Consider the following 55,030-nt stretch of genomic DNA (forward strand, 5'->3'; position numbering starts at 1 on the left):
GCTACTACGAGTCGAACTTCAGCAACGAGAAGATCGACGGCCTGGCCGCCGGCGGCGACCACGTGGGCCTGCGCACCGCCAAGGGCGCGATCGGCACGGTCGGCGTGGACATGAACATCAACTCCACCTGGTTCGCCCGTGCCGACGCGCGCTACATGCATGCGCGCCCGGAACTGAGCGTGGCCGGCAGCGGCACCGGCGAGAAGCTCAAGCTGGACCCGTGGACCGTGGGCTTCGGCATCGGCGCGCGCTTCTGATCCAGCCCGCAAACGGCGCCAACGGCAGGCACGGACCGTCCGCGGTCCGTGCCTGTCGCGTTCATGGCCCGCGGCGCTGCGCCAGCAAGGTCATGGCGTACCGTCGTCGCCCCACTGCAGGGTGCGGTAATCGAAGCCCGACTGCAGCCGCGGCTTGACGATCTCGAAGAACGGCGACACGTCGAAATCGCGCGGCGTGTACAGGCTGTAGTTGCGGATATGCAGGATCTCGCGCTGCTGCTGGCGGCCGCCGGCATGGCCAAGCACGGTCTCGATCCCGGGCAGGATCGGGTAGCGGATCGACTCGAACGCCTGCGCCAGCAGGGTCGAGCAGATCGCCTTGGTCGGCTCGCCGCTGCCCAGCGCGATCATGCGCCGCCGCATGTGCCCGGGCACCGGCGGCAGGATCAGGTAGCGCGCCAGGTCGAACACGTTCTTCAGGTCGTAGCTGTAGCCGATGCGCGCGCGCATGAAGCCGACCAGCTGGTCGATGACCGGCGGCGGCAGTCCATGCGCGCGGCAGATGCGGGTATGCACGTCACTGAACGCGTCCAGCGGCACCCGCCGCACACCCGCTTCCACGTCCACGTCGATCAGCATCGGCCGCCGCGGCCCGCCCGGCTCCAGCGCTTCCTCGCCGATATACAGCGCCGCGTGCGACCAGGTGGACTGGGTGAGGTACTTGATGACGGTGGAGAAGCGGCTGTTGCCCTCCACCAGCAGCACGTCGCCACGGCGCAGGGTGCGCGCCAGCAGCTGCGGGCCACTGGTGGGCGGATGCGCCTGCCGGCGCCGCGGCTGTGCCAGGAAATGCGCCATGCGACGCCCGGCAAAACGCAGCAATCCCATCCCTGCCCCTCCGCGAAAGCGTGGGAGGAAGCCTAGCCCCCGCCGCCGCCGCCGCACAACCGCTCGGCGCATGGCGGCGGCGCGTTGCGGCGGCGCCTTGCGCGGCGTGCGCCAGCGGCATGTTGCCCGGCGCTACGCCAGGAGCAGGCCCGCGTGCTTGCGGAATCCACCGGCGTCACACCGACGCCGGCGGCGCGCAGGGCGCCGCCGCACGCGCGGGCCGGCAGTGCGCGGTTCGCGCTCAGAACGCCGGCAGCACCGCACCCTTGTACTTGTGCTCGATGAAGGCCTTCACTTCCGGGCCGGTCAGCGCTTTGGCCAGCTTCTGCACGCGCGCGTCGTCGCGGTTGTCCGCGCGCGCGACCAGGAAATTCACGTAGGGCGAATCCTTGCTTTCGATCGCCAGCGCGTCACGGGTCGGGTCGAGCCCGGCGTCGAGCGCGTAGTTGGTGTTGATCAGCGCCAGGTCGACCTGGTCGAGCACGCGCGGCAGCATCGCCGAGTCCAGCTCGCGGAACTTGAGCTGCTTGGGGTTGTCGACGATGTCGCGCTGGGTGGACAGCGCGTTGGATGGATCCTTCAGCTTGATGACGCCGGCCTTGTCCAGCAGGATCAGCGCGCGGCTGTTGTTGCTCGGGTCATTGGGAATGACCACGTCGGCACCGGCCGGCAGCTCGGCCAGCGACTTGATCCGGCGCGAATAGGCGCCGAACGGCTCGATGTGCACGCCGACCACGGTCACCAGCCGGGTCTTGCGGTCGCGGTTGTAGGCATCCAGGTACGGCTCGGTCTGGAAATAGTTGGCATCCACCTGTTTCTGCACCAGCTGGTCGTTGGGCTGCACGTAGTCGTTGAACACGCGCACGTCCAGGGTGACGCCCTGCTTCTGCAGGATCGGCTTGACCACTTCCAGGATCTCGGCGTGCGGCACCGCGGTGGCGGCCACCACCAGCCGGGATTCGTCGGTGGCGGGCTTGCCGCAGGCCGCCAGCGCCAACACGGCGGCAGCGGCGAGCAACGGACGGAACAGGGAAGTCTTCATCGGTATTCCAGTGCGGCGGGAGGGGATGCGCGTAGGTGCGGGGCTTGCCCCGCACGGGGTTTTGCCGGGAAAGCCCCATGCCGGGCAAGCCCGGCATCTACGAAAATGTTGCTCAACGGCGAGTGTAGTGGCGTACCAGGCGGTCGCCCAGCATCTGCAGCAGCTGCACCAGCACCAGCAGCAGCACCACCGTGACCAGGGCCACATCGGTGTGCGAACGCTGGTAGCCGTCGCGGAACGCCAGGTCGCCGAGGCCGCCCGAACCGATCGCGCCGCCCATGGCGGTGAAGCCGATCAGGGCAATGGTGGTGACCGTGGCGCCGGCGATCAGCCCCGGCCGCGCTTCGGGCAGCAGCACCTTGAACACCAGCTGCGCGGTGGTGGCGCCCATGGCCTGGCTGGCCTCGATCACGCCGCGGTCGACCTCGCGCAGCGCCGTCTCGACCAGCCGCGCGTAGAACGGCGCGGCGCCGACCACCAGCGGCAGGATCGCGCCGCGCACGCCCAGCGAGGTGCCCATCAGCGCCAGCGTCATCGGGATCAGCACGATCATCAGGATGATGAAGGGCACCGAGCGCAGCACATTCACCACGAGCGCGGTGAGCCCGTACAGCAACGGGCGGCGGTGCAGCTGCGGCGAGCCGGTGAGGAACAGCAGCACGCCCAGCGGCAGGCCGATGGCCAGGGTCAGCGGCAGCGAGCCGGCCAGCATCAGCAGGGTGTCGACGGTGGCCTGGCCGATGTCGGCCCATTTGCCGGCATCCAGGTGGCGGAAGAAGCCGTCGGTGGTGGTGGCGATCATCGGCGCAGTTCCTCCACGTGCACGCCGGCCTCGACGAAACCGGCCTGGGCGGCGTTCTGGTCGCCGCCCACCAGGGCGACGGTCAGCTGCCCGTAGGGCGTGTCCTTGATCCGGTCGATGCGGCCGGACAGGATGTTGTAGTCCACCCCGGTCTGCCGCGCGATGCGGCCCAGCAGCGGTTCGTAGGTACCGTCGCCGAGGAAGGTCAGGCGCACGATGCGCCCGCCCACGGCGGCGAAATCGCGGTGCAGTTCACCCTCGTCCACGTGCTCGGATTCGGACACGAAGCGGCGCGTGGTCGGGTGCTGCGGATGCAGGAACACCTCGCTCACCGGCCCGCTCTCGACCAGGCGGCCGGCATCGAGCACCGCCACCCGGTCGCAGACCCGGCGGATCACGTCCATCTCGTGGGTGATCAGCACGATGGTCAGGCCCAGTTCGCGGTTGATCTTCGCCAGCAGCGCCAGCACCGAGGCGGTGGTCTGCGGGTCGAGCGCGCTGGTGGCCTCGTCGCACAGCAGGATCTTGGGCGCGGTGGCCAGCGCGCGGGCAATGCCCACCCGCTGCTTCTGCCCGCCGGACAGCTGTGCCGGGTACTTGGCCGCGTGCGCTTCCAGGCCGACGGTATGCAGCAGCTCGGCCACGCGTGCGTCGATCCGCGCCTTCGGCGTGCCGGCCAGCTCCAGCGGGAAGGCGACGTTGCCGGCCACGGTGCGCGCCGACAGCAGGTTGAAGTGCTGGAAGATCATGCCGATGCGCCGGCGCAGCGCGCGCAGGCCCTCGGCGTCGAGCGCGGTGGCATCCTGGCCGTCGATCAGCACGCGGCCGCCGCTGGGTTCCTCCAGGCGGTTGATCAGGCGGATCAGGGTCGACTTGCCGGCCCCCGAATGGCCGATGATGCCGAACACCTCGCCGGCGCCGATCGCCAGGTCGAGCGGATGCAGCGCGGTGATCGCGCGGCCTTCCACGGCATAGGATTTGTGCAGGTTCTGGAACTCGATCACGGCCAGGCAGCGGGCGGACGGAAGGGCGGCAAGCCTAGCAGCGCCGCGGCCGCGGCGCCCGCACGGGCAGCGGGAATCTTATTCCTTTTGGTTCTATGCACGCCCGGACGGCCGTCAGGGGTGGTCCACCTGCCCCGCCCGCCGCGCGTGCTGGACCCGCTCGCGGTGCAGCAGGTACAGGCCGCTGGCGACGATGATCGCCGCGCCGACCCAGGTCATGCGATCCGGCAGCACGCCCCACAGCAGCAGGTCCCAGCCGATCACCCAGACCAGCCCGGTGTATTCCAGCGGCGCGATCATCGACGCCTGCCCCAGCTGGAAGGCACGGGTCAGCGCGATCTGCCCCAGCGCACCGGCCAGGCCCATGCCGGCGATCAGCCCGGCGTGCCGCCACTGCAGGGGTTGCCACTGCGGCCACGCCAGCAGCCCGGCGCCGATCGCCATGATCAGCAGGAACCACACCACCATCGCCTGCGGGGTGTCGGTGCGGGTCAGCAGGCTCACCGTCACCGCGGCGATGGCATAGGCGGTGGCCGCCAGCAGCACCATCAGCCCCGGCAGCGAGATGAAGCCGTCCACGCCCGGGCGCAGGACCACCAGCACACCAACCAGGCCGATGGCGATCGCGACCCAGCGCCGCGGCCCCACCCGCTCGCCCAGCAAGGGCACCGACAGCGCGGCCACCAGCAGCGGCGCGACGAAATAGATCGAATAGGCGGTGGACAGCGGCAGGCTGCGCAACGCGTAGACGAAGCAGCCGATCATGGCCATGCCCAGCGCGCCGCGCAGCAGGTGCAGGCCCCAGCGCACCGGGATCAGCGAGCGCGGGCCGGCGGTGGCCAGCACCCACACCAGGACGAACGGCAGCGAAGCGGCGCCGCGCAGCATGGTGACCTGCAGGGTCGGGTAGCTGGCCGACAGCAGCTTCATGCCGGCGTCCATCAGCGAAAAGAAGGCGACGGCGGACAGCATCCACGCCACGGCGGCGGCGGGGGAGCGCGAGACAGGGGGGGAAGAAACGGACATGGCGCGATTATCGCAGGCCACGCCGGCAACCGCCGCCGCGCTGCCGTTATGCTCGCCGCATCTTCCGCCGGAGCCGGATGCATGCCTGTCGCTTCCACCCCGCTTCGCTGCCTGGGCCCACTGGCCCTGTCCCTGGCCTGCGCGACGGCCGCCGCGCAGGCGCCTGCCACCACCGACCTGGCGCGGCTCGACGGTTTCGCCCTCGGGCTGGAGGCGGCCGGACGCTTTTCCGGCGTGGTGCTGGTCGCACACGATGGCCAGGTGGTGTTCGAGAAGGCCTATGGCCTGCGCGACGAGACCGGCGAGGCACCGCTGCACGCCGATGACCGCCTGAACCTGGCGTCCGCCGGCAAGATGTTCACCAGCGTGGCGATCCTGCAGCAGGTCGCCGCCGGCCGCATCACCCTGGACAGCCACGTCGGCGAGGTGCTGGAGGACTACCCCAACCGCGCCTTCGCCGACACGGTGACGGTGCGGCAGCTGCTCACCCACACCGCCGGCGCCGGCGACGTGGACGAACTGTTCGGCGCCGCACATGCGGCCGAGCGCGCGCGGCTGCGCAGCGCCGCCGACATCATCGCCCTGCACGGCCGGCGCGCACCGCAGTTCGCCCCGGGCACGCAGCAGAAATACGGCAACTATGGCTACGTGGTGCTGGGGCGGATGGTCGAGGTACTGTCCGGGCAGGACTTCGAGTCCTACGTCCGCGCGCATGTGCTGGCGCCGGCCGGGATGACCCGCACCGGCTTCGTCGACTGCGACGACCCGGCGCCGGACCTGGCGGCGGGCCATGTCGAGGTCGAGGGCAGGCGCGTGCGCAACTGCGCCACGCTGCCGGCGCGCGGTTTCGCCGCCGGCGGGCAGGTGGCGCCGGCCAGCGACCTGCTGCGCTTCGTGCAGGCACTGGTTGACGGCCGGCTGCTGCCCCTGCCGCTGTTCAGGCAGGCGACCACGCCGCAGCACGAGTTCATGGGGCTGGGCTTCTTCGCCACGGGCTACGGCCCCGGCGTGCCCGAACGCGACTTCCGCTGGGGGCATGGCGGCAGCGCCGACGGCATCTGCACCGACGTGCGCACCTACCCGCATACCGGCGAAACCGTGATCGTGCTGTCCAACAAGGACGCGCCGGCCTGCTTCGCGGTATCCAACCTGCTGCATGCGCAGTGGAAGGACGCGCCCTGACGACGGCGCCACCGGGCGATCGCCTAGAATGGCCGCTGTTTTTCCGCCAGGAGCTCTCCCATGCCTTCCTTCGACGTCGTGTCCGAAGTCGACAAGCACGAACTGACCAACGCCATCGACCAGGCCAACCGCGAGCTGTCCACGCGCTTCGATTTCAAGGGCGTGGACGCGAAGTTCGAGCAGGAGGGTGACGCGCTGATCAAACTGGCCGCGCCCAGCGATTTCCAGCTCAAGCAGATGGCCGACATCCTCAAGCAGCGCCTGGCCGCGCGCGGCATCGACTTCCGCTGCATGGAGTTCGGCGACATCGAGACCAACCTCGGTGGCGCGCGCCAGCAGGTCAAGGTCAAGCAGGGCATCGAGCAGAAGCTGGCCAAGCAGATCGCGGCGAAGATCAAGGAGTCCAAGATCAAGGTCGACACCCAGATCAACGGCGACAAGCTGCGCGTGAACGGCAAGAAGCGCGACGACCTGCAGGAAACGATCGCGCTGCTGAAGAAGAGCGAGTTCGAGCAGCCGCTGCAGTTCGACAACTTCCGCGACTGAGCGCGCGCGGCAGGCCCGCGGGCGCGGCGTGATGTCCGCGGCGGCCCGCGCGCCGGCGCCGCGGCACGGCCCGCCATCGCCTAGAATGGCCGCCCCGTTGCCCGCCTGTCCGCCATGAACGACACCGCCCACGACCCGATCGCCGACACCCGCCGCTGGCTGGAGAAGGCCGTGATCGGGCTCAACCTGTGCCCGTTCGCCAAGGCGGTGTACGTCAAGGAGCAGGTGCGCTTCGTGCTCAGCGACGCCAGCACGCCCGAGGCGCTGCTGGAGCAGCTGGCCGAGGAACTGCTGCTGCTGCGCGACACGCCGGCCGAGCAGATCGATACCACGCTGATCGTGCACCCGCAGGTGCTCAGCGATTTCCTCGACTACAACGACTTCCTGGACAACGCCGACGCGGCGGTGGAGGCACTGGACCTGCAGGGCGTACTGCAGGTGGCCAGCTTCCACCCGCAGTACCAGTTCGCCGGCACCGCGCCGGACGACGCCAGCAACTACACCAACCGCGCCCCCTGGCCCACCCTGCACCTGCTGCGCGAGGACAGCGTGGAACGCGCGGTGGCCGCGTTCCCGGACCCGGACGTGATCGTCGAGCGCAACATCGCCACCCTGGACAGGCTCGGCGTGGACGGCTGGAAGCGGTTGCTGGACGGGGAGTGAGGCGGCCGCTCCCGGCCGCCGGCGCGCAGCGGCGAAGGAACCGATGAAGGCGGCGGCCCGGCGCGGTCGCCGTGGCCGGGTTCCGTTCGCGCCTTACCCGGCCCGCGTGCGCGCCGCGGGCGGACCGTCCAGCAGCGGCAGCAGCAGCCCGCGCACATCGTGCAGCGAGCCGGCGATGGCATGGCCCAGCGCGCGCACGTCCGCGTCCGGCTGCAGCAGGTCCGGCACCTGGATCACGGTCATGCCGGCGGCCAGCGCCGCGCGCACGCCGGTGGGCGAATCCTCCAGCGCCAGGCAGTGGCGTGGCTCGACCCCCAGCCGCGCCGCGGCCAGCAGGTAGATGTCCGGCGCCGGCTTGGGGTGGGCGACGTCGCTGCTGGTCGCCACGTGTTCGAAGTAGCGCAGCAGCCCGGCGCTTTCGAGCTTACGCAGCGCCAGCGGGCGCCGCGTGGAGGTGGCCACCGCGCGCGGCACGCCGTGCGCGACCAAGGTGTCGAGCAGGTCGGTGATGCCCGGGCGGTGCGGCACCCCGGCCGCCACCAGCCGTTCATAGCGCGCGTACGAATCCTGCAGCAGGGCATCCACCGCACCGGCGCCGACCTGCCCGGCGATGCGCTGGCGGGTGAGCGCGTCGCTGGAGCCGATCAGCGACAGCAGGAACGCCTCGGGCAGCGGGTGGCCGGCGTCCGCAGCGGCCTGCGCCAGACAGCCCAGCAGCGCGCGCTCGCTGTCCAGCATCAGCCCGTCCATGTCGAAGATCACCGCCTGTGGCCGCGCCGCCAGCGACGCCAGCAGGGTCATGGCGCGTCCCCGAACAGGACCTGCAGATCGGCGGCCGACAGCACCCGCCACTGGCCTTCGGCCAGCCCGTCCAGCGCCAGCCCGCCGATGCGGCTGCGGTGCAGCGCTTCGACGTGGTTGCCGACCGCGGCGAACATGCGCCGCACCTGGTGGTAGCGGCCCTCGTGCAGGGTCAGGCGCGCGTGCCGCGGGCCCAGCACCTCGAGTTCGGCCGGCAGCAGCGGCTTGTCCTCCGATTCCAGCAACAGCGTGCCGCTGGCGAAGGTCGCCGCCTCGTCGCCGCGCAGGTCCTGCGCCAGCCGCGCCTCGTAGACCTTGTCCAGCTTCGACTTCGGCGACACGATCCGGTGCAGCAGCGCGCCGTCGTCGGTCATCAGCAGCAGCCCGCTGGTGTCGCGGTCCAGCCGGCCGACCGTGGACAACAGCGGCGAGCGGTCACGGAAGCGGGTGGGCAGCAGGTCATAGACCAGCCGGCCCTGGTCCTTGGTCGAGCAGGTATAGCCGGTCGGCTTGTGCAGCATCAGGGCCAGGCCCGGCGGCGGATCCAGCGGCTCGCCATCGATGCGGATGGCGTCGTGCGCGACCTTGTCGTCGGCGTACAGCACGTCGCCATCGGCATCGGTGACGCGGCCCTCGCGGAACAGCCACTGCACCTGCTTGCGGCTGCCATAACCGAGGTTGGCGATGTGCTTGACCAGCTTCATGCGCGGCCCCCGCGGGTGCCGACGATGACCTTGAAGCCGTCGCGCTCGGCCGCCACGCGCACCTGCCCGAAACTGTCGTTGAGGATCTGTTCGTACGGCAGGTGCCGGTTGGCGACCATGAACAGGCGCCCGCCCGGGCGCAGCGCCTGCGCGGCCACGGCGATGAAGCGCTGGCCGATGTCCGGCCGGTCCTCGCGCGCGGGGGTATGGAACGGCGGATTGGAGACGACGAAGTCGTAGCGGCCGTCGATGCCGGCGGTGACGTCGTGCCAGCGGAAATCCAGCTGCGCGCGGCTGCCGGCCAGGTTGTGGCGGGCCAGCGCCAGCGCCCGCGACTCGGCTTCGTACAGGTCCAGCGCGGTCACCGCGGGGCAGCGCGCCAGCAGCTCGGCCGACAGATAGCCCCAGCCGGCGCCGAGGTCGGCGCCACGCCCGGCCAGGTCCGGCGGCAGCTGTTCGACCAGCAGCGCCGAGGCGCGGTCGATGCGGTCCCAGGCGAACACCCCGGGGCGGCTGAGGAAGCGCCCGTCCATGATCGGCCGCGGCGCATCCAGCGCCGCCCAGCGCGCGCGCAGCGCCTCGTCGTGGTGGCCGTCACGCGGCGCGCTCCAGTACACCCGGCAGTGGTTCTTGGTGAGCTTGCCGCCGAGGCCGGCCAGGCGCTCCAGGTCGCTTTCACCCGAACGCGCGCCCTCGCTGTTGGCCTGGCAGGCGACCAGCACGCCGCCCGGCGCCAGCTGCGCCAGCGCCCGCGCCAGCAGCGCGCGCGCTTCGTCGCGCTGGCGCGGCGGCAACACCAGCACCAGCGGGTAGGTGGCGGCGGTGTCTTCCACGGCGGCCTCGTCGCGCACCTCCCAGCCGCCGCGCTCCAGGGCCTGCGCGAACGGCCGGAAACTCTGCACGCACACCAGTTGCCCGGGCGCGGCATGCTCGCGCAGCGGCCAGCCCTCGCGGGCGCGCAGGAACAGCACCGGCCCCTGCGGCCACGGCAGGCTGCCACTGGCGAACGGGAGGAACAGGGTCTGCAGCGGGGCGTCTTGGGCGGCGGCCATCGCGGATATCCAGCGGAACGTAGCCGGTCATTCTAGCGGCCCGTCCGGGCCGGGGCCGGCCACGCGCGGCGTGGATTCAGCGGCCGGTACAGGCTTCGCGGACCGCGCCTACCAGCTGCGCCACGCTGTACGGCTTGGCGACGTGCACCTGGAAGCCGGCCGCCAGCGCGCGGCGGCGGTCATCGCCCCGCGCCAGCGCGGTCACCGCGACCGCCGGCAGCTCCGCCGCGGAAATGCCCATGGTCTCGCGCAGCGTGCGTGCCAGCCCGTAGCCGTCCATGCCGGGCATGCCGACGTCGCTGACCAGCACATCGAAGGCGGCGTGGCCACGCAGGTCCAGCAGCTCCAGCGCTTCTGCGGCCGACGCCGCCGCCACCACCTGCGCGCCCTGCTCTTCCAGCACCCGTCGCAGATAGGCCAGTACCTCCGGCTGGTCTTCCACCGCCAGAACCCGGGTCCCGGCCAGCGCGTGGCCGGCCACCACCTGTTCGCCGGCCGCGACCCGCTGCACGGTGCGCCGCGGCCGCCCGGCGTTCTCCACCCGGTATGCCGGCAGGCGCACGCTGAACGTGGCCCCCTGGCCAGCACCCGCGCTCTGCGCGCACACCGAACCGCCATGCAGTTCGGTCAACTGCCTGGCGATGGCCAGCCCCAGCCCCAGGCCGCCATGGCGGCGGGTGGTGGTGGTGTCGGCCTGGCTGAAGCGGCTGAACAGCTGCGCCAGGAACTCCGGCGCGATGCCGTCGCCGTTGTCGCGCACGTCCACCACGTATTGCCCGTCCTCCTGCCGCAGCACGACCTCGATCCGGCCCTCGACCGGGGTGAACTTGATGGCGTTGGCCAGCAGGTTCCACAGCACCTGCTGCAGCCGCGTGGCATCGCCCAGCACCGGGCACGGCGCCCGCGGCACATCGACCACCAGCGCCTGCGCCTTGTCCTGCGCCGCCAGCTCCTGCAGGCGCACGGCCTCGCGCACCTGCTCGGCAAGGTCGAGCACCTCGACCTCCAGCTGCACCTTGCCCAGCAGCATGCTGCTCAGGTCGAGCATGTCCGACATCAACCGCTTCTGCGCCAGCGCGCTGCTGGCGATGACCTCCACCCCGCGGCGCATGGGATGGTCGGCCTCCATGCGCTGCAGCAGCAGTTCGCTCCAGCCCAGGATGGTGGTCAGCGGGGTGCGCAGTTCGTGCGACAGGGTGGCGAGGAACTCGTCCTTGACCCGGGCCATGCTCTCGGCGGCGCTGCGTGCGGCACGCTCGGCGCCCAGCAACTCCTCGCGCGCCATCTCGATCTCGCGGCGCTCGGTGATGTCCGGGCTGTTGCCGGCCAGGCCGATGAAGCGGCCATCGGCCGAGAAGCGCGGCGCGGCGTTCATCTCCAGCCACCGCCACTGGCCGTCATGGCGGCGCAGGCGCGCGCTCAGGTGCAGTTCGCGCTCGTTGCCCAGCGCGTCTTCCAATGCGTACTCGAAGACCTTCAGGTCCTCCGGGTGCAGCAGCCCTTCCCACCAGCGCGGCCCGAAGCGGTGGTCGGCCTGCAGGCCGAAGAAGCTGCCGAAGGCATTGTTGACGAAACGTACGTGGCCCAGGTCATCCAGTACCCAGACCGGCATCGGCAGGCCGTCGGCCAGGGCGCTGAAGCGCGCCTCGCTTTCGGCCAGCTCGGTCTCGATCTGCTTGCGCCGCGAGATGTCGACGAACAGCACCGCGAGCCGCCGCGCCGACGCCGGCCCCAGCCGCACCGCCTCGACCGAGTACCAGCGCCCGAGCTGTGGCAGGTAACGCTCGAACTGCGCCGGCACGCCCTCGTCGACCACCCGCCCGAACACCCGGAACCAGTACTCGTCCAGCCCCGGCAGCACCTCGGTGGCGCGGCGCCCGGCGACACCGGCCAGCCCGGTGATGCGCTCGAAGGCCGCGTTCACCCTGCAGTGCAGGAAGTCCACCGCGCGGGCCTCGTCGAACAGCACCTCGATCACACAGAAGCCGGTACCGGCGGCCTCGAACACCTCCTGGTACAGCGACGCGCTGTCCAGCCCCGCCACGACCTGCGGCGGCGGAACGAACGGCTCCAGTTCGGATGGATGCGTGCTCAAGGGGGTTGATCGGGTCCTCGCGGCGATGCCGCAACAGGGAAAAGTCTCGGCGTCCGGCTATCCACGGCATGTGATGATGAACCGTCCGCAACCCGGCTCCAACCGCCGGGCGGCGGGCGATTGCCCGGCGCGGCGATCGCCCCCACACTGCAGGGACACCCGATTCCGGAGGTTCGTCATGAAAACCCCGACCGTAACCGCCCTGGCGCTGGCGTGCCTGCTCGCGGCGGGTAGCGCCGATGCCCGGCCCGCCACTGTCACCGACCCGCAGGCGCCGCGCGCCCTGGCCCAGGAAGGCCCGGTGCAGGTGCAGTGGAACGATCCGTCCGGGTTCACCGAACTGCGCCAGAGCCACAATCGCTGGGACGCCGAGCGCGGCAACTGGGTGGTGGACCTGGCCGAGTACCTGCGCAAGCAGGCATCCAGCAAGCTGCCGGAGGGGCAGCAGATGAGCGTGACCATCACCGACATCAAGCGCGCCGGCGACTACGAGCCGTGGCAGGGCCCGCGCCTGGACGACGTGCGCATCATGCGCAACATCTACCCGCCGCGGATCAACCTGCAGTTCACCGTCACCGACGCCCAGGGCCGGTTGATCGACCAGGGCGAGCGCAAGCTGGTGGACAACGCCTACCTGTATGGCACCACGCGCCTGTCCGACACCGATCCGCTGCGCTACGAGAAGCGCCTGCTCGACGACTGGCTGCGCCGCGAACTGCGCGAGGACCGCGCCACCGCCGGGCTCTGATGTCGGCAGTGGTGCGCGCGAGCGCAGGGGAACGAAAGGAAAAGGGCCGCGTTCGCGGCCCTTTTCTGTTGCCTATTGCGACAGATAGACGCGCGGGGTGCGCTTGAGGCTGCACGGCAGCCGGTAGGCGCTGGTGTTGCAGCGCGGCGCCAGCTCGGAAATCGTCGGCGAGGTTCCCCACAGCTGTACGACGCTGCCCAGCCCGGCCTGCGGGTGATCGGTCAGGTCGACGGTGAGCATGTCCATCGACACCCGCCCGATCAGCTGGCCGGGCACGCCGTCGATCTGCACCGGGGTGCCGTTGGGCGCGAACTGCGGATAGCCGTCGGCGTAGCCCATGGCCACCACGCCCACGCGCGTGGGGCGCTGCGCGACGAAGCGCGCGCCGTAGCCCAGCGGCTCGCCGACGCCGATCTCGCGCACCGCGATCACCCGCGACTGCAGGGTCATCACCGGCCGCAGCCGTGCCGCGTGCGGACCCGGCTGCGGGTACAGCGGGTCGGCGCCGTACAGCATCAGGCCGGGGCGCACCCAGTCGCTGCGCACCTGCGGCCAGCCCAGCAGCGCCGGCGAGTTGCACAGGCTGGTCTCGCCCGGCAGGCCGTCGATGGCGCGGTTGAAGGTTTCCAGCTGTTCCAGCGTGCGCGGGCTGTCCAGCTCGTCGGCGCGCGCCAGGTGGCTCATCAGCACCATCGGCGCGATGTGCGGCAGCGCCGACAGCCGCGCGTGCGCGGCGCGGAACTCGTCCACTCCCAGTCCCAGCCGGTGCATGCCGCTGTCCAGCTTCAGCCAGACCTGCACGGTGGCGTCGGTGCTGAACGCGGCCAGCGCCTCGACCTGCCACGGCGAGGCCGCCACGGTCCACAGCTCGTGCTCGACGATCAGCGGCAGTTCGGCGGCGTCGAAGAAGCCCTCCAGCAGCAGCACCGGCTTACGGATGCCGGCCTGGCGCAGCTCCAGCGCCTCCTCGATGCAGGCCACGCCGAAGCCGTCGGCCTCGGCTTCCAGCGCGCGCGCGCAGGCGACCGCGCCGTGGCCGTAGGCGTCGGCCTTGATCACCGCCAGCGCCTTGCCGCCGCCCAGCTCGCGCGCCAGCCGGTAATTGCCGCGCAGCGCGTCCAGGTCGATCAGGGCCTGTGCCGGGCGCATCAGCCGCGCTCCTGGCCGCCGTAGCGGAAGATATCCAGGCCTTCGCTGCTGATCTGCGGCGTCCGGCCGTCCATCAGGTCGGCCAGGTAGCGCCCGGAACCGGCGGCCATGGTCCAGCCGAGCGTGCCGTGGCCGGTGTTGAGGAACAGGTTGCGGTACGGGGTGGCGCCCACCACCGGGGTGCCGTCGGGGGTGGCCGGGCGCAGGCCGGTCCAGAACTCGGCGCGCGACAGGTCGCCGCCGTGCGGGTAGAGATCGCCCACGACCTTTTCCAGGGTGGCGCGCCGGCGCGGGTCCAGCGACAGGTCGAAACCGGCCACCTCGGCCATGCCGCCGACGCGGATGCGGTCCTGGAAGCGGGTGACCGCCACCTTGTAGCTCTCATCCAGGATGGTCGAGGTCGGCGCCATCGCCGGGTCGGTGATCGGCAGGGTCAGCGAATAGCCCTTGAGCGGGTATACCGGCAGGCGCATGCCCAGCGGCGCCAGCAACTGCGGCGAATAGCTGCCCAGCGCGACCACGTACCGGTCGGCGGTCTCCAGCCGGCCGCCGATGCGCACCCCGGTGATGCGGTCGCCGTCGCGCTGCAGTCCCGCCACGTCCTGGTCGAAGCGGAACTCGACCCCGGCGGCGGCGGCCAGCGCGGCCAGTTTGTGGGTGAACAGCTGGCAGTCGCCGGTCTGGTCCTCGGGCAGGCGCAGCGCGCCGACCAGGGTGTCGGCGGTGCCGGCCAGCGCCGGCTCCACGCGGACGATGCCCTGGCGGTCCAGCACTTCATACGGCACGCCGTACTGGCGCAGCACCTCGATGTCCTGGGCGGCGGCATCCAGCTGCTGCTGGGTGCGGAACAGCTGGGTGGTGCCCAGCTGGCGGCCCTCGTAGTCGATGCCGGTGGCCGCGCGCAGCTCGTTGATGCAGTCGCGGCTGTAATCGGACATGCGCACCATGCGCGCCTTGTTGATCGCATAGCGGCCGGCGGTGCAGTTGCGCAGCATCTGCCACAGCCAGCGGTACTGGGCGATGTCGGCGGTCGGGCGGATGGCCAGCGGCGCGTGCTCCTGGAACAGCCACTTGATCGCCTTCAGCGGCACCCCGGGCGCGGCCCACGGCGAGGTGTAGCCGAAGGAGAGCTGGCCGGCGTTGGCGAAGCTGGTCTCCAGCGCCGGGCCGGGCTGCCGGTCCACCACCGTGACCTCGTGGCCCGCCTGTCGCAGGTACCAGGCACTGGTCGTGCCGATCACACCACTGCCGAGTATCAGAACCCGCATCGTCGTCTCCTGGGAACCTGCGCGCGCCCGGCGCAGGCGCGGCGGGGGATGGCGGCAGGCCCTGACCCTGTCAATTCCCTGCGCCGGATCGCGCAGGGGCCATGAACGGCGCAGTATATTCAGCCCATTCCAGTGTTTTTCCCCGTATTGGCGGATAAAACAGGGTAATTTCCCGTTTCCTTCACGCAAAACAGAGCACCCATGGCCGCCCGCAGCCGCGAACTGGACAAGATCGACCGCCGGATCCTGCGCATCCTGCAGGCCGAAGGCCGCATTTCCTTCACCGAACTGGGCGAACGGGTGGGCCTGTCCACCACCCCGTGCACCGAGCGCGTGCGCCGGCTGGAGCGCGAGGGGGTGATCACCGGCTACTACGCGCGGCTGGACCCGCAGTACCTCAAGGCGGGGCTGCTGGTATTCGTGGAGATCTCGCTGGCCTACAAGTCGGGCGATATCTTCGAGGAGTTCCGCCGCGCCGCGCTGAAGCTGCCCAACGTGCTGGAGTGCCACCTGGTCTCGGGCGACTTCGACTACCTGATCAAGGCGCGCATCAACGAGATGGCCTCCTACCGCAAGCTGCTCGGCAGCACCCTGCTGACCCTGCCGCACGTGCGCGAATCCAAGAGCTACATCGTGATGGAGGAAGTAAAGGAAACGCTCAGCCTGCCCATCGCCGACTGAGCCGGCGACGGCAAAGCGGCGGGACAGGCCCGCCGCTGGCTCACCCCGCAACGCCCGTCGCGTTGCCAGCGGCGGTCCCGCTCCGGCGCCTTGTGCGCCTGCTTGTCCGCCTTGCCCGCGGCTTGGCTGGCGCTGGCCATCTTCGACGGCCGCGACGGTTCCTGCGGCGCCGGCTGGCCGGCGCTGCGGGGCATGCCCCGGGTTCGGAGGGGGGTGGTATAGGTTGGACACCCGGTACGCCGGTACGGCAGTGGCGCGCATTGACCCCGCCTGCGCACAGTGCGCCCGGGAAGGGTCAAGCAGGCGCCAGGGCACGGTGGTTCCGGCCACCGCAGGGATGCCTGCGCGGCGCGCGTTGCCGGCGGTCAGGCCCGCGGCCGCTCAGCGCACGATGCGCACGCCGTCGCCGCTGGGCACGGTGTCGTGGTAGCGCCCGGTACGGGTGTCCATCACCCGCCCCGGGCCGGCCGGGCGCATGCCGTTGAGCCGTCGCCCTTCCTGGTCGTACACCGGCACCTGGGCCGTTTGCGGCTTGGCCGCCGGCCGGGGCCGGACCGGGGCCGCCTTGCCCGCCGAATCTTCCAGCCGCTCGCGCAGGCGCGCGTTGTCGGCCGCCTGGCCGGTGGCGTCACTGGCCGGTTTCGAGGGCGGCGGCAGGCTCACCGGCCGGGTCTCGGTCGGCGCCGGCGTGGGCTTGAGCTGGGCCAGGGCCGGGGTGGCCGCCAGCAGCGTGGTCAACAGCAGGGCAATCCGTTTCATCGGGTACTCCCACGGGTCCATGTCTGGCCATGATGCACCTGCGCCGCTGCAGGCGGGTTAACCGCCACGGTTGGAGCAGCGCCGGCCGCGCCCTACCATGGGGCCTCCCCCCTGGAGGCGCGGCCATGACCGCTTTCGACCTGACTCCCCCCGATGCCGCCCGGCGCGACGCCCTGGTCGCCGGCCTGGGCGACGACGAAAAGCGCGTCCTGCTGCATCACGGCACCGAGGCGCCGTTCTGCGGCGTGTTCCTGGACAACAAGCGCGAAGGCACCTACTGCTGCCGGCTGTGTGGCCTGCCGCTGTTCCGCTCCAGCACCAAGTTCGACTCGGGCACCGGCTGGCCCAGCTTCTTCGCCCCGTTCGACCCGGCCCATGTCGGCCGCATCCGCGACACCAGCCACGGGATGGTGCGCACGGAAATCGTCTGCGCCCGCTGCGGCAGCCACCTGGGCCATGTGTTCCCGGACGGCCCCCCGCCGACCTTCGAAAGGCATTGCCTGAACTCGGTTTCGCTGTCCTTCGTCGGCCGCGGCGAGCGCTGGCCGGACCCGCTGCGGCGCGGCGGGGCCGAAGCAATGCCCGCCGACTGAGTTCACACTTTCCCCCTTCAGTTCCGGCCGGCGCGGCCGACAACGGGATATCCCCTCCCGTGTCCCGCGCCCATGCTCATCATCGTCGGTCTGCTTGTCGTCATCCTCAGCGTGCTCGGTGGCTATGTCGGCGCGCACGGAAAGCTCGGCGCGCTGTGGCAACCCTATGAACTGGTGATCATCGGCGGCGCGGCACTGGGCGCGTTCCTGGTCGGCACCCCGGCCAAGACGGTGAAGAAGACGCTGCAGGCCGTGGTCGGCGTGTTCAAGGGCCCGCGCTACAAGCAGCAGGACTACCTGGACGTGCTGAGCCTGCTGTACGAACTGCTCAACAAGGCGCGCCGCGAGGGCTTCATGTCGCTCGAGGAGCACGTGGAGAACGCCGCCGAGAGCCCGATCTTCGCCAATTACCCGAAGATCCAGGCCGACCACCACCTGATCGACTTCATCACCGACTGCCTGCGGCTGATGATCGGCTCCAACATCGAGCCGCACGAGCTGGAACCGCTGCTGGAGCTGGAGCTGGAAAAACACCACCACGAGGCCATGGAGCCGGCGCACGTGCTGACCAAGGTGGCCGACGGCCTGCCCGGTTTCGGCATCGTCGCGGCAGTGCTGGGCATCGTGATCACCATGGGCTCGATCGGCGGCGACATCAAGGAAGTCGGCGCGCACGTGGCCGGCGCCCTGGTGGGCACCTTCCTCGGCATCCTGCTCGGCTACGGCTTCATCGGCCCGGTCGCGGCCGCGGTGGAGGCCCGCGCCGAACAGGATTCGCGCATCTACGAATCGGTCAAGACCGCGCTGCTGGCCTGCCTGCGCGGCTACAACCCGAAGATCGCCCTGGAGTTCGCGCGCAAGACCGTGCCGTCGGCACTGCGCCCGGGCTTCACCGAGTTCGAGCAGCACCTGAAGTCGGTCAAATAAGCCATGGCCAGCAACGATGCCAAGCCCACGGTGATCGTGCGGCGCGTGAAGAAGATCCAGGGCGGCGGCCACCACGGCGGCTCGTGGAAGGTCGCCTACGCCGACTTCGTCACCGCGATGATGGCGTTCTTTCTGGTGATGTGGCTGCTGGCCTCCACCAGCAAGCCCGAGCGCGCGGCCATTTCCGAGTATTTCCGCAACCCGAGCCCGTTGAGCGGCACCAGCTCCACCCCGGCGCCGGGCATGGCCGGGCCCGGCGGCGCCAGCACCTCGATGATCAAGCTCGGCGGTGCCACCGACATCTCCCGCGGCAACAGCAACGACCCGTTCCAGAACCAGCGCGAGTCGATCCCCACGCCGGTGGACGAACGCGAGCGCGAGAAGCAGCAGCTGGAGGCGCTGAAGCAGGAGCTGGAGGAAGCGATCAGCAAGAGCCAGGCGCTGGAGCCGTTCAAGGACCAGCTGCTGCTGGACATCACCTCCGAAGGGCTGCGGATCCAGATCGTGGACAAGCAGAACCGGCCGATGTTCGACATGGGCAGCGCCAAGCTGATGCCGTACACGCGCGAGATCCTGCGCGAGCTGTCGCACTTCATCAACCAGGTGCCCAACCACATCAGCATCAGCGGCCACACCGACATCACCGCCTATTCCACGCAGCTGGGCTACAGCAACTGGGAACTGAGCGCGGACCGCGCCAACGCCGCGCGCCGCGCGCTGCTGGAAGGCGGCATGGGCGAGGACAAGGTGGCGCGGGTGGTCGGGCTGTCGTCGTCGGTGCTGTTCGACAAGACCGACCCGCAGAACCCGATCAACCGCCGCATCAGCATCGTGGTGATGACCAGGGAGGCCGAAGCCGCCGCGCTGTCGGCGATCGCCGCGCTGCCCGCTCCGGGTGGATCCGCCGCTGCCCCAGCTGCCGCGCCTGCCGGCGGCGACGCAGCGGCCGGTGCCGCACCCGGCCCGGGCGTCGACTGAACGGCCGCGCGACGCGCCGGTTCGGCAACCAGCGAAGCGGCCGCCTACAATGGCGGCCGTTTCCTTTTGTGCAGCCCTCATGTCCAAGCAGTCCAAAGCCAAGCGCGACAAGCGCAAGAAGCAGCAGCCCCGCCGCCCGTTCCTGCGCCTGGACGCGCAGCAGCAGGTGCAGAACCACGCCGTGCTGGTGAACGAAGAAGGCCAGGTGGTCGCCGCCATCGGCCTGCAGGGGCGGCAGTGGCTGCTGTCCGTCGGCGGCCAGACCATGGGCAACGCCGACAACCCGGTGCCGATGCTGGCCATGCTCAAGCACCTGGCCAACGTGCAGGAGAAGGAAGGCCGCAAGGTCGCGCTGGAGTATTCGGAGCAGCTGCAGCAGCTGATCGACGCCGCCGCCGCGGCCGAAGGCAAGAGCGCCGACGACTACCTGGCCGGCCTGGTCGCCGAGTTCGAGGGCGTCGAAGGCGAGGACGCCGCGGTCGCGGACGCCGGCAATGACGCCGTGGACGCCGTGGACGCCGTGGACGCCGTGGACGCCGTGGACGCCGACGCAGGCGAAGCAGCGGCCGAGGCCGGCGACAAGCCGCAGGCCTGAGCGGTGGCGCCGCGGTGACGGTCTATATCGACGATGCGGTACACCCCTGGCGCGGCGAGCGCTGGGCGCATCTGCTGGCCGACACCCTGCCCGAGCTGCATGCCATGGCGCAGCAGCTCGGGATTCCGCGGCGGGCATTCCAGAACCGCCGCAGCGGCGCGCACTACGACGTGCCGGCGGCGCTGCGCGATACCGCCATCGCGCTGGGCGCGCGCGCCATCTCGCGCCACACCGACCGCGACCTGGTGCGGCGGGTCATCGCCAACGCGCGCGCGCAATACCAGCCGTAGGCGCGGGGCTCGCCGCGCACGCCTGCCGCGGCACCTGCCACGTCCGCCAGCGGCGGCGGGACAAGCCCCGCAGCCACGCGCGGCGGGATTCAGAACGGGTCGCTGCCCGGCCGCACTTCCACGCCCAGCAGCGAGCACAGCGCCAGCATCGCCTCGTCGTCACGGCTGAGCGCGATCCAGCCGGCATAGTCGTCGCCGCCGGTGTTCCAGTTCCACAGCGTGTAGCCATGCTCGCGCAGGCGGTCGTGCGCGGTCGCCATCAGCGCCGGCACGTCGAGATCCTGCGCGAAATCCTCGTCGTCCAGGTCCCCGCCCCAGTCGATGCGCAGGTTCCAGCGCGCGGCCAGCTCGTCGATCGCGGCCACGAACGAATCGATGTCCTTCCAGTCCACGTAGAAGCCGGCGCGCCAGTCGATCGCGTCCTTCAGGTCCCACAGCCACTGCTCGTCGCCGCTGTCGTGCTCGGCGCCGGCACGCGCCTCGCGCCAGGCATCGAACTGCTGCAGCGCGGCCTCCTCGTCGCCCGGGTTGACCAGCCACAGCAGGTTCCACACCCGCGCCGGATGGTCGTCCTCGTCGAAGGTCGGCAGCAGTTCGTCGGAATCTTCGTAATCGGCACTGTTGTCGGGCATGGCGGCGCTCCACTGCGTGATGGCGCGCATTCTGCCGCCACGCGCACGGCAGCGGAAGCGGCAACGGTTATCCTTGTGCGCATGAAGAGGGCCACGGTGGCCGTCAACGAACACAGATCATGAGCGATACCCCTCCCGACCGCCTGGCGGTGAACCCCAGCAGCCCGTTCCACGACCCGGCCGCGCTCGAACGCGGCGTCGGCGTGCGCTTCAACGGCATCGAGCGCGATGACGTGGAGGAGTACTCGGTCAGCGAAGGCTGGATCCGGGTGCAGGCCGGCAAGGCCCGCGACCGCCGCGGCAACCCGATGACACTGAAGATCAACGGCACGGTCGAGCCGTATTTCCTGGAATTGAACAGGAAGTAAGCCAGGGCGCCCCGCGCGGGCGCCGGCAATGCCGGCCGCGGGCTCAATCCCGCTGCCGGCTCTCCAGCAGGTCCAGGTTGCGGATCAGCCTGCGCGCGACCTCGTCGGGTATCTGCCCGTGCCGGGTCAGGCGGAACAGTTCCTCGCGCTCGGCGGTGAGCCCGGCCGCGCGCAGGCTGCGGTAGGCCTGCTCCATGCGCCGCACCTTCTCCGGGTCCTCGTCGGGGCCCTGCCCCTTCTCCAGATTGCGCTGGTACAGCAGGCTGACCCGCGCCGCGGCGTCGTTGTAGAGCTGCACGTTGGTGGTGGTCTGGCCCTCGACCAGCTGCTGCCGGGCTTTCTCCACCGCGGCCAGCGCGGCCTTGGACGACAGCGTGCGGGCCAGGTCCTCGACCCGCCGGCTGTCGTCGTCCCGCGGCAGCTCCAGCCCGCGCAGCAGCCGCGGCAGCAGCAGGCTCGCGCCCAGCAGCGAGACCAGGATCACCGACGCGGCCAGGAAGATCACCAGGTCGCGCGCCGGGAACGGCTCGCCGCCGGGGACCATCAGCGGCAGGGTCAGCACGCCGGCCAGGGTGATGGCGCCACGCACGCCGGCCACCGACATCGCCAGCACCACCCGCCACGAGGTCTGGTTCGCACGCGCCTCGCCGCGCCAGCGCGCGCGCAGCAGGTTCCAGCGCAGCGACAGCCACACCCACACCAGGCGCAGCACCACCAGCATGGCGTTGATCGCCACCACGTAGATCGCCAGCCACCACCAGTCGCTGTGCCCGGTGACCGCCAGCGTATCCACCGCGCGCCGCACGATGCCCGGCAGCTGCTCGCCCAGCAGCACGAACATGATGCCGTTGAAGCTGAACTGCACGGTGCTCCACACCGCCGCGCGCTGCACCCGCATGCTGCCGCTGATGCGGCCGGTCAGCTCGACATAGCTCATGGTGATGCCGGCGGCGACCGCGGCGAGGATGCCCGACGCGTTGAACTCCTCGGCCAGCAGGTAGGCGGCGAACGGGATCAGCAGGTTGACCAGCAGCGCCGCGCCCGGCTCCTCGCCGAAGCTGCGCCACAGCCAGCGCTGGAAGGTGGACACGCCCAGGGTCACCGCCACGCCGATGGCCAGGCCGGCGAAGGCCACCCACAGGAAGGTCAGCGAGGCCTGCGCCAGCGAGAAGCTGCCGGTCATCACCGCGGCCACCGCGAAGCGGAAGCAGACCAGGCCGGAGGCGTCGTTGAGCAGCGATTCGCCTTCCAGGATGTGCATCAGCCGCTTGGGAATCGGCACCCGCGAGGCGATGGCACCCACCGCGACCGGGTCGGTGGGCGAGACGATCGCCGCCAGCGCGAACGCCACCGCCAGCGGCATGGCCGGGATCAGCCAGTGGATCAGCAGGCCGGCGCCGACCACGGTGAACACCACCAGCCCGAACGCCAGTTCCAGGATCGCGCCCTTGTCGCGGAACAGGCCCTGCTTGGGGATGCGCCAGCCGTCAAGGAACAGCAGCGGCGGCAGGAACAGCAGGAAGAACATGTCCGGCTCGAGCGCATGGCCGCGCTTGAACACGCCGGCGATCAATGCGCCCAGGCCGATCTGCACCAGCGGCAACGGCAGCGAGAACGGCAGGATCCTGACCAGGTAGCCGCTGGCGACCACCGCCACCAGCATCGCCAGAACGACTTCGATCGTGTTCATGCCTCTCCACGAAGTCACCACCATGGCAGCGACGGTTGGAACAACGCGGAAAAACTATCACAGGCACGCGCCGCCGCCGATGGGGCGGCGGGTATCCGCGCAGGAAGCGCCGGACCTATTCCGCGCCGTCGAAGCGGTAGATGTCCATCGCCAGGAAGCCCATGTCGATGCCGGCGTCGATGCGACGCGCGCCGAGCCGGTCCGTGCCGGCCGCGCCCATGGCGAAATGCAGCGGCAGCAGGTGCTCGTCGGTGGGGTGCGCCTGTTCGGCGAACGGCGCCTGGCGGCGGTAGTCCAGCAGCGCCGGCACGTCATCGGCGTGCAGCTTCTGCTCCACCCACTGGATGAACGGACGCACGTACGGCGCCTCCCCGCCCTGCGCGTAGTGGTGCCAGTCGTGCAGGTTGTGGGTGATGCTGCCCGAGCCGACCAGCAGCACCCCGTCCGCGCGCAGCGGCGCCAGCGCGCGGCCCATCGCCCATTGGTGCGCGGGGCCCAGCGCCGGCTGGATCGACAGCTGCAGCACCGGGATGTCGGCCTGCGGGTAGAGGAAGCGCAACGGCACCCAGGCGCCGTGGTCGAGCCCGCGCTGCGGATCGATCAGCGGCGACAGCCCGGCCGCGGCCAGGCGCGCCGCCACGTCCTGCGCCAGTTCCGGCGCGCCGGGCGCCGGGTACTGCAACTGGTAGAGCGCCTCGGGAAAGCCGCCGAAATCGTGGATGGTCCGCGGCCGCTCCGCCACCGATACCGTCGGCGTGCGGCCCAGCCAGTGCGCCGAGGCCATCACGATGGCGCGCGGGCGCGGCAGCGCGGCAGCCAGCTCGGCCAGGCGCGGCCCCACCGCACCGGGCTGCAGCGCGGTCATCGGCGACCCGTGCGAGATGTACAGGGACGGCAGCGATGTCGATGGCATGGGGAACTCCAAGGGGGCGATGCGATGCCACACAGGTTATTGCCGCGGCGCCCGGCAACAAATAACCTCGGCATCAACGTTTTATTGCCAAAGCGGAAACAATGGACACCATCGATGCCATGCGGGTGTTCGTCGCGGTGGTCGAGCGCAATGGTTTCAGCGCCGCCGCGCAGGCCCTGGACCTGTCCACCGCCGCCGTCACCCGGCAGGTCGCCGCGCTGGAAAAGCGCCTGTCCGCACGCCTGCTCAACCGCACCACGCGGCGGGTCAGCCCGACCAGCACCGGCGCCGCCTACTACCAGCGCTGCGTGCAGCTGCTGGCCGAGTTCGACGCGCTGGAGGCCTCGGTCGGGGCGCAGGCGCTGCAGCCCTCGGGCCGGCTGCGGATCAACGCGCCGGTCAGCTACGGCATCGCCCGCCTGGCGCCGTTGCTGCCCGGCTATGCCGGGCGCCATCCGCAGGTGGAACTGGACCTGTCGCTGTCCGACCGCCAGGTGGACATGGTCGAGGAAGGCTTCGACCTGGCGATCCGCATCACCCGCCAGCCGGCGCCTTCGCTGATCGCCCGGCGCCTGGCCGAAGCGGCCATCGTGCTGTGCGCCGCGCCGGCCTACCTGGCGCGGCATGGCACCCCGCAACACCCGGACGACCTGTCGCGGCACGCGTGCCTGGCCTACAGCTACTGGGCCGGGGGCGACAGCTGGCAACTGCAGGGGCCGCAGGGCGAGGTAAGCGTGCCGGTGGCCGCGCGCATGCGCGCCAACAACGGCGAGGTACTGCGCGAGGCCGCCATCGCCGGCATGGGCATCATCGCGCAGCCGGATTTCATCGTCGGCCAGGCCCTGGCCGACGGCCGCCTGGTGCCGGTACTGGCCGACTGGCGGCTGCCGCCGGTCGGCATCCATGCGGTCTATGCCAGCCGCAGCCACCTGGCGCCGAAGGTGCGCAGTTTCATCGACTACCTGGTGGAACGGCTCGGCGCGGACGCCGCCCCCCCTGGCTCACGCTGAGTCGGGCGCCAGCGCCAGCAGCGCCAGCAGTTCGCGCAGCGGCATCGGCCGGCCCAGCAGGTAGCCCTGCACCTGGTCGCAGCCGTGCGCCACCAGCCAGTCGAGCTGGCCCTCGGTCTCCACGCCCTCGGCGATCACCACCAGTCCCATGCTGTGCCCCAGCGACAACAGTGCGCGGCAGATGGCCGCGTTGCGCGGGTTGCGTTCCACGTCGGCAACGAACGCACGATCGATCTTCAGCGAATCCAGCGCCAGGTGCTGCAGGTAGGACATGCTGGAGAACCCGGTGCCGAAATCGTCCAGCGCCACCGCGATGCCATTGGCGCTCAGGCTCTCCAGCACCTGCATCGCCTGCGCCGGGTTGCGCATCAGGCTGCTCTCGGTCAGCTCCATCTGCAGCGCGCCCGGCGGCAGCCCGTGCTCGGCGGCGGCGTGGGTGAACTCGCCGACCAGGTCGCTGTTGAACAACTGCACCGCCGACACGTTGACCGCCACCGGCAGCCCGGCCCAGCCGTTGTCGGCCAGCACGCGGCTGGCGCGGGCCGCGGCGCGGATCACCCAGCGGCCGAGCGCGATGATCTGCCCGGTGTCCTCGCACAACTGGATGAAATCCGACGGCGGGATGAAACTGCCGTCGGGCTGTGGCCAGCGCAGCAGCGCTTCGAGCACCGCCGGCGAGCCGTCGGCGGCATGGCGGATCGGCTGGAAGTACAGCTCGAACTCGTCGCGCTCGATGGCCAGGTGGATGCGCCCGGCCAGTTGCAGGCGGTCGGCATGGCGCTGTGCCAGGGTGTGGTCGAAACGCAGTACGACCACCCCGTTCTCGCGGGCGGCGTGCGCGGCCTGGGCGGCGCGGCCCAGCACCAGGTCGGCGCTGGTGCCATCGCCGGGGTTGCCGGCCACGCCGATGCGCGGTTCCAGCTGGTGGAAGGAATCGCGGCCGCGCACCGGTTCGGATACCGCCGCGCGCAGTGCCTCCAGCGCCTGCGCGGGATCGTGCTCCTGCGCCACCGCCAGCACGAAATCCTCCGCCGGCTGGTAGGCCAGCAGGCCATAGCGCGTGCCCAGCGTTTCCAGCCGGGCCACCATCGCCTGCAGGACCTCGTCGCCGGCTTCGCGGCCCAGGGTATCGGTCACCATCTGCAGCCCGCGCAGCTGCGCATGGACGATGGTGTAGCCGGCGCCGCTGGCGTCCAGGCGCTCGGCCAGCGCCTCGATCGTCAGCAGCCCGGTGCCGGGGTGGTGGCTGGCACGCCAGGCCAGGTCGCGTTCATAGGCCAACCGCTGACTGACATCCTCGGCGAGCACCAGGCACGCCGGGCGCCCGTCGAATTCCAGCCGCGCCATATGCGCCAGCACCTCGAACAGGCTGCCGTCGCGGCGCCGGTGCATGCGCACCCGCGGCGCCGGCGAACTGCCGTCGCGCGACGCCTCCAGCGTGCGCCGGATCTCCTCCCTGGCCTCCTCCGGGCGGATGTCGAGGATGGTCATGGCGAGGAATTCCCTGCGGCTGTACCCGTACTGGTCGATCGCCGCCTGGTTCACCTCGAGGAACTGCAGGGTGTCCAGGTCGAAGATCCAGAACGGGGCGGGGTTGCGGTCGAACACCAGCCGGAACTGGTGTTCGGCGCGCTGCACCCGGGCTTCGCTGCGGACCCGCTCGGTGATGTCGGTGACCGCGCCGGTCATGCGCGGGTGCGGCCCCAGCCCCTGCACGCGCTCGCCGCGCGCGGACAGCCAGCGCACCGAGCCGTCGCGCAGCACCAGGCGGAACAGCGCGTTGACCGCGCGCCCGGCTTCGGTCGCCTGCTGGACCTGCTGGCGCAGCCACGGCCGGTCTTCCTCGTGCACGTGCGCGTAGAACTCCTCCAGCCGCGCCTGCCGCACCGGCAGCGCGAACATCCGCCGGGTCAGCGCCGACCAGCGCAGGGTGCCGTCCTTGCGGTCGATCGACCAGGTCCCCACCTTGCCGACCTGGTGCGCCAGCGCCAGCTCCGCCGCGCCGGCACGCAGCTCGTCGGCCAGCCGCGCCTGGCGCAGCGCGCCGCGGCGCATGCTGGCGTACAGGTACGCGAACCCGCACAGGTACAGCAGGTAGATGCCGCAGGCGACGAGGAAATATGTGCGCCACGGCGCCATGACCTCGTCGTAGGACAGGCCGGCGAACAGGATCAGCGGGTAATCGTGCGGCACGCTCACCGCGACGACGCGGCGCACGCCGTCCAGCGGACTGGTCGCCACCCCCAGCGCCTGCACCTGGTCCGACCCGGGCAGCGGCCGCAGCGGCCGCGGCAGCGGCCGCTCCACCGCCGACGGATCCAGGCTGTGCGCCAGCAGCGCGCCCTGGCGGCTGCTGATCGAGACCACGCCACTGCGGCCGGTATCCAGGCCGCTGACCACGCGCTGGAACACCGCCAGCCGCACGCGCGCCAGCAGCCACTGGCCCGGCTGCACCGGCACCGCGGTCAACAGCACCATGCCACCGCCGGGCAGCGCCTCCAGCCCGCCGACATACAGCTCGCCGGCCAGCACGCGGTTCTCCGGCACCACCCATTGCGCGAGCGTCGGATCGCCGCGGCCTTCGCCCAGCGGCATGCCGGCATCGTCGACCACGGTGATCGCGGCCAGGTCGGTATTGCGTTCGAGCGTGCCGCGCACGCTGGCGGCGAGCAGCGCCGGCGCCCGCTCCGGCACCTGCCGGTAGTATTCGCGGCCGTCGCGGGCGGCGCCGCGCAGTGCGCGTTCCATCGTGGTCAGTTCCGCCCGCAGCAGGCGGTCGCTGCCGGTCGCCAGGGCCATGCTCTGGCGCTGCGCCGCCTGCAGGCGGCTGCCGCGGTCGTTCCACAACATGATCGCCAGGGTCGCCGCCAGCAACAGCGCGATCACGGCACCGAACACGACGACCTGGCGCAACGGCTGGCTCATGCCCCGGGGCACCCGCATCTTCCCTGCGTCGGCATTCGCTGTGCGTGCATGGTCTCGCTCGTTGTCCCCTGCGCCATCGGAAACCGCCGGCCGCACGCGGCCGGCCGCCTGGTTCGCGCCGCGCCGCACGCACGCAACGCGACTTCCGTCCTCCCCGGAAGTCGCTGTCGATGTCCGTTCCACAGCATGCAGTACAAACGCCCCGGACGGGAAGAGTCGGCATGCCAGAAGTACCGCAATCGGCAAGGCGCGGGCGCGGGTGCGGCACTAGACTGCGCACTCCATCCCAGATTCCGGAACCGCCATGGCCCTGCAACGTTCGATCCTCGCACTCGCTCTCGGGGCCGCGCTGTCACTGGGCGGCTGCGGCGGCGGCGAGGCTCCCACCGGCGACGCTGCCGCCACCGCCACCCCGGTTGCCAGCGCCCGGCCGCAACTGGGCAGTTTCGGCTTCGACGTCTCCGGCATGGACCGCAGCGTGGCCGCCGGCGACAACTTCTTCGATTTCGCCAACGGCCAGTGGGTGCAGCGCACCACGATCCCGGCCGACCGTTCCAGCTACGGCAGCTTCAACATCATCTACGAGAAGACCCTGGGCGACACCCGCGCGATCCTGGAAGAAGCCACGCGCGCCAGCGACGGCGAGGCGCGCAGGATCGGCGACTACTACGCCGCGTTCATGGACGAGGCCACCATCGAGGCGCGCGGCGTGGCACCGCTGCAGCCGCAGCTGCAGGCCATCGCCGGCATCGGCGACCGCCAGGCGCTGGCGCGGGCACTGGGCGCCAGCCTGCGCGCCGATGTCGACCTGCTCAACGCCACCCATTTCTACACCCCGCACCTGTTCGGCCTGTGGGTGTCGGTGGACCTGCTGCAGCCGGACCGCAACGTGCCCTACCTGGTGCAGGGCGGGCTGGGCATGCCCGACCGCGACTTCTACCTGCAAGGCGGCCGCATGGCCGAGCTGCGCAAGGCCTACGAGGGCTACGTCGCGCGGTTGCTGGAACTGTCCGGCGACAGCGCCGCCGCGGCCAAGGCCGCGCGCATCGTCGCGCTGGAAACGCGGATCGCGCGCGTGCACGCCACCCAGGAAGAAACCAACGACGTCGAAAAGGGCGCCAATGCCTGGAAACAGTCCGAGCTGGCGGCGAAGGCGCCGGGCCTGGACTGGGCGGCGTTCCTGGACGCGGCCGGCCTGTCGGCGCAGCAGGATTTCATCGTCTGGCAGCCACGGGCGGTAGCCGGGTTGTCCAGGCTGGTCGCCAGCGAACCGCTGGACACATGGAAGGAATACCTCGCGTTCCGCGCCCTGGACGAGGCCGCGCCGTACCTGCCCAAGGCATTCGCCGATGCGCACTTCGCCTTCCACGGCACCGCGATGAGCGGCACCCCGCAACAGAGCGAGCGCTGGAAGCGCGCCGTCGACGAGACCAACAACGCCCTTGGCGAGGCGGTCGGCAAGCTCTACGTCGCGCGTCATTTCGACGCCGTCACCAAGGCGCGCGCCGACGAGATGGCCAGGAACATCATCGCCGCCTTCGCCAGGCGCATCGACGCGCTGCAGTGGATGTCGCCGGAGACCAAGGCGCATGCCAAGGCCAAGGTCGCCGGGCTCAAGGTGGGCATGGGCTACCCGGACAAGTGGCGCGACTACGGCGCGCTGGAAGTGAAGCGCGACGACGCGCTGGGCAACGCGCAGCGCGCGGCGCTGTTCGAGTACCGGCGTAACATCGCCAAGCTCGGCCAGCCGGTGGACCACGGCGAATGGGCGATGCTGCCGCAGACCATCAACGCGATGAACGTGCCGCTGGAGAACCGGCTGGTGTTCCCGGCCGCGATCCTGCAGCCGCCGTTCTTCGACCCCGCGGCCGACGACGCGGTGAACTACGGCGCCATCGGCGCGGTGATCGGCCATGAGATCAGCCACGGCTTCGACAACGCCGGCGCGCTGTTCGACGAGACCGGCAGGCTGCACAACTGGTGGACGGCCGAAGACCTGAAGCGGTTCAACGCCGCCGGCGACGCGCTGGCCGCGCAGTTCAGCGGTTACGCGCCGTTTCCGGGGGTGCACGTCAATGGCCGCCTGACCCTGGGCGAGAACATCGCCGACGTGGCCGGGCTGGCGACCGCGTACGACGCCTACCGCCTGGCGCGGCAGGGCAAGCCGGCGCAGGACCTGGAGGGCTTCACCCCGGACCAGCGCTTCTTCCTCGGCTTCGCCCAGGCCTGGCGCAGCAAGATGCGCGAACAGGCGCTGCGCAACTCGCTGTTGACCAACGTGCACGCGCCGGGCCAGTTCCGCGCACTGACCGTGCGCAATCTCGATGCGTGGTATCCGGCGTTCGGGGTGGAGCAAGGCCAGGCGCTGTACCTGGCCCCGGACAAGCGGGTCAAGGTCTGGTGACGCCGCGCCGCCCGCCGGGCGCGGCGCGGCACGGCGCCTGCGCGTGCGCGCGGCGATCCGCGCCTGACCCTGGTGTTCCGGAGTCACGGCGGCCAGTGCAGCAGTAGCTGCGGGTCGCGGCCCATGCGCCGGCAGGCGCGCGCGGCGATGCCATCGCCCAGCGCGGCGCGGAACAACGGCGCCGACCCGCGCAGCAGGCGCGCGGCCAGCGCCGCGCGCAGCTGCTGGCCGCGGCGGCGCCCGAGCAGTGGCGGTGCCCAGTCGGGCAACAGCGCCGCACCCGCGGACAGGAACAGGTCGCGCGAGGCCCCCGGCAACGGCACCGGCAGGCGTACGCCCTCGAGCACCGCCAGCACCTCGCGCGAACGCGCATCCATGCGCAGCTGCGGCTGCTGCGCGGCGAAGTACGCGCGCACCTGCGCCTGGCTGGCCGGCACCGCGCGCGCGCCCAGTGCCTCGGCCACGCGCCGGTATTCGGCGTAATAGCGGTCGGCGATGGCTGCCGGCACCTGGCGGCAATAGCGGCGGCAACCTTCGAGGAAACCATAGGCCTCGGTGACGTGTACCCAGGTGAGCAGTTCCGGATCGTCGGCGGCATACGCGCGGCCATCGGGCAAGGTCCCGGTGACGCCTGCATGGATGCGCCGGACCCGGTCGACCAGTGCCTGGGCCGCGGCCGCCGGCGCGTAGCTGGTGCCGGCGACGAACGCGGTGGTGCGGCGCAGCCGCCCGACCAGGTCGTGGCGGAAATTGGAGTGGTCGTAGACGCCGGCCAGCGCGCGCGGGTGCAGCAGTTGCAGCATCAGCGCGCACAGGCCGCCGGCGAGCATGCCCGGGAATTCGGAATGGATGCGCCAGGTCACGCTGTCGGGGCCGAACCAGCCCGGGTCGCCGGCCGGCGCGTCGTAATCGATGCCGCTGGGTTCGCGCGGGAAGGCGTCGAGCACCCAGCGCCGGATCTGCGCGGTGACCACCGAGGACACGGGCGTGGACAGGAGCGACATGCGGTACATCGTAGTGGAACGGCCGCGCACGCCGCCGGCAGCGGCCACGGCGCGACGGCCGGCCCGCCCGGGCAATGGCCGCGACCGGCCCGGCCGCGCCGCATGTGCGTCCGCAGCATGCCGCTGCCCTTTCGATTTTCGATTCCGCCACTTGCACGATGACGCACCGCAAAACTCCGGGGCCGGGCGTACGCCGGTCCACGGCCGCGCGGCGGCGTCATCGCATCGCGCCCATTGCCAAGCGGCGCGAAAGTGCTAGAACTGGAGCCGCCAGATCGTTCCACGCCGTATCCGTCGCTCGTTCCAGCCAGTATCTGCAAGGAGCTCCACATGATCGCGTTGTTCAAGGGTTTGGGTTTGTTGTTGCAGGACAATGAGCTGTACCGCAGTCCGTTCGAGAAACAGGTCGAACACTGGAAGAACCTCAGCGACGAACAGATACGCGACGAGGTGTCGGTGCTGGCCAAGGCCAAGTGCCAGTGGCTGATGGCGTCCATCGTGCTCTGGCAGGCGTCCTCGCTGTTGATCCTGGGGCTGATCACCAACTACCTGTGGCGCGATGATTTCCATATCACCTTCACCCGCGTGGTGATCGTGTTCGGCTCGTGGGTGTCGATCCTGTTCGTGATCTGGTTCATGGCCAACATGTTCGACCACACCGCCGGCTTCGAGCGCTGGATGAAGGCGTTCAACAGCCGCGCCCGCATCAGTTCCGACGCCGACAGCGTGGAAACCGTGGCCGAAGCGCTGGAGATGGCCCAGCACTACCCCGAAGTGCTCGACTACAAGCAGGCGGTGGCGGCCCGCCGCGAACTGCGCCACGAGGACATCCGCATCATGCGCGAGCTGGGCCGCATGCGGCAGCACTCCGAACTGGTCGGCAAGCTCAACCACATCGGCGACGACGGGCTGCGCCTGCAACCGGCGTTCTGACCCCCGCTGCCGCTGCCTCGCTCCCGCGACGCCGCGCTCAGTCGCGGCGTTGCGCGTTGTGGGCCCGCACCTGCTGGCCGAAGCCATGCGGCAGGCCCTGCACGTCGCGCACCCCGCCCACCACTAGGCTGAAATCGCCCAGCGCCTGCCGCTGGCACAGCTCCCCGCCCGCCTGGTCGCAGCAGTGCTCGCGGTAGAGCCGGTAGAAGCAGTTGCCGCTCTGGCTCTGCAGGCACTGGAAGCGGGCATGGTCGCCGGACACCGTGGTGCGGCTGAGCACGGCCTGCTCGCCGCTGACGCGGACGATCGAGGTCTGGCCCTGGGGTTCGCGGTAGCCCAGCATCGCCAGCAGGCTGCCGAGCAGGAACGTCAGGTACTGCATGGCACTTCTCCTTGTACGGGCCGCGGACGGGGCTTACATGCCGCGGAACAGGCTCATGAACGGTTGGCTGACCACCAGCGTCTCGCTGCGCACCTTCAGCCGCAGCACGCCACGGCCGCTGTCGTCGCGGCTCACTGCCGCGACCGCTTTCATGTTGACGATGGTGGAGCGGTGCACCTGGCGGAAGCACTGCGGGTCCAGCACCTGTGCCAGCTCGCGCAGCGAGCTGCGCAGCAGCAGTTCCTCGTCGGCGGTCACGACCGCGGTGTACTTGCTGTCGGCGCGGAAATACAGCACGTCCTCCAGCAGCACCAGCCGCGTCTCGCGGCCGTTGCTGGCGGTGATCCATGCCGGCGGCGGCGCACTGGTCCTGGCGGCCGGCTGCCGCGCCAGCTGTTCCAGCAACTGGTCCAGCAGGCGCCGGTCCGGCGCACCGGCCTGCAGCCGCGCGAGCACCCGCTGGCGCGTGGCCAGCAGGCGTTCGTCGGCCACCGGCTTGAGCAGGTAATCGACCGCGCCGCGCTCGAAGGCATCGATCGCGTACTGGTCGTAGGCGGTGATGAACACCACCTGGGTGCGGGGGCTGAGCGTTTCCAGCGCGCGGGCGACGTCGATGCCGGTGACGCCGGGCATGCGGATGTCGAGGAACGCCAGGTCCGGCCGCAGCGTTTCCAGCACCTCCAGCGCGGCGGCGCCATCCTCGCATTCGGCGGCGACGCGCAGTTCCGGCCACAGCCGCTGCAGCTGCGCCACCAGCGCCTGGCGCAGCAGCGGCTCGTCCTCGGCGACCAGGGCATCAAGTTGCATGGGGCAGCTCCGGTACCTGGATGGCGGCGGCCGCCGCGGCCTGTGCCGTGGGCGGCCTGCGCGGCAGGGTGATCGTGGCCGCCGCGCCACTGGGGAAGTTGGAGACCAGGGCGAAGCCGGCCTGCGCCCCGCAGCCCAGCCGCAGCCGCTCGCGCAGGTTCTTCAGGCCGATGCCGGTGCCGCCGCCGCTGCCACCGACGCCCTGGCCGTCGTCGGCCACGGTGAGGTGGACCTGGCCATCGGCCTCGCGCGCCAGCACCCAGATCGTGCCGCCACCGGGCTTGGGTTCCAGCCCGTGCTTGATCGCGTTCTCCACCAGCGTCTGCAGCGCCATCGACGGCAGCACCACGTCCTGCAGCGCTTCGGGCACGTCGATCCGCACCGCCAGCCGCGCGCCCATGCGGATGCGCAGGATTTCCAGGTAGGCCTGCACCCGCTCCAGCTCCTGCCCCAGGGTCGACAGCGACTGGTCGATGCCCGGCAGCGAGCTGCGCAGGTACTGGATCAGGTGGCCGAGCATGCGTTCGGCGCGTTCGGGATCGGTGCGGGTCAGCACCTGCGCGTTGGCCAGGGTGTTGTAGAGGAAGTGCGGTTCGACCTGCGCATGCAGCAGGTTCAACCGCGCCACGCTCAGTTCCTTCTCCGCCTCGGTGCGCTCGGCCGTCTCGCGTTCGTCGCGGCGCAGCTCGGCCACGCGCCGGCGCATCGCGCGGCTGACCGCCTCGGCGTTCTCGCGGTTGCTGCCCTCGTCCGGTATCAGCAGGTCGGCCCAGGCGCCGGCCTCGGGCTCGAACAGCAGGGAGACGCTGCTGGTGCCCTGGCCGGGCGTCACCGTCGCCGACACCTGGTTGCGCTTGATCGCCAGCCACGACCGCGGGTTCCAGCGCGAAGGCGGGCTCATGTTGTAGGGGTCCACGCGCACGAGCTTGGCGCGCAGCTGCAGGCTGCCGGGCGAGCTTTCGATATCGGTGACGCGCGGCAGCCCCGCGATCACCGACTCGACCAGCGCGAACGCCTGCCCGGCATCGAACGGCAGTTCGATCTGGCGCCGCTGGCGGCTGGACAGGCTGTCGTGGTCCAGGCGGCCCGCCGTCAGCTTGACCCGGTGCAGATGGCTGGCGGCACTGATCGCCGCCATCGCCAGCACGCCGATCACCAGCAACGCGAATATCGCGCCGGGGTCGCCGAAGACCTGCGCCCATATGATGCCCAGCACGATCAACGCCAGCGCCCAGGCCACGAGGATGCGGAAGCAGAACCACAGGCTGGCGATCATGGCGGCGGTGTTCCCGGCTGGACAGTGGTGGCGAGCATAGGCGCTGGGCCGCCATGCACAAGCGCCCTGCGACGAAGACGGGAATCGGGGGAACGAACACGGGTGCCGGCGGCTGGAACCGGCGGGCGGAAACGCGGACGCCGCCCGTTGCGGGGCGGCGTCCGGACACAGGCGGCGTCCATCCGGGCCGGATGGGCGCCGCCGGGCGGGTTCAGCGGCGCTCGTCGGCGCTGGCGTCGCGGACCGCGCGGAACGGTTCGCCGGCGCTCCAGTTCGGCCAGGCACGCGAATTGGCCAGCTGCTCGCCGAGCGTGTAGACCACTTCCAGGTCGCGCGCGGCGCCGGCGAAGGTCCAGTCCGGCTGCCATTCGTCGCCCTGCTGGTGGTAGCGCCTGGCGGTGTAGTCGTCCGAGGCCTTCTTGCCCGCCGCCACGCCGCCGTCGATCCAGTCCTGCCCGGCCGAGTACGACAGCGCCGGCACGCCGCGCTTGGCGAACGGGAAGTGGTCGGAGCGGAAGAACAGGCCGGCTTCCGGCTTCGGGTCCGGGGTGTAGCGGATGTCCCAGCCCTTGGCCACGTCCTTGAGCTGGTCCAGCAGTTCGAAGCGCGCCGAGCCGTAGATGCCGAAGTCGCGCGACGGGCCGAACGGCGCCATGCCGTCCATGTTGATCAGCGCGACGGTCTTGCCCAGCGGGTACAGCGGGTGGCTGGCGTAGTACTCCGACCCCAGCAGGCCCTTTTCCTCGGCGGTCACCGCCAGGAACACCACCGAGCGCTGCGGGCGCGGCGCCTTGGCGAAGCCGCGGGCCAGCTCCAGCAGTGCCGCGGTGCCGCTGGCGTTGTCCAGCGCGCCGTTGAAGATGCGGTCGCCGCGCGCGTCCGGCTCACCGACGCCGATGTGGTCCCAGTGCGCCGAATAGAGCACGGTCTCGTCCGGGTGGCTGCTGCCTTCCAGGCGCGCGACCACGTTGTGCGAGGTGATGACCTCGGTCTTGACCGCGTAGTCGGCCGAGAACGCCTCGCCCTTCAGTTCCACCGGGCGGAAATCGCGCGACTGCGCCTGCTTCTTGAGCGCCTCGAAATCCAGGCCGGCGCGCTTGAACAGGTCCACCGCCAGGTCGCGCTGGATCCAGCCTTCCAGCGGCGGATGCGCCGCGGCCGGATCGTCGCGCACCACGTCGAACATGGTGTTGGTGTTGGAACCGGCCACCGTCGCCCAGCCATAGGACGCCGGCGCGGTCTCGTGCACGATCAGCACGCCCGCGGCGCCCTGGCGCGCGCCTTCCTCGTACTTGTAGGTCCAGCGGCCGTAGTAGGTCATGCCCTTGCCGTCGAAGTCGCCGGTCCCGGTCTCGAAGTCCGGGTCGTTGATCAGCACCACGGCGATCTTGCCCTTCAGGTCCACGCCCTTGAAATCGTCCCAGTTGCGCTCCGGCGCCTTGACCCCGTAGCCGACGAACACCAGCGGCGCGTCCTTGATCGCGACCGCGCTGGCGCCGTTCATCGCCGCGCGCACCGCGATCTCGCGGCCCTGGGTCAGCGCCTGCGAGGTGCCCTTGCTGGACAGCGACAGCCGCGGCGTGCCGACGATATCGCCCTTGAGCAGCGGCACCGCCTGGGTCCACAGGCGCTTGCCGTCCTGCAGGTCGCCGCCGGGCTGCAGTCCGGCCTCGGCGAACTGGCGGCTCAGGTAGGCGATGGTCTTCGCCTCGCCGGCGGTGGCCGGGGAGCGGCCCTCATAGGCGTCGGAGGCCAGTTCCTTCACGTCGGCGGAAATCCGCGCGCCGTCGAACTTCGGCGGCGCGGCCATCAATGCGCTGGATACCGACATTGCCAGCAGGCTGATCACGATTCGCTTCACATCCATCTCCAATGGGTCGAACAACCACCGCAGTGTAGCCAGCACCACGACGGCGCGGGCAGTGCCGGAACGCATGGGGCCAGTAGATGCGGGGCTTGCCCCGCATGCGGCGGTGACAATCACGCGATGGCGCGCCTGCCCGTAGATGCGGGGCTCGCCCCGCATGCGGCGGTGAGCATCACGCGACGGCGGCCGGACCGTAGATGCGGGGCTTGCCCCGCATGGGACGTTGAGCATCATGCGATGGCGCGCCGGATCGCGTAGATGCGGGGCTCGCCCCGCATGAGGCCTTCCCGGCGAAGCCCGTGTCGGGCGAGCCCGGCTACGGACCGGGTGCTGGCACGCGCGGCTACAGGTTCGCCGCGCGTGCCCGCAGCGCCGCGCGTTCGCGGGCGTTGCCGCTCAGGTCGGCGGCGCGCTCGAACGCGGTGCGGGCCTCGTCGCGCCGGCCCAGGTGTTCGAGCAGATCGCCGCGCACCGCCTGCAGCGGCGCATAGTCCGCCAGCCGGCGGTCCTGCTGCAGGGCCTCGAGCAGCGGCCAGGCGGCCTGCGCGCCCTGCGCGCGCGCCACCGCCACCGTGCGGTTGAGTTCGACCACCGGCGACGGCATGACCGCCGCCAGGCGCCCATACAACGCCGCGATGCGCGCCCAGTCGGTCTGGTCGGCGCGGCGCGCCCGCGCATGGCAGCCGGCGATGGCCGCCTGCAGCACATAGGCGTCCGCCTCGCCGCCCAGTGCCTGCGCCTGCTCCAGCAGGGCCAGGCCGCGGCCGATCTGCAGCCAGTCCCAGCGGCCGCGGTCCTGCTCCATCAACAGCACCGCCGCGCCGTCGGCATCGGTGCGCGCATTCATCCGCGACGCCTGCAGTTCCATCAGCGCCAGCAGCCCCAGCACCGCTGCCGAGCCGGGCATCAGCCCGGCCAGCACCCGGCCCAGGCGCAGCGCCTCGCCGCACAGTGCCGGGCGCATCCAGTCCTCGCCCTGGCTGGCGGCATAGCCCTCGTTGAAGACCAGGTAGAGCACCTCCAGCACCGAACGCAGGCGTCGCGGCAACGCCTGCCGCCGCGGCACCTCGAAGGCGATGCCGCGTTCGGCCAGGGTGCGCTTGGCACGGACGATGCGCTGGGCGACGGTCGGCTCCGGCAGCAGGAACGCGCGCGCGATCTCGGCCGTGCTCAGGCCACACAGCAGGCGCAGGGTCAGCGCCACCCGGGCGTCGGCCGGCAGCACCGGGTGGCAGGCGACGAACAGCAGCCGCAGCAGGTCGTCGCCGATGTCGTCTTCCACTTCGCGCTCGTGGTCACGCACGACGCTCCCCTGGTGGTCCGGCTCATGCGCCATCGCCTCGTGCTTGCCGGCCTGCAGGCGGCGCTGGCGCAGCAGGTCGATCGCCCGCCGCTGGGCGGTGGTCATCAGCCACGCGGCGGGGTTGTCGGGCACGCCCTGCCGCGGCCAGTGCTCGAGCGCGGCGACCAGCGCGTCCTGGGCCAGCTCCTCGGCGCTGTCCAGGTCGCCCAGCATCCGCGCCAGGCGCGCGATCAGGCGCGGCGACTCCATGCGCCACACCGTGTCGAGCCTGCGCTGTATCTCGCGGGTATCCATCCGCCCGCGATCACACCATCGCGCCACGGTGCGCGCAAGCGCGCGCGCCGTGGGTCACGCCTCGACGAAGGCCTTGAACCCGCCCCAGAACATGCGTTTGCCGTCGAACGGCACGCTCTTGGCATCCATGCCGGCCAGGCGCGGATCGGCCATGGCACGGGCGTTGACCCGGTCGCGGTGCGCGCGCGAGCGGTAGACGATGTAGGCGAACACCACCACCTCGTCCGGCTTGAGCTTGACCGCCTGCGGGAACGAGGTGTGCCTGCCCGGCTTGACGTCGTCGGCGACCGCTTCCACGTAGGCCAGCGCACCATGTTCCTTCCACACCCTGGCACCCAGGCGCGCCATGCGCCGGTACTCGGCCAGCCGCGCCTGCGGCACCGGTAAAACGAAACCATCCACGTAGCTCATCGTCCTCTCCTCGCTGCAGCAGGTACGGAAGCGGCCGCGCCGGGGCCCGGCCGCCGCTGGATCAGCCCGGCGCGCCGTCCATGTACGCGATCTCCCAGAGGTGGCCGTCCAGGTCCTGGAAGCCGCGCTGGTACATGAAGCCATAGTCGCGTGCCGGCATCGGTTCGCTTGCGCCTGCGGCCAGCGCCTTGTCGACCAGCGTATCCACCGCCGCGCGGCTGGGTGCCGACAGGCAGGTGATGACTTCGGTGTGGCTGCGCGCGTCGCACAGCGGCCGGGGCGTGAAGCCCTGGAAGAACGGCTCCACCAGCAGCATCACGAAGATGCTGTCGCTGACGACCATGCAGGCCGCGTCCTGGTTGGTGAACTGCGGGTTGAAGGTGTAGCCGAGCGCGGCGAAGAACGTCCGGGACGCCTCCAGGTCGCGCACCGGCAGGTTGACGAAGATCATCTGCGGCGGGGCCATCGTCAGTGCGCCCCGTCCATCGGCTTCATGCAGTTGACCATCCACGGCTTGCCGTAGCGGTCCACCAGCATGCCCCAGCGTTTGGCCCAGAAGGTCTCGGCCAGCGGCATCTGCACCTGGCCGCCTTCGGCCAGCGCCGCGAACACGCGCTCGGCTTCCTCCACGCTGTCCACGTCGACGTTGATGGTGGTGGCGCACGGCCCCTGGGCAGGCGGGCCGTCGGCGGCCATCAGGATCGCACCGCCCGCCTCCACCTGGCAGTGCGCGACGTGGTCCGGCTGCGGGGTGTACCCACCGCAGGCCTCACCGTCCATGTCGGGGCCGGGCGGCATGTCGGCGTATTTCATCTCCGACACCACCTTGCCGCCCAGTGCCCGGGCGTAGAAGGCCATGGCGTCGTGGGTGTCGCCATTGAAGCCCAGGAAAGGAATCAGTTTCATCGCATGTCTCCTCGCGGTCGGATCAGTCGTTGCGTTCGATGCGCTCGCGCAGACGTTGCTCCTGCGCGCGCAGTTCCGGGGTGAAGGCCTCGCCGAAGTCCTCGGCCTCGAACACCGGGCGAATCTCCACTTCCACGGGCGCGGTGCCGTCGGCGTCGAACGGGGCGCGGCTGAGCCACTCCACGGCCTCGTCCAGGGAACGGACCTGCCACAGCCAGAAGCCGGCGATCAGCTCCCGGGTCTCGGCGAACGGGCCGTCGACGACCTGCCGCCGGGCGCCATCGAAGCGCACCCGCGCGCCGCGCCGGCTCGGGTGCAGGCCTTCGCCGGCCAGCATGATGCCGGCCTCCACCAGTCGCTCGTTGTAGGCCCCCATCGCCGCCAGCTCGGCCTCGGTCGGCATTACCCCGGCCTCGGTCTCCGCCGTCGCCTTCACGATCACCATTACTTTCATGTCCATGCCCTTCCGGTTGCGGACCGGATGATCCGCTTCACATCCGGTACGACGAACCCGCGCCGACGGAATCGACAACACCGGCGATGTTTTTCATGAACACGTTCATGGTTGCGACGTACCCTTCACCCTGCGCCATCATGGCCCTCTGCTCCCGACAGGACCCGGCCATGAAATTCCTGCTGTTGATCCATATCGACCCGGCGCTGCTGGAGGCGCTGCCGCAACCTGCCTACGACGCGCAGATGCGCGAATGCCTGCGCCATGCCGACGCACTGCAGGCACAGGGCACCGTGCTGATGTCGCAGAAGCTGCAGCCGCCGGCGACCGCGCGGACCCTGCGCATCCGCGACGGCCAGCCGCGGATCACCGACGGCCCGTTCGCCGAGACCCGGGAAATCCTGGCCGGGTTCAACCTGATCGAAGCCGCCGACGCGGAGGAGGCCATGCGCATCGCCGCGCAGTTCCCGTGGGCGGCCTACGGCAGCATCGAAGTGCGCGCGGTGGATGACCTGCAGGCCGAGCGGATGCGGCTGGGGTGAGCGCACCGGCCGCTGGCCACCTCTGGGCCGGGCGTCCGCACCCTGCCAGGCCCGGCAAGTACCGTGCCAACAAAGGCCCAGACACTTTCAGAAGAAAGCAAACGCACAATAAACAGTGAGAAAAGTCACAATACCGAAGATGGGTTTACTTGTAACTAATTGAAAAACAAAAGGAAAAAAAATTCGCCCGGAAAAATCAGTCATAAATCGTTAACTTTCCGGCAGTGGGGAGTTATGGTCGGCTCACTTGGCATTCGACTTCTGTTCATCTTCTAGTTTCCGCCAAGGACTTCCACTGGAGAGAGAAATGGTCAAACGCAAGACGATCCAACGCGCCGCGTTGAGCGCGGCCTTGAGCCTTTGCATCGCCGGCGGCGCCTACGCCCAATCCAATGCTTCAGGCTCGATCTTTGGTGCCGGCGGCCAGCCGGGCGCTACCGTCACCATCCGCAATGTCGAAACCGGGCTGACGCGCGAGATCCGTGTAGACAACAACGGTCGCTACAGCGCCTCGGCCTTGCCTGTTGGCAAGTACGAGGTGATCCTGAAAAAGGACGGCGAAGTTGTAGCCTCCAAGTCAGATGTGCTGGTGCAACTGGGCGCGGGTAGTGAGGTTTCCTTTGCCGCCGCTGGCGGCAGCGCCACGGACATGGATCGCATCGAAGTGCGTGCCAGCGCCATGTCGCCAATCGACGTCTCTGCAACCGACAGCCGCCAGGTGTTCACCGCCGAGCAGATATCGAAGATGTCAATCGGCCGCAACATCAACGCCTTGGCCATGCTCGCGCCAGGCGTCGTCGCCGCTGACTCACGCTACGGTAACGTTTCCTCGTTCAGCGGTTCGGCAGCATCGGAGAATGCCTTCTACATCAACGGCTACGCTGTCACCAACCCGCTTACCAACCTCGGCTCCACCACTTTGCCGTTCGACGCCATCGGCCAGTACCAGGTCATCACCGGCGGCTATGGCTCGGAGTTCGGCCGCGCAACGGGCGGCGTGGTCAACATAATCACCAAGAGCGGTACCAATGACTTCAAGGCCGGCGCCCAACTGGTCTGGACTCCGAAGGATTTCCGCGCGCACTCGCGCAACATCTACTACCCCAGTACGGGCAAGCTCCCCAATACCGACGGCCTGATCTATCAGCACCTGAGCGATCAGACCACCGACTCTCTGACCTACGGCGCGTACGCGAGCGGCCCGATCATCAAGGACCGGCTGTTCTTCTATGCCGGCGCGGAATTTGAGGACCAGGACAGGACCACGGTCTCCACCCGATCCAATACCGGCACCGGCTATCAGAAGCGCAACTACGAGGTTCCCCGCTGGCTGGCGAAACTGGATTGGTACATCAACGACAACCACCTGCTTGAGTTCACCGGTATCTCCGATGTGACCAAGCAGACGATGAGTGCCTACGCCTACAACTACACCGGGTCGAATGTATTCAACCCCGGGAACGTCAAGAACAGTGGTTACTACTACGAAGACGGCGGCGAGCTGTACATCGGGAAGTACACCGGCTACCTGACCGACAGCCTGACCCTGACCGCACTGTATGGCGAACAGGAACAGGACCATATCGCCAAGCCGTGGGGTTACGACCCGAGCGTGGTGTATGTCAGCGACTCCCGCAACGTATCCAACCCGGTCCGCTTTGGTGCATTCGACCAGCTCAGCTTCCCGGATGCCTACGACAAGACCGACGGCTATCGCATCGATCTGGAATGGCGTTTGGGCAATCACACCCTGCGTGGTGGCTATGACGTGCAGAACTCCGAATCACGCGCGGGCGAAGTGACGTCGGGGCCGGGGTACCGCTGGATCTACAACTCGGTAGGCGCGGCCAATGCCAACGAAACGATCCCCGGCAGCGGTGGCGCCCGTGGCCCCGGTGGCAACGGCGACTACGTGGTCAAGTACGTCTATGCCAACGGCGGTACCTTCAAGGTCGAGCAGAAGGCCTTCTATCTGGAAGACCGCTGGCAGGTCACCGACAACTGGCTGTTGTCACTGGGCCTGCGCAATGAGAGCTTCCAGAACTTCAATGCCGATGGCATCGTCTATGTGGAGCAGAAGAATCAGTGGGCTCCCCGCATCGGCGCCACCTGGGATGTCTTCGGCGACTCGTCCTTGAAGGTCTTCGCCAATGCCGGCCGCTACCACCTGGCGATGCCGAACAATGTCGCGCTGCGCGGTGCCGCCGGTTCGACGTATACGATGGAGTACTTCTCCTTCACCGGTATCGATCCGAATACCGGCGCCCCCCTGGGCACCACGGCCCTGGGCAACGGCCCGTTCTCCTCCAACAACGAGTATGGGCAAGCACCGGATCCGGCCTCGGTTGCAGCCAAGGGGCTGAAATCCCACTACCAGGATGAGTTCGTTCTTGGCTTCGAGAAGCAACTGGGCGAATCACTCACCTTCGGTGCGCGTTACATGTTCCGGGACCTCAAGAGCGCAATCGATGACATGTGCGATTGGCGCCCGGCCTACTACTGGGCCATCGAGAACGGCTACTCCGAAAGCGTCGCCGAGGCGCTGGGCGATGGCCTGGGTGGCTGCCGCCTGTTCAACCCCGGGGTAGGCAATACGTTCCAACTGGATGACGGCACCGGCAATCTGATCACCGTGCCCCTGTCGGCCCAGCAGCTCGGATTCCCGAAGCTCAAGCGCCGTTACCAGGGTATCGGGCTGTTCCTGGAGCATTCCTTCGACGGCAAGTTCTACGGCAAGATCGACTACACCTGGTCGCACAACTACGGCAATGCCGAGGGCCAGCTGAAGTCCGACGTAGCGCAGGGCGATGTGTCGCAGACGATGGACTGGGACCACCCGGAGATGATGTTCCATGCGAACGGCAACTTGCCCAACGACCGTCGCCACTACCTCAAGTCCTTCGGCTACTACCAGCTCAACGATGAGTGGCGCTTCTCCAGCACCTTCACCTTGATGTCCGGTCGCCCGAAGAACTGCACTGGCATCTACGCCGGTCCGGATCCGGATGGCGAATTCAGCGAAACCGTTGAGTATTCGGGTCCCTATTACCGCTACTGCAATGGCAAGGTCATGCCGCGCGGCTCGGCCGGTACCACGCCGTGGGTGGGACGTCTGGACATGGGTGTGGCCTACCGTCCGTCGTTCCTGAACAACAAGCTGGAACTGTCGCTTGATGTGTTCAACGTGACCAACTCCCAGACGGCACAGAACTACATCGAGTACGGCGAAATCGGCTCTGTCGGCAACCCATACCATTCGACCAACCGCGTGATCAGCTATTCGACGCCGCGCTATATGCGGCTTGGCCTCCGCTACGATTTCTGATTGCCATCATCTCCAAGTGCAGTACTTGAACCCGGCCACGTGCCGGGTTCTTTTATGCCCCGGATCTATGTGCAACCCTCAGCGTCCTGCATTGCTGCGAGGCTCGACATACGAAGTTCATGCCGTACGGCCTGGAAGTCCACCAGGTGGTGGTGTCGCAAAGCCCGGGGACAGTGGCCGGACAATGGCGATCTACTCCGGGCGGTCGGCATCGCCGAGGTACTACCCGACGGTGGGAGGGGTGTGCCGCCCCCTCTTGGGCTTACGCCATCCCGGTTGGGCGCGGACGCGGTGCAGCAGACCAGCTCCTCGTCAAACAGGCAAGCGAGCTCCACCTCCCCACGCCGGGTGGTCCAAGCCTGCTGTCGTGCAATCGCCAGAGCCTGGATCAGGCCCACGGCCACGACGATGGCTGGAAGCCAGCCAGCAGCGGTCGACCGTCCACCTGGGACGCGGTGAATGCAACGACGGCGGCTCCAATTTACCCAGGCGGGGTGCGGCCGGCCTTGCGTCACTGGCTGAGGAAGGCCCGGACAGCCCGGCCTTGTTCGCGCTGCGCCCCAGCACACATCAGCAATGAGACCAACCCAGCGGCCGGCACCGGGTCTGAACCCACATCGTCGAAGGCTGCCCGACATCCCGGAGGTCATCCAGCACCATGCGCAGACCTACCGGATCACACACTTTCCATCTCCCACGCCCGGAGGGCATTGATGGGCATCCATGGAAAATGAACCATCCTTGTTCATTCGCCGATAGCAGCAGCGAGCCCTATGTGCACCGTTTCTCCCACCGCCTACTGTCCTGCTGCGTCTATCGTCATTGCAAGCTCTTCATGTACCGTGTTGCCGCTGTAGTCTTTTGCGGTTATGCGGCAGATATAGTCGCCGGGTGACAGCTGGGCCAACCGTAGGGCATCCACTGCCAGGCGCCCGTCGCGCACCACATTGCTGACCACGTAGCGGAACCGCGTCACCGCGCTGCCGTGCACGGTGATGCCGCTGTCCTCGGCGTAGGCGACCTTCGCCGCGTCCGCCTGCGGCGGCATGCGGTTGAACTCGATGTTCATGCGCGGCTGTTCGTGGCCGGGCAGCGCGCGGCCGTCGGCGTCGAGGATCTGGTAGCCCAGCGCGTACAGGCCGAGGCGGCGGCGCGGCAGGTTGCCGTCCACTTGGTCCCAGGCCTCGACCACCAGTTGCAGGCCGCCGGCGTCGCGCGGCACCCGCAGGCGGCCGTCGCGGCTTTCGCGCAGGCGCTGGCCGCGGGCGTCGAGCAGGGCGATGTCGTCGATGCGGGGCGGCACGTGGTCGGCGTAATTAGCGAAGCCCAGCCGTACCGCATTGCGCTCGTAACCGGATGGCCCGACCGCCAGGTGCACGTGGGCCTGGCTGTTGATGCTGCCCAGCGCATCGCCGGGGTGGAAGCGGGTACCGCGGCGCACGCGCACCCGCTGCAGCTGCCCGGCCTCGTCGTGCACCAGCTGGAAGCGGGCCGGATCGAGCGGCTGGTTGCGCGGGTCGCGGCCGACCTTCATGTGGATGTAGTCGACGGTGTCCAGCGACAGGCCCTCGGCCTGCCCGCCCAGGCTCCAGGTCGCCGCCGGGCTGCTGACCTTGGCCGCGGCGATGGCGAGCACCGTCTGGCCGACGTCGCCGCGGACGTCGAAGCCACCGTGCAGGTGGTGGCGGCTTTCGCCGCTGAAGTTGCCGCGCACTTCGCCCAGGGTGCCGACCACTTCGTGCCAGCCCAGCTGCGGTGCCAGCGGCCAGCGCCCTTCGTTGCGCGGCAGCGGGTTGTCCATCGCAGGCCCGACCGGCGCTTCGGCCGCCGCCATTCCCGCCACCGGCAGTCGCAGGTGATGGAGGCGGTAGGCATCGGCATCGCCGAGCAGCAGACTGCCATCGGGCGCCAGGGCGATGCCCGCCGGGCGCGCGAAGCGCTGCGCATCGCCGGCCACCGCCACCACATGCCCGGTGGGCGAGACCTGCACCACGCGGCCGGTGATGCGCTCGCCGACATAGGCCACGCCGTCGTGGGTGAGCGCCAGCGTCATCGGCCCCCACAGCACCTGGGTGCCCTCGGGCCCACCCACCGGCGTGGCGACGTGGCCAGCCGCGGTGACGGTGCGCAGCGCGTCGTTGCGCAGGTCGGCCACCCACAGCGTGCCGTCGGCGGCGAGCGCGAGGTCGGTGGGGGTATCGAAACGCGCCGCTTCGCCCTGGCCGTCGGCCCAGCCGGGGCGGCCGCCGCCGGCCAGCGTCCACACCCGGCCGTCCGGCTCGATCACGCGGATGCGGTCGTTCCAGGTGTCGGCCACGTACACCCGCCCCTGCGCATCCACCGCCACGCCCATCGGCCCGTCGAAACGCGCCTGCCGGCCGATGCCATCGGCGAACCCGGCCACGCCGTCGCCGGCCAGTGTGCTGACGTCGCCCTGCGCGGTGACCTTGCGGATCGCATGGTTGCCGGTATCGGCGACATACAGGTTGCCGTGGCGGTCCAGCGCCAGCCCGGAGGGCGTGTTGAACGCGGCGGCGTCCCCGCGCCCGTCGGCGAAGCCCTCGCGGCCGCCGGCCAGCACGTGGAACACGCCGTCCAGCCAGCGGTAGAGGATGCGGTTGTTGTCGCCGGCATCGGCCACGTAAAGCGTGCCGCCGGTGTCCATCGCCACGCCCCAGGGATCGCTGAAGCGGCTGTGCATGCCGGAACCGACGCTGTCGCCTTCGATGCCGTCGCCGGCCAGCAGCGCGACCTGCGCGCGCCAGCCCAGCGGCGTGGCGGCCGGCGCTACCGAGGGCGTCCGTGGCGGCCACAGATAGCTGGCCGCGAGCGCGCCCCCGGTCAGCAATGCCACGACCATCACCCAATGCCTGCGTTCCATGTACATCCCAGCGGTTGCGGACCCGGCACCATAGACGCTCGCCGGCCACGGAACCACCCGGCACCGACAGGATCGCCGCCCGTCCCACGGAGTCATGCATGAATCTGCAACTGCACCTGCAGGAAAACCCGATCCGGCTGCAGCCACCGCAGGGTGCCGCGGTGGTGCTGCCGCTGTCGCTGGCGGACCTGCTGGCGGCGGGGCTGCACGCCTTTCCGCCGCAGCCCAGCGCACTGGAGCAGGCCATCCAGTGCGTCGAGGATGCGCTGATGCCGGCGATCCCGGCGCTGCGCCACCCGGCGCCGGGGCTGCTGGAATGCGCCGACCCGGTGCTGGCGCCGCTGTGGGCGGCCAGTGGACGGGCCCCCGGCACGGTGGCCACGCTGTCCATCGCCGACGTCGAGAACGTCTTCGACCGGCTCGCGCGGGTGGCGGCCGGCGTTCCCGCGCACAGCCTGGGGTTGCCCGCGCAGCCGCGGTTCGCCGCCGCGCTGGTGGTGGTGCGCGAGCTGCTGCACCACATTCCAGTGCCGGCGCTGCGGCTGCGGCCGGCGCCGGACTGAGTACCGCCCCGGGCCGCACGCCCCGCGCGGCGGGTTGCGTGCCCGCGCGGTCAGCGGCTGCCGCGCGCCGCGCGCAGGTGGGTGCCGACCGGAACCGAGAACGCGCCGTTGTCGGCCACGTCCCAGTTGATCGACCACGCCATCACACCGCGGAAGTCCGGATACGGCCGCGCCGGCTCGAGCGTGTCGCAGCCGGTGCCGCGGGCCAGGCAGTCGAACGCGCGGATGATGGCCGCCGGCGGCGCGTAGCCGGTGCCGGCCGCGCGCGGGCCGGAGGGCAGGGCCAGCGCCACCTGGTCCGGGCGCAGGCCGTGGAAGCGGCCCTTGCCGCCGGCCAGCGCGAAGCCCTCGATCAGCATCTTCGCCGAGCCCACCATCATGTCCAGGCTGCCGGCCGGCAGCCTGTCCGCGCGGTAGGGGGTGGGCAGGCCGCCGTTGTTGTAGAGCTGCACGTGCAGCAGGTCCAGTTCGTCGCGCAGCCCGTCGATCAGCGGCAGGTAGGCGCCCCAGATGCCCTCCATCGACACCCAGCCACCCTGCACGTAGGGGTGCTCCGGCGCCATCGACACGTACAGGTTGGGGTACATGGCATGCAGGCGCTTGACCGCGGAGACCAGGTGGCCGGTGACCGGTGCGCCGTGCACGACACCGGCGACCTTCTCCAGGTCGATATCGATGCCGTCGAGCCCGTAGGCGTCGATGGCCTGCGCGGTGGTGCGCACGAAATTGTCCTCGTCGCGCTGCGTGCGCAACGTCACCTTGCCCAGCTCACCACCGAAGGACAGCGCCACGATCCCGCCACGCGCGCGGCGCGCGGCGATGTCGGCGACCAGGCGCGTGCGCTCCAGCCCCGGCGCCGGATTGAACGCGACCCTGCCCTCGCCCATGTCGTCGGCGAACGCCAGCACGACCACGTCCCAGGCGTCGTCCACCTGGCCCAGCGGCAGCACCCCCGAGCCGTTGTCGAAGTTGTGCAGGTAGCCGACCAGGGCATGGCGCGGCAGCGGGTGGCTGTAGCCCGGCGTCACGCCGGGCCGCGGCTCGGCGGCGCCGACCTGCCCGGCGTGGCAGCCGAAACTGGTGACCAGGAACAACATGCACGACAACAGGCGGCTCGGCTTCATCGCAATCCCAGGCGGTGGAGGAGCGCCGATTCTAGACAGCCGCCGGCACCAAAAATCCTTCTGGAACATGAAGTTGGCGAAGTTGTCCGGTAATGACCCGCGGCCGTCCGGGCACTGTCCAGAGGGCCTGTCCGGTGGGCCGCGGCGCGGTGTCGCGGCCCGCCGCGAGGGCCACCGCGCAGGACATCCGCAGGCAACCGGGAGCAGCCATCACGCCCCGGGCATGACTCACGCCGGCGGGTTCGCTCAGCCGCAGGTCTTCATGCGTCGCTCCGCATCCCACAGGGCGCGACGCGCCAGGTCATAGGCGCTGTCGGCCGCCGACGGCAGCGTGTGCTCGGCCTCGACCGGGTCGGCGCCATGGCGGTAGCGGTACTCCAGCCGCTCCAGCGCGTCCAGCTGCTGCAGCGCGTTGCCGAACCAGCGCCGGCGTACCGCATCGTCGCAGCGCGGGTAGCGCCGTTCCAGCTCGCCGATGGCGGTACGGATGCGACGGCTGGCCTCGCCATCCAGGCCGGGCAGCGGCTCATGGCGGATCGGCGCGGCCTTGTAGGCATCGCCGGTGGCTTCGCTGCCCAGGTCGGACGCGCGCTCGTGCAACGACGGGTTGAATGCCACATCCGGCGCGCGCCGTGCCTGCGCCGGCTGGATGTCCTCGCCGTAGAGCCACTTCTCCCTGCGTGACTGCCGGGTCCCGGCCGCACGCTTCGAGAACAGGCCGGCGGTGGCGCGCTCGCCGACGCCCGTCGCCAGTTCGTCGCGGTGGGTGAACAGTTGCTCGTCCTTGCCCGGGGTGCGTGCCCGCGCCGCGACATCGTCCGGCAGCGCGATCCCGCCATCGGCGGCGTACAGGCGACGCGCGGCGCCGACGGCGGGCACCGGCGGCGATGACGCGGCCGGTGGCGGTGTCGGCGCGGGCGGCCGCTGGCCATCGGGCGGGAACGGCGGGGGCGCAACGGCGGGCGCCGCCACCCGGGTCATGGCGGGCAGCGACGAGTGCGACGGCGCCGGTGCCGGTTCCGCCGCGCGCGCCAGCCAGCGCACCTGCAGGCGCTGCTGCCGATGCTCCGCGGCGGGTTCGGGCACCTGCCACAGCACGCGGCCGGCCAGGCAGAGAATCGCCACGGTCGCCAGCCCGGCGCCGATGCGGTGGGACAGGGGTTCGCTGACGCGGGAATCGTGCATGCCTCTCCATCGCAGACCTGCACGCGGCGGGAGCCCCGCGGTGCACCGTGGCAACTACAGACCGGAGGCCGGGCGGCGAGTTCCATCGCCGTCGCGCGCCGATGCCCGGGTTACGATGCCCGCCCTTTCCGGCACCGGTGCCGCTCCGCGGCACTCCCAGCGCATGACCCACTACTCCGGCCCCCTGCTCACCCGCCCGTTGCTGGACGCCATGCGCGACGCGCAGCGGCGCGGCGACGCGGCCTGGAACGGCTCGCTCGACCTGGGCCGCGGCACCGACGCGGTGCGGCTGGAGGCCGGTCGCTGGCAGTGGCGCGGCCACGATTATCCGTGGCCGGAGCGGCTCAAGGACCGCACCGTGTACTACTGGGACGGCGCGGATTTCGCGCCGGCCTCGCGCTTCGGCAATGGCCTGTACAAGCTGGTGCCGACCGACTGGGGCGTGCCGACCTTCGAGATCGACGGCATCAAGATGCTGGTCAGCGCGCAGCTGTCGCCGATGGACGACGCGCGGCGCAAGGTTGCCCTGGTCGCGCCGCGCGGCAAGCAGGTGCTCGATACCTGCGGCGGCATGGGCTATTTCGCCGCCTGCTGCCTGGACGCCGGGGCCGCGGCGGTGCATTCGTTCGAGAAGAGTCCGGAAGTGCTGTGGCTGCGCACGCTCAATCCCTGGTCACCGGACCCGGCAGCGGCCGCCGCCGGCGGCCGCCTGACGCTGACCCACGGCGATATCTCGCTGGCCATCGCCGATATCGCCGACGCCTCGGTCGATGCGGTGCTGCATGACCCGCCACGCTTCGGCATCGCCGGCGAACTTTACTCGCAGGCGTTCTACGACCACCTGGCGCGGGTGCTGCGCCGCGGCGGCCAGCTGTTCCATTACACCGGCATGCCCAACCGGCTGACCAGCGGCCGCGACGTGCCGCGCGAGGTCGCCACCCGCCTGGGCAAGGCCGGGTTCCGCGCGCGCCCGGAACTGGACGGCGTGTTCGCGGTCCGCAACTGAGCGGCGCGCGTCATGGCAGCGGCGGCTGCCCGGTGTTGTCGCGCTGGAACAGCACCCGCTCCGGGCGGTGCAGGGCGAAACCCTGCGCGCTGTCCACGCCCAGCGCGCGCAGCAGGTCCAGGGTGTCCAGGTCGTCCACCCACTCGGCCACCACCCGGGCCCCGCGCTGGTGGCCGATGCGGGTGACGGCATCGACGATGGTCCGGCTCATCGGGTCGCGGCCGAGGTCGCGCACGAAACTGCCGTCGATCTTGATCACGTCCACCGGCAGATTCTTCAGGTAGCCGAACGAGGCCATGCCGGCGCCGAAGTCGTCCAGCGCAATGCGGCAGCCGGCCGCGCGCAGGCGCTCGATCACCCGCACCACGCGCAGCAGGTCGCGCACCGCCACGGTTTCGGTGATTTCCAGGCACAGCCGCTGCGGCGGCACGCCATTGCGGGCGATCGCATCGAGGATGAAATCGGCCAGCCCCTCGTCCTCGAGGCTGGCGCCGGAGAGGTTGATGGCGCAGCTCTGCAGGCGCTCGCCGCAGGGATGCAGGGCATTGAAATTGGCCAGCGCGGTGCGGATCACCCAGCGGTCCACCGCCGGCATCAGGCCATAGCGCTCCGCCGCCACCATGAACACGCCCGGCGCGATCACGCTGCCGTCGTCGGCGCGCATGCGCAGCAGCAGCTCCACGCGGGTGACCGGTTCGGCGCCGGGCGACAACGGCACGATCTCCTGGTAGTCCAGCAGCAGGCGGTCCTGCTCCAGCGCCCGGCGCAGCTGGCTGGCCCATTCCATCTCGCCCATGCGCCGGGTGGCGTCGGCGTCGTCGCGGTACACCCGCACCCGGTTGCGGCCGTCTTCCTTGGCCTGGTAACAGGCCGTGTCGGCCCAGGCCAGCAGGTCCTTGAGGGTGCATCCGGGCTGGTCGACCAGCACCAGCCCGATGCTCGCGCTCACCGTGTAGCTGCGTCCCAGCCAGCAGAACGTCGAACGCTCGATGCACGCGCGCACCTGCTCGGCCAGCAGGTCGGCCTGGGCCTGGTCCACGCCGGACGCCAGCAGCCCGAACTCGTCGCCACCCAGCCGCGCCAGCAGGTCGCCATCGCGGACATGGCGCCGCATCGCCTGCGCCAGCTGCACCAGCAACTGGTCGCCGGCGCTATGCCCGGACAGGTCGTTGATCAGCTTGAACTGGTCCAGGTCGATGTACATCAGCGCGAACGCCCCCTCGCCGGCGGCGTCGCGGTCGAGCAGCGCCTGGCGCAGGCAGCGCTCGAACTCGCGGCGGTTGCACAGCCCGGTGAGCTCGTCATGCGCGGCCTGGTAGCGCAGGCGCTCGGTCATCTCGCGCTGCGCGCTGGTATCGCCGGCCACCATCAGCAGGTGCGGCACGTGGTCGATCTCCAGCATGGCGAGCGAGGCATTCACCCACAGCGCGGCATCGGCGCCGCGCACCACGAATGCCTCCTGGCTGCTCCATGCGCCGTGCGCGCGGGTCGCGGCGACGGCCTCGCGACCGTGCACGGCATCGGCGAACAGGCTTTCCAGCGGCGCGCCGGCGACGGCGCCGAGCTGGGCCCTGGCCGCGCGGTTGGCGTAGGTGATGCGCCCGTCGCGCGCGTCGGCCACCAGCACCAGCGCCGGCAGCATCTCGTTGAGGGCCTGGAACCGTGCCTCGCTTTCGCCGAAGCGCGCGCTCATCCGCCGCGCCAGCTCGAGCGCGCGGCGGTGCACGCTTGCCTGCGACCACAGGAACAGGGCCAGCAGCAGGCTGATCGAACTGCCGCCGATCACGATCAACCGCAGCTGCGCCCACTCGCCCATCGGTACGCGCGGCCACAGCCGCAGTTCCCACGTACGCCCGCCGAATTCCATGCGCCGCACCTGCAGCGCCGCCGGGTCGGCCGGCAACGGCGCGCTGGCGAACACCCGTGCATGCGCCGGCAATGCGCCCAGGTCGCGGATCTCCACGTCCATGTGGTCGAGGATGCGGCCATACAGCGCCTGGCGGACCATCGGCTCCAGGCGCACGCTGACCGCCAGCGCGCCCAGCTCGCGCGCACGCCGTTCCGCGACCGTGGCCGGCATCGCGCCCGGGGTGTACGCGGGCAGGCGCACGGTGATGCCCATGTCGCCCGCCGCCCGCTGGCCGCGGAACTGCAGCAGCGGGAACGGCGCGGACAGGGCGGCCGCATCGGCGTCGCGCGCACGCCGCAGCGCCTCCATGTTCTCCGGTTGCCGGGCGACATCGAAACCGACCAGCACCTCGTTGCCTTCCAGCGGCGCGACGTACTGGTAGCGGTAGGTGGCCTGGCCAGCGGCGTCCACCTGGCGCTGCGCGAAGGCGATCAGCACGTAGCCGTGGATCCACTCCTGCGAACGCAGGTTGCGCTGGTAGCTGTCGAAGGTGCCCTGGTCCAGCTGCGCGGTGCCCGCCAGCAGCACGGTCTGCATCGCCCGCAACCCCAGCGCGGCGCCGGCCAGCGGTTCACGCAGGCGCGCGGGCGCGGCATCGGCCAGCGAGCGCTGCAGCGACTGCACCCGCTCGCGCTCGCCGCGCCATTCGCCAAGCGCCACCCGCGCCGTCAGCGCCAGGCCGGTGACCAGCACCAGCAGTGCCCACAGCGGCGTGGCGAACAGGGAGCGCGGCATCCCGCCGTCAGCTGCGGGTAGCGGGGCGTCATTGTGCATGGGCAGCCCTTGCAGGCACCGCCAGTGCGCTGCACCGGCGGCCGCTGGCCAGCGTGCCGCCGTGGACTGTCATCGCCCCGCCATCGTCCATATCACCGCCCCTGCCCGGCCCGAACCCCAGTTCGCCGGCGCCAGCAACCGGCCCGGCAACGCACCACGAACGGCCTTCCCGCCGTACCGCCGAGCGTCAATGCCACCGGCAGGATCCTGTACCACCCGGGCGATTCTACGCGCCGTCCGGGCCACGCGGCCGTCAGCGCACCTGTCCGTGCCGGCCCCACCCGCCTTGACCACCATGCCCGCTCCCGTTGCCGGCGCACCCGCCGTGTCGTCCCTTTCTCTTAACGCCAATCCGGGTATATCTCAACACCGGACAACGCCTCCCCGCACCCGGCGCCCTGCCGCACACAGGCACGCGCCGGGCCCTGCATCTGCCGCCGGTTCCGGCCCCCGCCGTGCGCACTTCCGGCCATCCGCAGATGCATGGCGCCGCACGGGGCGGGCCTCCAGACAGACCCGATGCAAACCCTGTTCCCGCCTGCGGGAGCCGGGACCGTCGTCGCGCGCCCGCGCGACGGCCCACCCACGCCGTTGCCCCGTCGCGGCCCTGCCCGGCCGCGACGGGGCAACGCCACCATGACCCGGGGCCCGTCGCCCCGCAGGAGAGTGCCCTTGAAAGATGTGAACATGTTCCTGCAGGGACCCGGGGCGGAGCGCCGCGCGGTCACCGTGCTGGCGACCGAGCGCGTGCCCCTGGAGACACTGCTGTGCCATGCCCCCAACGCCGGCACGGGCGTCCTTGTCGACCTGCATGTGCTGGTCGATGCGCAGGGCAACCTGGCCCGGCAGATCGACCATGAGGGCCTGCGCTACCGGTTCAGCGGTTCGAATGCGACCTGGGTGCTGGTGGTCAGCTGACGGCTGCGGCGTGAAATCGCCCGCGCGCGCATCGACACCGGGGTAACGGCGGCCCCCGCTACCCTGATGCCGCGGTACCGGCCGCCACCCGCGATGGCCCGCGCGGCGTCCGGACGGCGGCAGGGTCGGCGGCAGCCGGTGCGCCCTTGGCAGGCGGCCGGCACTGCCCCCGGCCGGGGTACCGCGCAGCCACAGGAGGAACCCGCCATGGTCAAAGCCGTCCCGAGCCGCCTTCCCCCGCCGTTCCACTGGGTCGAGGAACCCGATCGCAAACGCCTGTGCCTGGGCGGGGTCAAGGTGCTGGAAATCTGCCGGCGCAACCTCGGCTGGATCGTGGAGGTCTACCTGCACGAGCCGTCGCGCCCGTTGCCGATCATCGCCGTGCGCTCGGCCAGCGCCGGCATGCGCTGGGGCGCGCGGTGGGCCAAGCAGCACATGCGCATGCTCACCCAGCTGGCACGCGATCCCGGCGCGCCGGGGCATCCGGCGCACTGAGCGGCGCGGCGCCGCCGCGCGACCGTCTCCGGGCCGCGCAGCGAGCGCATGGCCGCGGCAACCGCCCGGGCCGGCCCATGCCCGGTGCCGGCCTGGGTGCGCTGCCGCGCGCTCAGCACCTGACGGCGTTGCGGCCCTGGCGCTTGGCGCGGTACATCGCCAGATCCGCGCGCCGCAGCAGTTCCGATGCGCTCTCGCCGGTGGCCATCTCGGCGACGCCGGCCGAGATCGACAGCGAGAACAGGTCCAGCTCATTGACCCGAGTCGTGTTGACCTGCTGGCGCAGGCGCCCGGCCAGCTCCATGGCCTGCGCCAGGGTGACGCCGGGCAGGATGACCAGGAACTCCTCGCCGCCCCAGCGGATGGCGCGGTCGTCGGCGCGCACGCAGGATTTCAGCACCCGGCCCACGCACACCAGCGCGTCGTCGCCGGCCTTGTGCCCGTGCACGTCGTTGATGGCCTTGAAATGGTCGATGTCGGCCATGATCACGCTCAGCGGCCGGGCCGACGCCTGCGCCTGCGCGACCAGCCCGTAGAGCTGTTCGGCACCGGCATGCCGGTTCAACAGCCCGGTCAGCGAGTCGATGGTCGCCATCTCCATCAGCCGGCACTCGCGCTCGACGCGTTCGCTGACGTCCTTGCCGGTGCTGATGTAATGCGATATCCGACCACGGCCGTCGCCGACCGGGGCAATGCTCTGCTCGACGTGGATCTGGCG

General features: G+C 70.4%; 52 protein-coding genes (2 of these 52 only partly in view). 21 read left to right on the forward strand and 31 right to left on the reverse strand.

Features of this window, described 5'->3' with window-relative positions; translation table 11 throughout:
• Positions 1-257: the final stretch of an OmpW/AlkL family protein gene (locus AC06E6_RS09810; RefSeq protein WP_161614310.1), read on the forward strand. 394 nt of this gene lie to the left of the window's left edge; 257 of the gene's 651 nt are visible here — the last part of the coding sequence; its start codon lies off the left edge, out of view; the stop codon is at positions 255-257.
• Positions 258-347: 90 nt separating this feature from the next.
• On the opposite strand, the gene AC06E6_RS09815 is transcribed toward AC06E6_RS09810, so the two are convergent.
• The 5 genes from AC06E6_RS09815 to AC06E6_RS09835 form a co-directional block, all read right to left on the reverse strand.
• Positions 348-1,106, reverse strand: coding sequence for a YiiX/YebB-like N1pC/P60 family cysteine hydrolase (locus tag AC06E6_RS09815; RefSeq protein WP_104937918.1), 759 nt, complete (start codon positions 1,104-1,106; stop codon positions 348-350).
• A gap of 241 nt (positions 1,107-1,347) precedes the next feature.
• Positions 1,348-2,148 carry a MetQ/NlpA family ABC transporter substrate-binding protein gene (locus AC06E6_RS09820; RefSeq protein WP_478061152.1) on the reverse strand — a complete coding sequence of 267 codons (801 nt, stop codon included), beginning with the start codon at positions 2,146-2,148 and terminating at the stop codon, positions 1,348-1,350.
• 112 nt (positions 2,149-2,260) lie between these two features.
• Positions 2,261-2,950 carry a methionine ABC transporter permease gene (locus AC06E6_RS09825; protein WP_478061153.1) on the reverse strand — a complete coding sequence of 230 codons (690 nt, stop codon included), beginning with the start codon at positions 2,948-2,950 and terminating at the stop codon, positions 2,261-2,263.
• On the reverse strand, positions 2,947-3,954 hold the full coding sequence (locus AC06E6_RS09830) for a methionine ABC transporter ATP-binding protein (protein ID WP_240212941.1): 1,008 nt from the start codon (positions 3,952-3,954) through the stop codon (positions 2,947-2,949). Before AC06E6_RS09830 ends, AC06E6_RS09825 begins: the two co-directional genes overlap by 4 nt.
• A gap of 114 nt (positions 3,955-4,068) precedes the next feature.
• Complete coding sequence (locus AC06E6_RS09835) at positions 4,069-4,980, reverse strand: DMT family transporter (RefSeq protein WP_240212940.1); 912 nt, start codon at positions 4,978-4,980, stop codon at positions 4,069-4,071.
• Between the two features lie 81 nt (positions 4,981-5,061).
• Here AC06E6_RS09835 and AC06E6_RS09840 point away from each other — a divergent pair, with 81 nt between their 5' ends.
• From AC06E6_RS09840 to AC06E6_RS09850, 3 genes are all read left to right on the forward strand, one after another.
• Complete coding sequence (locus AC06E6_RS09840) at positions 5,062-6,162, forward strand: serine hydrolase domain-containing protein (protein ID WP_240212939.1); 1,101 nt, start codon at positions 5,062-5,064, stop codon at positions 6,160-6,162.
• Positions 6,163-6,222: 60 nt separating this feature from the next.
• Entirely contained in the window at positions 6,223-6,708 is a 486-nt protein-coding gene (locus AC06E6_RS09845; RefSeq protein WP_104937912.1) for a YajQ family cyclic di-GMP-binding protein, read from the forward strand.
• A 114-nt stretch (positions 6,709-6,822) separates the two neighbouring features.
• Positions 6,823-7,371: a DUF1415 domain-containing protein gene (locus AC06E6_RS09850; protein WP_240212938.1), complete on the forward strand. Its 549-nt coding sequence runs from the start codon at positions 6,823-6,825 to the stop codon at positions 7,369-7,371.
• 93 nt (positions 7,372-7,464) lie between these two features.
• Here AC06E6_RS09850 and AC06E6_RS09855 read toward each other — a convergent pair whose 3' ends face one another.
• The 4 genes from AC06E6_RS09855 to AC06E6_RS09870 form a co-directional block, all read right to left on the reverse strand.
• Positions 7,465-8,172 (reverse strand): HAD family hydrolase, encoded by a 708-nt coding sequence (locus tag AC06E6_RS09855; protein ID WP_240212937.1) that lies wholly within the window; start codon positions 8,170-8,172, stop codon positions 7,465-7,467.
• Positions 8,169-8,876, reverse strand: coding sequence for a pseudouridine synthase (locus AC06E6_RS09860; RefSeq protein WP_240212936.1), 708 nt, complete (start codon positions 8,874-8,876; stop codon positions 8,169-8,171). The genes AC06E6_RS09855 and AC06E6_RS09860 overlap by 4 nt, the downstream gene beginning before the upstream one ends.
• On the reverse strand, positions 8,873-9,928 hold the full coding sequence (locus AC06E6_RS09865) for a class I SAM-dependent methyltransferase (protein WP_240212935.1): 1,056 nt from the start codon (positions 9,926-9,928) through the stop codon (positions 8,873-8,875). The genes AC06E6_RS09860 and AC06E6_RS09865 overlap by 4 nt, the downstream gene beginning before the upstream one ends.
• A 76-nt stretch (positions 9,929-10,004) precedes the next feature.
• Positions 10,005-12,023 carry a hybrid sensor histidine kinase/response regulator gene (locus tag AC06E6_RS09870; RefSeq protein WP_478061157.1) on the reverse strand — a complete coding sequence of 673 codons (2,019 nt, stop codon included), beginning with the start codon at positions 12,021-12,023 and terminating at the stop codon, positions 10,005-10,007.
• A 178-nt stretch (positions 12,024-12,201) separates the two neighbouring features.
• Here AC06E6_RS09870 and AC06E6_RS09875 point away from each other — a divergent pair, with 178 nt between their 5' ends.
• Positions 12,202-12,771: a DUF3016 domain-containing protein gene (locus AC06E6_RS09875; RefSeq protein ID WP_478061158.1), complete on the forward strand. Its 570-nt coding sequence runs from the start codon at positions 12,202-12,204 to the stop codon at positions 12,769-12,771.
• 72 nt (positions 12,772-12,843) lie between these two features.
• Here AC06E6_RS09875 and alr read toward each other — a convergent pair whose 3' ends face one another.
• Both alr and AC06E6_RS09885 read right to left on the reverse strand, forming a co-directional pair.
• Positions 12,844-13,920 (reverse strand): alanine racemase, encoded by a 1,077-nt coding sequence (gene alr, locus AC06E6_RS09880; RefSeq protein ID WP_478061159.1) that lies wholly within the window; start codon positions 13,918-13,920, stop codon positions 12,844-12,846.
• Positions 13,920-15,188 (reverse strand): D-amino acid dehydrogenase, encoded by a 1,269-nt coding sequence (locus AC06E6_RS09885; protein WP_161614299.1) that lies wholly within the window; start codon positions 15,186-15,188, stop codon positions 13,920-13,922. Before AC06E6_RS09885 ends, alr begins: the two co-directional genes overlap by 1 nt.
• Positions 15,189-15,389: 201 nt before the next feature.
• Between AC06E6_RS09885 and AC06E6_RS09890 the strand changes: the two genes are divergently transcribed.
• Positions 15,390-15,869, forward strand: a complete 480-nt coding sequence (locus AC06E6_RS09890) for a winged helix-turn-helix transcriptional regulator (RefSeq protein ID WP_104937905.1) — start codon at positions 15,390-15,392, stop codon at positions 15,867-15,869.
• A gap of 381 nt (positions 15,870-16,250) precedes the next feature.
• Here AC06E6_RS09890 and AC06E6_RS09895 read toward each other — a convergent pair whose 3' ends face one another.
• Positions 16,251-16,628: a classical arabinogalactan protein 4 gene (locus AC06E6_RS09895; RefSeq protein WP_478061161.1), complete on the reverse strand. Its 378-nt coding sequence runs from the start codon at positions 16,626-16,628 to the stop codon at positions 16,251-16,253.
• A 125-nt stretch (positions 16,629-16,753) separates the two neighbouring features.
• On the opposite strand from AC06E6_RS09895, the gene msrB reads away from it, so the two are divergent.
• The 5 genes from msrB (at position 16,754) to AC06E6_RS09920 (ending at position 20,011) form a co-directional block, all read left to right on the forward strand.
• Positions 16,754-17,221 carry a peptide-methionine (R)-S-oxide reductase MsrB gene (gene msrB / locus AC06E6_RS09900; protein WP_104937903.1) on the forward strand — a complete coding sequence of 156 codons (468 nt, stop codon included), beginning with the start codon at positions 16,754-16,756 and terminating at the stop codon, positions 17,219-17,221.
• Between the two features lie 72 nt (positions 17,222-17,293).
• Positions 17,294-18,148: a flagellar motor stator protein MotA gene (motA, locus tag AC06E6_RS09905; RefSeq protein ID WP_182336037.1), complete on the forward strand. Its 855-nt coding sequence runs from the start codon at positions 17,294-17,296 to the stop codon at positions 18,146-18,148.
• Between the two features lie 3 nt (positions 18,149-18,151).
• Positions 18,152-19,126, forward strand: coding sequence for a flagellar motor protein MotB (gene motB / locus AC06E6_RS09910; protein WP_478061164.1), 975 nt, complete (start codon positions 18,152-18,154; stop codon positions 19,124-19,126).
• A gap of 79 nt (positions 19,127-19,205) precedes the next feature.
• Positions 19,206-19,721, forward strand: a complete 516-nt coding sequence (locus AC06E6_RS09915) for a hypothetical protein (RefSeq protein ID WP_478061165.1) — start codon at positions 19,206-19,208, stop codon at positions 19,719-19,721.
• Positions 19,722-19,735: 14 nt separating this feature from the next.
• On the forward strand, positions 19,736-20,011 hold the full coding sequence (locus AC06E6_RS09920; protein ID WP_104937899.1) for a DUF4031 domain-containing protein: 276 nt from the start codon (positions 19,736-19,738) through the stop codon (positions 20,009-20,011).
• An 89-nt stretch (positions 20,012-20,100) separates the two neighbouring features.
• Here the strand turns inward: AC06E6_RS09920 and AC06E6_RS09925 are convergent, their stop codons facing one another.
• Positions 20,101-20,643, reverse strand: a complete 543-nt coding sequence (locus tag AC06E6_RS09925; RefSeq protein ID WP_240212929.1) for a DUF6630 family protein — start codon at positions 20,641-20,643, stop codon at positions 20,101-20,103.
• Between the two features lie 119 nt (positions 20,644-20,762).
• Between AC06E6_RS09925 and AC06E6_RS09930 the strand changes: the two genes are divergently transcribed.
• Positions 20,763-21,011 (forward strand): DUF3297 family protein, encoded by a 249-nt coding sequence (locus tag AC06E6_RS09930; protein ID WP_240212928.1) that lies wholly within the window; start codon positions 20,763-20,765, stop codon positions 21,009-21,011.
• A gap of 43 nt (positions 21,012-21,054) precedes the next feature.
• Here the strand turns inward: AC06E6_RS09930 and AC06E6_RS09935 are convergent, their stop codons facing one another.
• Together AC06E6_RS09935 and AC06E6_RS09940 are read right to left on the reverse strand one after the other, a co-directional pair.
• Positions 21,055-22,701 (reverse strand): Na+/H+ antiporter, encoded by a 1,647-nt coding sequence (locus AC06E6_RS09935; protein ID WP_478061168.1) that lies wholly within the window; start codon positions 22,699-22,701, stop codon positions 21,055-21,057.
• Between the two features lie 115 nt (positions 22,702-22,816).
• On the reverse strand, positions 22,817-23,614 hold the full coding sequence (locus AC06E6_RS09940) for a DODA-type extradiol aromatic ring-opening family dioxygenase (RefSeq protein WP_478061169.1): 798 nt from the start codon (positions 23,612-23,614) through the stop codon (positions 22,817-22,819).
• A gap of 101 nt (positions 23,615-23,715) precedes the next feature.
• Here AC06E6_RS09940 and AC06E6_RS09945 point away from each other — a divergent pair, with 101 nt between their 5' ends.
• Positions 23,716-24,624 carry a LysR family transcriptional regulator gene (locus tag AC06E6_RS09945; RefSeq protein ID WP_240212925.1) on the forward strand — a complete coding sequence of 303 codons (909 nt, stop codon included), beginning with the start codon at positions 23,716-23,718 and terminating at the stop codon, positions 24,622-24,624.
• On the opposite strand, the gene AC06E6_RS09950 is transcribed toward AC06E6_RS09945, so the two are convergent.
• On the reverse strand, positions 24,616-27,549 hold the full coding sequence (locus AC06E6_RS09950) for a bifunctional diguanylate cyclase/phosphodiesterase (RefSeq protein ID WP_478061171.1): 2,934 nt from the start codon (positions 27,547-27,549) through the stop codon (positions 24,616-24,618). The two genes, AC06E6_RS09945 and AC06E6_RS09950, sit on opposite strands and share 9 nt — an antisense overlap.
• 304 nt (positions 27,550-27,853) lie before the next feature.
• Here AC06E6_RS09950 and AC06E6_RS09955 point away from each other — a divergent pair, with 304 nt between their 5' ends.
• The gene (locus tag AC06E6_RS09955) at positions 27,854-29,953 is read left to right on the forward strand and encodes a M13 family metallopeptidase (RefSeq protein ID WP_478061173.1); all 2,100 of its coding nucleotides are present in this window, start codon (positions 27,854-27,856) and stop codon (positions 29,951-29,953) included.
• 83 nt (positions 29,954-30,036) lie between these two features.
• On the opposite strand, the gene AC06E6_RS09960 is transcribed toward AC06E6_RS09955, so the two are convergent.
• Positions 30,037-30,957, reverse strand: coding sequence for an oxygenase MpaB family protein (locus AC06E6_RS09960; protein WP_312347873.1), 921 nt, complete (start codon positions 30,955-30,957; stop codon positions 30,037-30,039).
• A gap of 330 nt (positions 30,958-31,287) precedes the next feature.
• Here AC06E6_RS09960 and AC06E6_RS09965 point away from each other — a divergent pair, with 330 nt between their 5' ends.
• Positions 31,288-31,890, forward strand: coding sequence for a hypothetical protein (locus tag AC06E6_RS09965; RefSeq protein WP_104937892.1), 603 nt, complete (start codon positions 31,288-31,290; stop codon positions 31,888-31,890).
• Between the two features lie 37 nt (positions 31,891-31,927).
• Here the strand turns inward: AC06E6_RS09965 and AC06E6_RS09970 are convergent, their stop codons facing one another.
• The 9 genes from AC06E6_RS09970 to AC06E6_RS10010 all read right to left on the reverse strand — a co-directional run bounded on the left by AC06E6_RS09970 (position 31,928) and on the right by AC06E6_RS10010 (position 39,590).
• Positions 31,928-32,272 (reverse strand): hypothetical protein, encoded by a 345-nt coding sequence (locus tag AC06E6_RS09970; protein WP_478061176.1) that lies wholly within the window; start codon positions 32,270-32,272, stop codon positions 31,928-31,930.
• A gap of 33 nt (positions 32,273-32,305) precedes the next feature.
• Positions 32,306-33,079, reverse strand: a complete 774-nt coding sequence (locus AC06E6_RS09975; RefSeq protein ID WP_478061177.1) for a LytR/AlgR family response regulator transcription factor — start codon at positions 33,077-33,079, stop codon at positions 32,306-32,308.
• Positions 33,069-34,355: a histidine kinase gene (locus tag AC06E6_RS09980; protein ID WP_478061179.1), complete on the reverse strand. Its 1,287-nt coding sequence runs from the start codon at positions 34,353-34,355 to the stop codon at positions 33,069-33,071. The genes AC06E6_RS09975 and AC06E6_RS09980 overlap by 11 nt, the downstream gene beginning before the upstream one ends.
• A 211-nt stretch (positions 34,356-34,566) precedes the next feature.
• The gene (locus AC06E6_RS09985) at positions 34,567-36,186 is read right to left on the reverse strand and encodes a M28 family metallopeptidase (RefSeq protein ID WP_478061269.1); all 1,620 of its coding nucleotides are present in this window, start codon (positions 36,184-36,186) and stop codon (positions 34,567-34,569) included.
• A gap of 379 nt (positions 36,187-36,565) precedes the next feature.
• Positions 36,566-37,819: an RNA polymerase sigma factor gene (locus tag AC06E6_RS09990; RefSeq protein ID WP_161615536.1), complete on the reverse strand. Its 1,254-nt coding sequence runs from the start codon at positions 37,817-37,819 to the stop codon at positions 36,566-36,568.
• 54 nt (positions 37,820-37,873) lie between these two features.
• Complete coding sequence (locus tag AC06E6_RS09995; RefSeq protein WP_161615535.1) at positions 37,874-38,230, reverse strand: DUF1428 domain-containing protein; 357 nt, start codon at positions 38,228-38,230, stop codon at positions 37,874-37,876.
• 61 nt (positions 38,231-38,291) lie between these two features.
• Complete coding sequence (locus tag AC06E6_RS10000; protein ID WP_478061182.1) at positions 38,292-38,696, reverse strand: VOC family protein; 405 nt, start codon at positions 38,694-38,696, stop codon at positions 38,292-38,294.
• A gap of 2 nt (positions 38,697-38,698) precedes the next feature.
• Positions 38,699-39,136 carry a VOC family protein gene (locus tag AC06E6_RS10005; RefSeq protein ID WP_161615534.1) on the reverse strand — a complete coding sequence of 146 codons (438 nt, stop codon included), beginning with the start codon at positions 39,134-39,136 and terminating at the stop codon, positions 38,699-38,701.
• 22 nt (positions 39,137-39,158) lie between these two features.
• The gene (locus tag AC06E6_RS10010) at positions 39,159-39,590 is read right to left on the reverse strand and encodes a YciI family protein (protein WP_240212970.1); all 432 of its coding nucleotides are present in this window, start codon (positions 39,588-39,590) and stop codon (positions 39,159-39,161) included.
• 170 nt (positions 39,591-39,760) lie between these two features.
• On the opposite strand from AC06E6_RS10010, the gene AC06E6_RS10015 reads away from it, so the two are divergent.
• Positions 39,761-40,132 (forward strand): YciI family protein, encoded by a 372-nt coding sequence (locus AC06E6_RS10015; protein WP_161615533.1) that lies wholly within the window; start codon positions 39,761-39,763, stop codon positions 40,130-40,132.
• A 307-nt stretch (positions 40,133-40,439) separates the two neighbouring features.
• On the forward strand, positions 40,440-43,457 hold the full coding sequence (locus AC06E6_RS10020) for a TonB-dependent receptor (protein WP_293760496.1): 3,018 nt from the start codon (positions 40,440-40,442) through the stop codon (positions 43,455-43,457).
• A 796-nt stretch (positions 43,458-44,253) separates the two neighbouring features.
• Here the strand turns inward: AC06E6_RS10020 and AC06E6_RS10025 are convergent.
• On the reverse strand, positions 44,254-46,338 hold the full coding sequence (locus AC06E6_RS10025) for an NHL repeat-containing protein (RefSeq protein ID WP_478061184.1): 2,085 nt from the start codon (positions 46,336-46,338) through the stop codon (positions 44,254-44,256).
• A 98-nt stretch (positions 46,339-46,436) separates the two neighbouring features.
• Here AC06E6_RS10025 and AC06E6_RS10030 point away from each other — a divergent pair, with 98 nt between their 5' ends.
• Positions 46,437-46,901 (forward strand): hypothetical protein, encoded by a 465-nt coding sequence (locus tag AC06E6_RS10030; protein ID WP_478061186.1) that lies wholly within the window; start codon positions 46,437-46,439, stop codon positions 46,899-46,901.
• A gap of 50 nt (positions 46,902-46,951) precedes the next feature.
• Here the strand turns inward: AC06E6_RS10030 and AC06E6_RS10035 are convergent, their stop codons facing one another.
• Both AC06E6_RS10035 and AC06E6_RS10040 read right to left on the reverse strand, forming a co-directional pair.
• Positions 46,952-48,025: a chitinase gene (locus AC06E6_RS10035; protein WP_478061187.1), complete on the reverse strand. Its 1,074-nt coding sequence runs from the start codon at positions 48,023-48,025 to the stop codon at positions 46,952-46,954.
• 246 nt (positions 48,026-48,271) lie between these two features.
• Positions 48,272-49,210, reverse strand: a complete 939-nt coding sequence (locus AC06E6_RS10040) for a hypothetical protein (RefSeq protein ID WP_240212910.1) — start codon at positions 49,208-49,210, stop codon at positions 48,272-48,274.
• A gap of 163 nt (positions 49,211-49,373) precedes the next feature.
• On the opposite strand from AC06E6_RS10040, the gene AC06E6_RS10045 reads away from it, so the two are divergent.
• Positions 49,374-50,216: a class I SAM-dependent methyltransferase gene (locus tag AC06E6_RS10045; RefSeq protein ID WP_478061189.1), complete on the forward strand. Its 843-nt coding sequence runs from the start codon at positions 49,374-49,376 to the stop codon at positions 50,214-50,216.
• A gap of 10 nt (positions 50,217-50,226) precedes the next feature.
• Here the strand turns inward: AC06E6_RS10045 and AC06E6_RS10050 are convergent, their stop codons facing one another.
• Positions 50,227-52,860, reverse strand: a complete 2,634-nt coding sequence (locus AC06E6_RS10050) for a bifunctional diguanylate cyclase/phosphodiesterase (protein ID WP_478061191.1) — start codon at positions 52,858-52,860, stop codon at positions 50,227-50,229.
• A 711-nt stretch (positions 52,861-53,571) separates the two neighbouring features.
• Here AC06E6_RS10050 and AC06E6_RS10055 point away from each other — a divergent pair.
• On the forward strand, positions 53,572-53,817 hold the full coding sequence (locus AC06E6_RS10055) for a hypothetical protein (protein ID WP_237723642.1): 246 nt from the start codon (positions 53,572-53,574) through the stop codon (positions 53,815-53,817).
• A gap of 207 nt (positions 53,818-54,024) precedes the next feature.
• Positions 54,025-54,312 carry a hypothetical protein gene (locus AC06E6_RS10060; RefSeq protein WP_104937878.1) on the forward strand — a complete coding sequence of 96 codons (288 nt, stop codon included), beginning with the start codon at positions 54,025-54,027 and terminating at the stop codon, positions 54,310-54,312.
• A 112-nt stretch (positions 54,313-54,424) separates the two neighbouring features.
• On the opposite strand, the gene AC06E6_RS10065 is transcribed toward AC06E6_RS10060, so the two are convergent.
• On the reverse strand, positions 54,425-55,030 hold the end of the coding sequence (locus AC06E6_RS10065) for a sensor domain-containing diguanylate cyclase (RefSeq protein ID WP_478061193.1). It continues 687 nt past the right edge of the window; only the last 606 of its 1,293 coding nucleotides appear in the window; its start codon lies off the right edge, out of view — the gene reads right to left on this strand; the stop codon is at positions 54,425-54,427.

The sequence above is a fragment of the Stenotrophomonas sp. Steno-Z10-HUANG genome, assembly GCF_056393075.1.

What these genes read in the sequence shown, in the direction of transcription:
- AC06E6_RS09815 (WP_104937918.1), bottom strand. Translation starts at nt 1,106, where the DNA reads ATGGGATTGCTGCGTTTTGCCGGGCGTCGCATGGCGCATTTCCTGGCA.
- AC06E6_RS09820 (WP_478061152.1), bottom strand. Translation starts at nt 2,148, where the DNA reads ATGAAGACTTCCCTGTTCCGTCCGTTGCTCGCCGCTGCCGCCGTGTTG.
- AC06E6_RS09825 (WP_478061153.1), bottom strand. Translation starts at nt 2,950, where the DNA reads ATGATCGCCACCACCACCGACGGCTTCTTCCGCCACCTGGATGCCGGC.
- AC06E6_RS09835 (WP_240212940.1), bottom strand. Translation starts at nt 4,980, where the DNA reads ATGTCCGTTTCTTCCCCCCCTGTCTCGCGCTCCCCCGCCGCCGCCGTG.
- AC06E6_RS09840 (WP_240212939.1), top strand. Translation starts at nt 5,062, where the DNA reads ATGCCTGTCGCTTCCACCCCGCTTCGCTGCCTGGGCCCACTGGCCCTG.
- AC06E6_RS09845 (WP_104937912.1), top strand. Translation starts at nt 6,223, where the DNA reads ATGCCTTCCTTCGACGTCGTGTCCGAAGTCGACAAGCACGAACTGACC.
- AC06E6_RS09850 (WP_240212938.1), top strand. Translation starts at nt 6,823, where the DNA reads ATGAACGACACCGCCCACGACCCGATCGCCGACACCCGCCGCTGGCTG.
- AC06E6_RS09855 (WP_240212937.1), bottom strand. Translation starts at nt 8,172, where the DNA reads ATGACCCTGCTGGCGTCGCTGGCGGCGCGGCCACAGGCGGTGATCTTC.
- AC06E6_RS09860 (WP_240212936.1), bottom strand. Translation starts at nt 8,876, where the DNA reads ATGAAGCTGGTCAAGCACATCGCCAACCTCGGTTATGGCAGCCGCAAG.
- AC06E6_RS09865 (WP_240212935.1), bottom strand. Translation starts at nt 9,928, where the DNA reads ATGGCCGCCGCCCAAGACGCCCCGCTGCAGACCCTGTTCCTCCCGTTC.
- AC06E6_RS09875 (WP_478061158.1), top strand. Translation starts at nt 12,202, where the DNA reads ATGAAAACCCCGACCGTAACCGCCCTGGCGCTGGCGTGCCTGCTCGCG.
- alr (WP_478061159.1), bottom strand. Translation starts at nt 13,920, where the DNA reads ATGCGCCCGGCACAGGCCCTGATCGACCTGGACGCGCTGCGCGGCAAT.
- AC06E6_RS09885 (WP_161614299.1), bottom strand. Translation starts at nt 15,188, where the DNA reads ATGCGGGTTCTGATACTCGGCAGTGGTGTGATCGGCACGACCAGTGCC.
- AC06E6_RS09890 (WP_104937905.1), top strand. Translation starts at nt 15,390, where the DNA reads ATGGCCGCCCGCAGCCGCGAACTGGACAAGATCGACCGCCGGATCCTG.
- AC06E6_RS09895 (WP_478061161.1), bottom strand. Translation starts at nt 16,628, where the DNA reads ATGAAACGGATTGCCCTGCTGTTGACCACGCTGCTGGCGGCCACCCCG.
- msrB (WP_104937903.1), top strand. Translation starts at nt 16,754, where the DNA reads ATGACCGCTTTCGACCTGACTCCCCCCGATGCCGCCCGGCGCGACGCC.
- motA (WP_182336037.1), top strand. Translation starts at nt 17,294, where the DNA reads ATGCTCATCATCGTCGGTCTGCTTGTCGTCATCCTCAGCGTGCTCGGT.
- motB (WP_478061164.1), top strand. Translation starts at nt 18,152, where the DNA reads ATGGCCAGCAACGATGCCAAGCCCACGGTGATCGTGCGGCGCGTGAAG.
- AC06E6_RS09915 (WP_478061165.1), top strand. Translation starts at nt 19,206, where the DNA reads ATGTCCAAGCAGTCCAAAGCCAAGCGCGACAAGCGCAAGAAGCAGCAG.
- AC06E6_RS09925 (WP_240212929.1), bottom strand. Translation starts at nt 20,643, where the DNA reads ATGCCCGACAACAGTGCCGATTACGAAGATTCCGACGAACTGCTGCCG.
- AC06E6_RS09930 (WP_240212928.1), top strand. Translation starts at nt 20,763, where the DNA reads ATGAGCGATACCCCTCCCGACCGCCTGGCGGTGAACCCCAGCAGCCCG.
- AC06E6_RS09935 (WP_478061168.1), bottom strand. Translation starts at nt 22,701, where the DNA reads ATGAACACGATCGAAGTCGTTCTGGCGATGCTGGTGGCGGTGGTCGCC.
- AC06E6_RS09940 (WP_478061169.1), bottom strand. Translation starts at nt 23,614, where the DNA reads ATGCCATCGACATCGCTGCCGTCCCTGTACATCTCGCACGGGTCGCCG.
- AC06E6_RS09945 (WP_240212925.1), top strand. Translation starts at nt 23,716, where the DNA reads ATGGACACCATCGATGCCATGCGGGTGTTCGTCGCGGTGGTCGAGCGC.
- AC06E6_RS09950 (WP_478061171.1), bottom strand. Translation starts at nt 27,549, where the DNA reads ATGAGCCAGCCGTTGCGCCAGGTCGTCGTGTTCGGTGCCGTGATCGCG.
- AC06E6_RS09955 (WP_478061173.1), top strand. Translation starts at nt 27,854, where the DNA reads ATGGCCCTGCAACGTTCGATCCTCGCACTCGCTCTCGGGGCCGCGCTG.
- AC06E6_RS09960 (WP_312347873.1), bottom strand. Translation starts at nt 30,957, where the DNA reads ATGTCGCTCCTGTCCACGCCCGTGTCCTCGGTGGTCACCGCGCAGATC.
- AC06E6_RS09965 (WP_104937892.1), top strand. Translation starts at nt 31,288, where the DNA reads ATGATCGCGTTGTTCAAGGGTTTGGGTTTGTTGTTGCAGGACAATGAG.
- AC06E6_RS09970 (WP_478061176.1), bottom strand. Translation starts at nt 32,272, where the DNA reads ATGCAGTACCTGACGTTCCTGCTCGGCAGCCTGCTGGCGATGCTGGGC.
- AC06E6_RS09975 (WP_478061177.1), bottom strand. Translation starts at nt 33,079, where the DNA reads ATGCAACTTGATGCCCTGGTCGCCGAGGACGAGCCGCTGCTGCGCCAG.
- AC06E6_RS09980 (WP_478061179.1), bottom strand. Translation starts at nt 34,355, where the DNA reads ATGATCGCCAGCCTGTGGTTCTGCTTCCGCATCCTCGTGGCCTGGGCG.
- AC06E6_RS09985 (WP_478061269.1), bottom strand. Translation starts at nt 36,186, where the DNA reads ATGTCGGTATCCAGCGCATTGATGGCCGCGCCGCCGAAGTTCGACGGC.
- AC06E6_RS09990 (WP_161615536.1), bottom strand. Translation starts at nt 37,819, where the DNA reads ATGGATACCCGCGAGATACAGCGCAGGCTCGACACGGTGTGGCGCATG.
- AC06E6_RS09995 (WP_161615535.1), bottom strand. Translation starts at nt 38,230, where the DNA reads ATGAGCTACGTGGATGGTTTCGTTTTACCGGTGCCGCAGGCGCGGCTG.
- AC06E6_RS10000 (WP_478061182.1), bottom strand. Translation starts at nt 38,696, where the DNA reads ATGGCCCCGCCGCAGATGATCTTCGTCAACCTGCCGGTGCGCGACCTG.
- AC06E6_RS10005 (WP_161615534.1), bottom strand. Translation starts at nt 39,136, where the DNA reads ATGAAACTGATTCCTTTCCTGGGCTTCAATGGCGACACCCACGACGCC.
- AC06E6_RS10010 (WP_240212970.1), bottom strand. Translation starts at nt 39,590, where the DNA reads ATGAAAGTAATGGTGATCGTGAAGGCGACGGCGGAGACCGAGGCCGGG.
- AC06E6_RS10015 (WP_161615533.1), top strand. Translation starts at nt 39,761, where the DNA reads ATGAAATTCCTGCTGTTGATCCATATCGACCCGGCGCTGCTGGAGGCG.
- AC06E6_RS10020 (WP_293760496.1), top strand. Translation starts at nt 40,440, where the DNA reads ATGGTCAAACGCAAGACGATCCAACGCGCCGCGTTGAGCGCGGCCTTG.
- AC06E6_RS10025 (WP_478061184.1), bottom strand. Translation starts at nt 46,338, where the DNA reads ATGGAACGCAGGCATTGGGTGATGGTCGTGGCATTGCTGACCGGGGGC.
- AC06E6_RS10030 (WP_478061186.1), top strand. Translation starts at nt 46,437, where the DNA reads ATGAATCTGCAACTGCACCTGCAGGAAAACCCGATCCGGCTGCAGCCA.
- AC06E6_RS10035 (WP_478061187.1), bottom strand. Translation starts at nt 48,025, where the DNA reads ATGAAGCCGAGCCGCCTGTTGTCGTGCATGTTGTTCCTGGTCACCAGT.
- AC06E6_RS10040 (WP_240212910.1), bottom strand. Translation starts at nt 49,210, where the DNA reads ATGCACGATTCCCGCGTCAGCGAACCCCTGTCCCACCGCATCGGCGCC.
- AC06E6_RS10045 (WP_478061189.1), top strand. Translation starts at nt 49,374, where the DNA reads ATGACCCACTACTCCGGCCCCCTGCTCACCCGCCCGTTGCTGGACGCC.
- AC06E6_RS10050 (WP_478061191.1), bottom strand. Translation starts at nt 52,860, where the DNA reads ATGCCGCGCTCCCTGTTCGCCACGCCGCTGTGGGCACTGCTGGTGCTG.
- AC06E6_RS10060 (WP_104937878.1), top strand. Translation starts at nt 54,025, where the DNA reads ATGGTCAAAGCCGTCCCGAGCCGCCTTCCCCCGCCGTTCCACTGGGTC.